This is a genomic window from Acidobacteriota bacterium (assembly GCA_039028635.1).
Classification (GTDB): domain Bacteria; phylum Acidobacteriota; class Thermoanaerobaculia; order Multivoradales; family JBCCEF01; genus JBCCEF01.
In genome coordinates, this window is record JBCCHV010000008.1 from 57,672 (window position 1) to 115,342 (window position 57,671).

The 57,671-nt window shown below is 66.1% G+C and carries 42 protein-coding genes (2 of these 42 cut by a window edge); 18 read left to right on the forward strand and 24 right to left on the reverse strand.

The window, feature by feature from the left end; translation table 11 throughout:
• The 7 genes from AAF604_05395 to AAF604_05425 form a co-directional block, all read right to left on the reverse strand.
• Positions 1-1,496: the 5' portion of a putative baseplate assembly protein gene (locus tag AAF604_05395; GenBank protein ID MEM7049069.1), read on the reverse strand. It extends 1,084 nt beyond the left edge of the window; the window shows 1,496 of its 2,580 coding nt (coding positions 1-1,496); the start codon lies at positions 1,494-1,496; the stop codon falls past the left edge of the window.
• The gene (locus AAF604_05400; protein ID MEM7049070.1) at positions 1,496-1,924 is read right to left on the reverse strand and encodes a GPW/gp25 family protein; all 429 of its coding nucleotides are present in this window, start codon (positions 1,922-1,924) and stop codon (positions 1,496-1,498) included. The genes AAF604_05395 and AAF604_05400 overlap by 1 nt, the downstream gene beginning before the upstream one ends.
• 193 nt (positions 1,925-2,117) lie before the next feature.
• Positions 2,118-3,617, reverse strand: coding sequence for a phage baseplate assembly protein V (locus tag AAF604_05405; protein MEM7049071.1), 1,500 nt, complete (start codon positions 3,615-3,617; stop codon positions 2,118-2,120).
• A complete protein-coding gene (locus tag AAF604_05410; protein ID MEM7049072.1) occupies positions 3,614-4,297 on the reverse strand; it encodes a hypothetical protein in 684 nt (227 codons plus the stop codon). The genes AAF604_05405 and AAF604_05410 overlap by 4 nt, the downstream gene beginning before the upstream one ends.
• 195 nt (positions 4,298-4,492) lie before the next feature.
• Positions 4,493-4,927: a phage tail protein gene (locus AAF604_05415; GenBank protein ID MEM7049073.1), complete on the reverse strand. Its 435-nt coding sequence runs from the start codon at positions 4,925-4,927 to the stop codon at positions 4,493-4,495.
• A gap of 32 nt (positions 4,928-4,959) precedes the next feature.
• Complete coding sequence (locus AAF604_05420) at positions 4,960-6,186, reverse strand: phage tail sheath C-terminal domain-containing protein (GenBank protein ID MEM7049074.1); 1,227 nt, start codon at positions 6,184-6,186, stop codon at positions 4,960-4,962.
• Between the two features lie 12 nt (positions 6,187-6,198).
• Positions 6,199-6,942 (reverse strand): hypothetical protein, encoded by a 744-nt coding sequence (locus tag AAF604_05425; protein MEM7049075.1) that lies wholly within the window; start codon positions 6,940-6,942, stop codon positions 6,199-6,201.
• A gap of 257 nt (positions 6,943-7,199) precedes the next feature.
• On the opposite strand from AAF604_05425, the gene AAF604_05430 reads away from it, so the two are divergent.
• The 8 genes from AAF604_05430 to AAF604_05465 all read left to right on the forward strand — a co-directional run bounded on the left by AAF604_05430 (position 7,200) and on the right by AAF604_05465 (position 18,842).
• Positions 7,200-8,042, forward strand: coding sequence for a hypothetical protein (locus AAF604_05430; GenBank protein ID MEM7049076.1), 843 nt, complete (start codon positions 7,200-7,202; stop codon positions 8,040-8,042).
• Between the two features lie 86 nt (positions 8,043-8,128).
• A complete protein-coding gene (locus AAF604_05435) occupies positions 8,129-8,518 on the forward strand; it encodes a BlaI/MecI/CopY family transcriptional regulator (protein MEM7049077.1) in 390 nt (129 codons plus the stop codon).
• A complete protein-coding gene (locus AAF604_05440) occupies positions 8,518-10,410 on the forward strand; it encodes a M56 family metallopeptidase (GenBank protein ID MEM7049078.1) in 1,893 nt (630 codons plus the stop codon). Before AAF604_05435 ends, AAF604_05440 begins: the two co-directional genes overlap by 1 nt.
• Before the next feature lie 189 nt (positions 10,411-10,599).
• The gene (locus AAF604_05445; protein MEM7049079.1) at positions 10,600-11,712 is read left to right on the forward strand and encodes a hypothetical protein; all 1,113 of its coding nucleotides are present in this window, start codon (positions 10,600-10,602) and stop codon (positions 11,710-11,712) included.
• A 93-nt stretch (positions 11,713-11,805) separates the two neighbouring features.
• Positions 11,806-13,866 (forward strand): serine hydrolase, encoded by a 2,061-nt coding sequence (locus AAF604_05450; protein MEM7049080.1) that lies wholly within the window; start codon positions 11,806-11,808, stop codon positions 13,864-13,866.
• Between the two features lie 260 nt (positions 13,867-14,126).
• Positions 14,127-15,521: a prolyl oligopeptidase family serine peptidase gene (locus AAF604_05455; protein ID MEM7049081.1), complete on the forward strand. Its 1,395-nt coding sequence runs from the start codon at positions 14,127-14,129 to the stop codon at positions 15,519-15,521.
• A 248-nt stretch (positions 15,522-15,769) separates the two neighbouring features.
• Positions 15,770-18,211, forward strand: coding sequence for a hypothetical protein (locus AAF604_05460; protein ID MEM7049082.1), 2,442 nt, complete (start codon positions 15,770-15,772; stop codon positions 18,209-18,211).
• A 238-nt stretch (positions 18,212-18,449) separates the two neighbouring features.
• On the forward strand, positions 18,450-18,842 hold the full coding sequence (locus AAF604_05465; GenBank protein ID MEM7049083.1) for a hypothetical protein: 393 nt from the start codon (positions 18,450-18,452) through the stop codon (positions 18,840-18,842).
• Between the two features lie 165 nt (positions 18,843-19,007).
• Here the strand turns inward: AAF604_05465 and AAF604_05470 are convergent, their stop codons facing one another.
• Together AAF604_05470 and AAF604_05475 are read right to left on the reverse strand one after the other, a co-directional pair.
• Complete coding sequence (locus AAF604_05470; GenBank protein ID MEM7049084.1) at positions 19,008-20,063, reverse strand: NAD(P)-dependent alcohol dehydrogenase; 1,056 nt, start codon at positions 20,061-20,063, stop codon at positions 19,008-19,010.
• A 241-nt stretch (positions 20,064-20,304) separates the two neighbouring features.
• Positions 20,305-21,015, reverse strand: coding sequence for an NUDIX domain-containing protein (locus tag AAF604_05475; GenBank protein MEM7049085.1), 711 nt, complete (start codon positions 21,013-21,015; stop codon positions 20,305-20,307).
• A 395-nt stretch (positions 21,016-21,410) separates the two neighbouring features.
• Between AAF604_05475 and AAF604_05480 the strand changes: the two genes are divergently transcribed.
• Positions 21,411-22,994 carry a hypothetical protein gene (locus AAF604_05480; GenBank protein MEM7049086.1) on the forward strand — a complete coding sequence of 528 codons (1,584 nt, stop codon included), beginning with the start codon at positions 21,411-21,413 and terminating at the stop codon, positions 22,992-22,994.
• 58 nt (positions 22,995-23,052) lie between these two features.
• Here the strand turns inward: AAF604_05480 and AAF604_05485 are convergent, their stop codons facing one another.
• Positions 23,053-23,346 carry a hypothetical protein gene (locus tag AAF604_05485; protein MEM7049087.1) on the reverse strand — a complete coding sequence of 98 codons (294 nt, stop codon included), beginning with the start codon at positions 23,344-23,346 and terminating at the stop codon, positions 23,053-23,055.
• A gap of 100 nt (positions 23,347-23,446) precedes the next feature.
• Here AAF604_05485 and AAF604_05490 point away from each other — a divergent pair, with 100 nt between their 5' ends.
• Entirely contained in the window at positions 23,447-24,100 is a 654-nt protein-coding gene (locus tag AAF604_05490) for a hypothetical protein (GenBank protein MEM7049088.1), read from the forward strand.
• A 74-nt stretch (positions 24,101-24,174) separates the two neighbouring features.
• Here AAF604_05490 and AAF604_05495 read toward each other — a convergent pair whose 3' ends face one another.
• From AAF604_05495 to AAF604_05515, 5 genes are all read right to left on the reverse strand, one after another.
• Entirely contained in the window at positions 24,175-26,556 is a 2,382-nt protein-coding gene (locus tag AAF604_05495) for a multicopper oxidase domain-containing protein (protein ID MEM7049089.1), read from the reverse strand.
• 203 nt (positions 26,557-26,759) lie between these two features.
• Positions 26,760-28,073: an arginase family protein gene (locus tag AAF604_05500; protein ID MEM7049090.1), complete on the reverse strand. Its 1,314-nt coding sequence runs from the start codon at positions 28,071-28,073 to the stop codon at positions 26,760-26,762.
• Positions 28,074-28,102: 29 nt separating this feature from the next.
• Positions 28,103-28,894, reverse strand: coding sequence for an SDR family NAD(P)-dependent oxidoreductase (locus AAF604_05505; GenBank protein ID MEM7049091.1), 792 nt, complete (start codon positions 28,892-28,894; stop codon positions 28,103-28,105).
• Positions 28,881-32,627, reverse strand: a complete 3,747-nt coding sequence (locus tag AAF604_05510; protein ID MEM7049092.1) for a beta-ketoacyl synthase N-terminal-like domain-containing protein — start codon at positions 32,625-32,627, stop codon at positions 28,881-28,883. Before AAF604_05510 ends, AAF604_05505 begins: the two co-directional genes overlap by 14 nt.
• Positions 32,624-40,771: an amino acid adenylation domain-containing protein gene (locus AAF604_05515; protein MEM7049093.1), complete on the reverse strand. Its 8,148-nt coding sequence runs from the start codon at positions 40,769-40,771 to the stop codon at positions 32,624-32,626. The genes AAF604_05510 and AAF604_05515 overlap by 4 nt, the downstream gene beginning before the upstream one ends.
• A 258-nt stretch (positions 40,772-41,029) precedes the next feature.
• On the opposite strand from AAF604_05515, the gene AAF604_05520 reads away from it, so the two are divergent.
• Complete coding sequence (locus AAF604_05520; protein MEM7049094.1) at positions 41,030-41,572, forward strand: hypothetical protein; 543 nt, start codon at positions 41,030-41,032, stop codon at positions 41,570-41,572.
• Positions 41,573-41,635: 63 nt separating this feature from the next.
• Here the strand turns inward: AAF604_05520 and AAF604_05525 are convergent, their stop codons facing one another.
• Complete coding sequence (locus tag AAF604_05525; GenBank protein ID MEM7049095.1) at positions 41,636-42,844, reverse strand: hypothetical protein; 1,209 nt, start codon at positions 42,842-42,844, stop codon at positions 41,636-41,638.
• Positions 42,845-43,190: 346 nt separating this feature from the next.
• Here AAF604_05525 and AAF604_05530 point away from each other — a divergent pair, with 346 nt between their 5' ends.
• Positions 43,191-43,787, forward strand: coding sequence for a hypothetical protein (locus AAF604_05530; GenBank protein MEM7049096.1), 597 nt, complete (start codon positions 43,191-43,193; stop codon positions 43,785-43,787).
• A 50-nt stretch (positions 43,788-43,837) separates the two neighbouring features.
• Here the strand turns inward: AAF604_05530 and AAF604_05535 are convergent, their stop codons facing one another.
• The 4 genes from AAF604_05535 to AAF604_05550 all read right to left on the reverse strand — a co-directional run bounded on the left by AAF604_05535 (position 43,838) and on the right by AAF604_05550 (position 50,110).
• On the reverse strand, positions 43,838-44,629 hold the full coding sequence (locus AAF604_05535; protein ID MEM7049097.1) for an ECF transporter S component: 792 nt from the start codon (positions 44,627-44,629) through the stop codon (positions 43,838-43,840).
• Positions 44,626-46,302 (reverse strand): ATP-binding cassette domain-containing protein, encoded by a 1,677-nt coding sequence (locus AAF604_05540; protein ID MEM7049098.1) that lies wholly within the window; start codon positions 46,300-46,302, stop codon positions 44,626-44,628. The genes AAF604_05535 and AAF604_05540 overlap by 4 nt, the downstream gene beginning before the upstream one ends.
• Positions 46,299-47,456, reverse strand: coding sequence for an energy-coupling factor transporter transmembrane component T (locus tag AAF604_05545; protein ID MEM7049099.1), 1,158 nt, complete (start codon positions 47,454-47,456; stop codon positions 46,299-46,301). The genes AAF604_05540 and AAF604_05545 overlap by 4 nt, the downstream gene beginning before the upstream one ends.
• 191 nt (positions 47,457-47,647) lie before the next feature.
• Entirely contained in the window at positions 47,648-50,110 is a 2,463-nt protein-coding gene (locus AAF604_05550) for an ABC transporter permease (GenBank protein MEM7049100.1), read from the reverse strand.
• A 139-nt stretch (positions 50,111-50,249) separates the two neighbouring features.
• On the opposite strand from AAF604_05550, the gene AAF604_05555 reads away from it, so the two are divergent.
• From AAF604_05555 to AAF604_05565, 3 genes are all read left to right on the forward strand, one after another.
• Positions 50,250-50,687: an Rrf2 family transcriptional regulator gene (locus AAF604_05555; protein MEM7049101.1), complete on the forward strand. Its 438-nt coding sequence runs from the start codon at positions 50,250-50,252 to the stop codon at positions 50,685-50,687.
• Positions 50,688-50,738: 51 nt separating this feature from the next.
• On the forward strand, positions 50,739-51,200 hold the full coding sequence (locus tag AAF604_05560) for a hypothetical protein (protein MEM7049102.1): 462 nt from the start codon (positions 50,739-50,741) through the stop codon (positions 51,198-51,200).
• Between the two features lie 253 nt (positions 51,201-51,453).
• A complete protein-coding gene (locus AAF604_05565) occupies positions 51,454-52,650 on the forward strand; it encodes an SPOR domain-containing protein (GenBank protein MEM7049103.1) in 1,197 nt (398 codons plus the stop codon).
• 27 nt (positions 52,651-52,677) lie between these two features.
• Here the strand turns inward: AAF604_05565 and AAF604_05570 are convergent, their stop codons facing one another.
• From AAF604_05570 to AAF604_05580, 3 genes are all read right to left on the reverse strand, one after another.
• Complete coding sequence (locus AAF604_05570) at positions 52,678-53,064, reverse strand: DUF6768 family protein (protein ID MEM7049104.1); 387 nt, start codon at positions 53,062-53,064, stop codon at positions 52,678-52,680.
• Complete coding sequence (locus AAF604_05575; protein ID MEM7049105.1) at positions 53,045-53,611, reverse strand: RNA polymerase sigma factor; 567 nt, start codon at positions 53,609-53,611, stop codon at positions 53,045-53,047. Before AAF604_05575 ends, AAF604_05570 begins: the two co-directional genes overlap by 20 nt.
• A 121-nt stretch (positions 53,612-53,732) precedes the next feature.
• On the reverse strand, positions 53,733-54,131 hold the full coding sequence (locus tag AAF604_05580) for a hypothetical protein (protein MEM7049106.1): 399 nt from the start codon (positions 54,129-54,131) through the stop codon (positions 53,733-53,735).
• A gap of 518 nt (positions 54,132-54,649) precedes the next feature.
• Between AAF604_05580 and AAF604_05585 the strand changes: the two genes are divergently transcribed.
• Positions 54,650-55,147 carry an isoprenylcysteine carboxylmethyltransferase family protein gene (locus AAF604_05585; protein ID MEM7049107.1) on the forward strand — a complete coding sequence of 166 codons (498 nt, stop codon included), beginning with the start codon at positions 54,650-54,652 and terminating at the stop codon, positions 55,145-55,147.
• Between the two features lie 49 nt (positions 55,148-55,196).
• Here AAF604_05585 and AAF604_05590 read toward each other — a convergent pair whose 3' ends face one another.
• Entirely contained in the window at positions 55,197-56,222 is a 1,026-nt protein-coding gene (locus tag AAF604_05590) for an alpha/beta hydrolase (GenBank protein MEM7049108.1), read from the reverse strand.
• 300 nt (positions 56,223-56,522) lie between these two features.
• Here AAF604_05590 and AAF604_05595 point away from each other — a divergent pair, with 300 nt between their 5' ends.
• Both AAF604_05595 and AAF604_05600 read left to right on the forward strand, forming a co-directional pair.
• Complete coding sequence (locus AAF604_05595; protein ID MEM7049109.1) at positions 56,523-56,903, forward strand: GntR family transcriptional regulator; 381 nt, start codon at positions 56,523-56,525, stop codon at positions 56,901-56,903.
• A gap of 10 nt (positions 56,904-56,913) precedes the next feature.
• Positions 56,914-57,671 carry the 5' portion of a hypothetical protein gene (locus AAF604_05600; protein ID MEM7049110.1) on the forward strand. 100 nt of this gene lie beyond the right edge of the window, so only the first 758 of its 858 coding nucleotides appear in the window; the start codon lies at positions 56,914-56,916; its stop codon lies beyond the right edge, outside the window.

Consider the following 57,671-nt stretch of genomic DNA (forward strand, 5'->3'; position numbering starts at 1 on the left):
CCGGGGACGTGGTCCACCCGCAGCCGAATACCATCGGCGTATTTGACCCCCGGCTCCGAGAGCACGATGTCGTAGATGTGCGAAGCCCGCAGGGTTTCTCCGAAGCCCCAACCCGCCGGCACGTGCTCGCTCGACAGGGGTTGAATCGTGCGGTAGAGGCGATCGAGCACCCGCTGCCTCAGGGCCAGGGGATTCTCCTCGCGGTAGACCACGATTCGAGCCACGGCGCTGACCGTCTTGTAGCGCGCCCACTGCACTCGGCAAGTGGTTCCGAGGGGCCGACGCTCGTCGAGGGCGGCGAGGATGTGGCGGCGGGCGTCCTCCGTCTGATGCTCGATCAGGATGTCCGCCGAGATCCGTCCCTCGGCCTTGATGGCGGAGGGGAGATCGGGCACCAGGACCACCAAGACGGTCCCGGCCACCGCGTGGCGCCACATCCGCGCCAGGGTCAGGGCCCGGGCTCGGGCCACCGCTCCCGAGCTGCGAATCGCCAGGCGCTCGAAGTCCTTCGCCTTGACCACCCGATCCAAGCCATGCAGCTCCTGGGGCCCGCGGATCAGGGCGTTGTCGAGACTCTCGGCATCCCGGCCGCCGGTGGCGGGCCGGGGATTGCACACCTCGAGGCCGGCGATGGGATCGACCATCACCTTCAGAGAATTGGCGGCCAGGTTGCCGACATCACCGCCGCCCCGGCGATACCAGGCGCGGATCTCGCGCTCCGCCGGCGGCAGCTGCGCCAAGCTGCGGGCGATCTCCTCGAGCCCCTGTTCGTCGCAGCCGCGAACGGAGGGAGCGAAGCGCACCGTGCCGGCGGCGCGATCCACCGTGTAAACACAGGCCTCGGCATCGACATTGGCGAAGTGATCGACCTCTTGCCAAACCCGGAAGACCTTGTCGCGGTGAGGGATCGCCCGGGCTCGTTCGTCGAGCTCCGCGGACGGCGTCTCCACCGCCACCACCAAGTCCTGCTCGGGACCGGCCGCCGCCGCGATCGGAGGACGCCGCACCTCCACCACCTGAGCCGGCAGACCGGTGCCGTGGCCGATCAGCTCGGCCTCGATCAGCTCGCCGTGAAGCGCCTCCACCTCGACCTCCGACTGACCTTCCGCCAGGATCACCCGCCGACTGGTGACGAAGACCACCGGCTCGCCATCGTCTCCTCCCCGCTCCGCCGCCACCCGGGTTCCTTGCGGAATCTCGATCGACCGGTCCGATTCGGAGGCGCGCGTAAAGCACAACGTCGTCGACGCCGAGACCGGTGCCGCCAGTGCCACCCCGAGGAGCTTGAGGAGCTCCACATAGACCTTTTCGGGCAGGCGGTTTATGCGGTAGATCATCACCTCCGTGAGATGGGCGAAGAGCTCGAGCAATACCGTTCCCGGGTCCCCCGGGGAGTGATCCGTCCAGTCCGGGCACTCTTGCGCCACGCGGCGTTTGGCCTCCGCCATCAGGGCTTCGAAATCGCGGTCGTCGAGGTTCGGTGCCTTGAGTGACATCACCCCTCCTCGCCTGCCAGGTCGATGGCGAAGGTGAGCTCGTCCTCGAGACCGCTGGCGTGAACTCGATAGGCCAGAGAAATTTCCAAGGAAGACCCCTCCTCGGGGTCCGGCGCGGCATCGAGGGAGAGAATCTCGACCCGCGGCTCCCAGTCCTCGAGGGCACGCCGGGTGTAGTGGATCGCTAGCCCCGCGGTGGTGGCATCGTTGGGCAGGAAAATCAGACGGTCGAGATCGCAGCCGTAGCCGGGTCGCATCACACGCTCCCCCCGGCGCGTCGACAGCAGCAGGTAAATCGCCTGGCGGATCAGAGCCTTGCCGCGGACCGACTCGATGCCGCCGCGATTCGAAAGGCAAAGCCCCGAGGACTCCGGCAACCCCATGTCGGGATGAACAAAGCGCCAGCCTCGGCCGATGGGGTCATTCATTGCAGTCCTCCCACTAGCCCGCCCTTCCCACGAGGTTTCCTCGCGAGAGGCCGTAGGTTTTTGAAGATGCGAGGCATCCGTCGCTGCCACGACGCCGCCGCACGCGACGTACTGCGAGGAGAGCAGGCGACGGAAAACGCAGCAGATTCGCGGACATACGGACTCGCAGCGGAAAGCTCGTGAGAAGGGCGGGCTAGCCCTTCTCCATGTCGATGCGAGCCGCCCGCAGAATCATCTTCTTGCCCGGCGCCTCGAGTCGAAGATTGCCGGCGGCATGGACCACCAAACCATCGGAGGAGAGCTCGAGATAGCTACCGCCCTGGTTCTCGACCCGAACGGTGCCCTTTTTGTCGTCCAGCGCGAGGTACTGCTCACCGGCTTGAATGCGGAACCGCTGGACGCGCCCGCCTTCCACGCCAGGGTCCAAGGAGCCGCCGTCGAAGAGCCCACCGAGAACCAAGCCGCGGGCCGGGTCTCCCTGGCAGAGGGCGTGGGCCACCTGATCGCCAACGTCGGGCAAGGCCACGAGGCCACGATTACCGCTCAAGCCAGGCGAAACGACTCGCATCCAGTCGGTCTCGAGCTCGCCGAAGGTCGGTAACCGGGCCTTGACCCGGCCGAGGCGATCGGGATCGTCGACGGCGGTCACCAGGGCCGGCACGATCGCCGCCGCCGAGGGCACCGTGAGAGGTTTCGGGGGATAGGAGGACAGCTCCGAAACGAAACCAGACTGGCGATCGTGGCGATGCACCACAGCGGTGAGCACATAGGAGTCTTCGAGGCTCGAGTCAACGCCCGAGATCTTGACCGTCACGCCGGGCTGCAGTCGCCCATCGCCCCGCGCCACCCCCCACAGGGAAAGCTCGCGGCCGGCGGCGCGATCGAGCTCCCCGATTGCGCGGGCCTTGATCTGAGGCGCCGCTTCGACCCCCAGGTCGAGCATCGCGACGGGTCCCGCCTGGCCGGCAGCGGGAGAGGCTCCACCCCGCCGCCCGCGGCGTGCCCGTCCCGTCACCACTTCTCCGCTCGCCGGATCCCAGCCGAATCCGGCAACCACGCCGCGAGGTCGCGATCCGTCAACGTCGAAGCGAGCCTCGAAGAGCTCACTGCCGCGGCGCAGGTCGACCCGCTCGCCGGATCCCTCGAGGGTGAGCAACAAGAGACGGCGATCGCGCACCGCCGGATAGAGACCCACCGCTTCCGCGTGCAGCCGCAGCAGATCGAGATCGCTGCCGCGGTTCTGAATGACGAGGCGTCGCCGCACACCCTTTTCGACCGACTCCACCTTCAGGCCCAGGCCACCGGCCAACTCCCGCGCCAGCTCGACGACGGAAAGCTGGCGATGAGCCGCGAGGGTCTGACGACAGCGCAACCGATGCAGGGCATCGTAAGCCCGCACCCGCACCTGCCGGTCGCCATTGGCGAGGTAGTGCTGCTCGATCCCCGTCACCTCGCCGCGAAAGAGCGGCGACGAGCTGTCGGGCAGATCGACCGCGAGAGCCGCCCCGACCTTCCATCCACCCCGCGACAGGGTGCCCAAGGCCGCGCCACCGAAGGTCAGCTCGCATTGCGTCGGAAGTCCGAGGGCGGCTCGCACCTGGATCGCCTCCAGAGCGCCCATCCAATCCCTCGCCAGGGCCCTTCCGGCCAGCTTGCAGCGCGGTGTCGGGGTGTGCTCGATGGCCAGACTCACGGCTCGACCTCGGGCAGGATCAGAGGAACTCCGACCGGTACATCGAAGGGATCCGCAACGTCGTTCGCCGCCGCCAGCAAGCGCCACCGGGAAGGATCGCCGTAGTGACTGGCGGCGACCTCGTCCAGACGCCTGCCGGCACTCCCCGAGCCATCGCCCGCCAGCGGCTCGTGAACGCTGGAGGCCGAGCCCCGCCCGGCAGCGCGACGCCCCGCCCCGGGGCGCGCTGGGGATCGCGATCCCAGGCGCCCACTGCCTTCACCCACTCGCAGGAGGCGCAGGGAGAGCCACGAGCGGCGCGGCGCACCACCGAGGTCGAACTGCTCGAGGCGCTCCGCCGCCGCCGCCACCATCGCCGGGATGTTCCAGGTCTTGCCCCAGATGAAGCGCACCAGCGGCGCCTGCTCTTCGGCCATCTTCCACAGCGGACGGGTCAAACGCCGGACATCTCCCTGGGCGCGATCGGCACCCTCGGCAGCGAGATCGAAGAGCAGCTGCAGATCCAACTCCGTCGAGCCGCCACCGCTCGCCAGCACCGGATCGTCGACCAGACCTTCGGTCACCAACGGACCACCACGCCAGGTGCGACGGCGAGTCCCGGTTGTGCGTCGAATCTCGATCGTCTCGGGATTGAGCAGACAGCGAACTCGCTCACCGGTCTCTTCGATCAGAAAGGCCACCCGTTCCACGACTCCCCCCGTTGCTCCCTCTCCAACCATCGCCGGCGCAGTGAGTCCCGCCAGCCGTCGAACGCTTCCGACGCCATCTCGAGCTCCTGCGACCGCTCGGCCGGAAGCGCCGGCCAGCGCGCAGATTCATCGTCCGCGAGACGATCTCCATCCCCCGCTTCGTCCAGCATCACGTCGCTCGCCGGCCTACTTCAGGGTCAAGCGGCTGTAAGCCAGGGTCAAGGACTCGATGTGGACACCGCTGTGCTCTGCATTGAAGGGACCGATCTTGAGACGGCAGGGCCAGGCGCCATCGAGATTCCACCGCATGGCCTCGGTCGAGCCGTCGTTCTGCAGCACCAAGACCGAAACGTTTTTACGCGCGTCCTGATCCTTCATCACCGCCTCCATCCACTGCCAGAGCTCCTTGGCCGCCGAGGTCACGCCGTAGGAAAGGGTGACCGGGCTGTAGCTCACCGAGCCCGGGAGATACTTGACCTCCTGCCCGCCCTCGCGAAAGGTGAGCACTTCCATCTCGACACCTAGTCCTTCGCAAGACACGAAATGCCCCTCGATGCCCTGCATGTTCAGCTTGAAGTTGCTTGCCCGCAGTGGATCGGGCCATTTGGAGTTCTCGGCCATTTCTCGTTCTCCTCGTTCAGCGAGTCCAGGGGTTACCCGTCACCGGCCGCACCCGGAGCCTGCTGGCTGATGCGGAAAACGACGAATTCGGCAGGTTTGACCGGGGCCAGCCCAATCAACGTGGTCACGATGCCGGCATCGATGTCCTCGGTCGGGTTGGTTTCCTCGTCACACTTGACGAAGAATGCCTCTTCGGGCGTACTCCCCATCAGGGCACCGCTGCGCCAAACCCTTTCCAAAAAAGCACTGATATCGCGCTGAATCGTCTTCCACAGAGAGCGGTCGTTGGGCTCGAAAACGATCCATCGGGTGCTGCGGGCGATCGACTCTTCGACCATGATGAATAGCCGCCGCACATTGAGGTACCGCCACTCGCTACTCGAGGGGGCCAAAGTCCTCGCTCCCCAAACGCGAATGCCTTCGCCGGCGAAGAAGCGGATGCAGTTGACGCCCTTCTGATTGAGCACACCTTGCTCATCCCTCGTCAGACGATAGGAAACGTCGAGGGCACCGCGAACGACCTCGTTCGCCGGCGCCTTGTGAACTCCACGGGTACCATCGGTGCGCGCCCAAATACCGGCGAGATGACCGGACGGCGTCACCCAAACCAGGTCCCCGGCCAGGGGATCGCGAACCGCGATGCGGGGAAAGTAAAAGGTTCCGAAGCCCCCGTCGCTCACTCGCGGACGAAGACCCGCAGCACTGCCCCCCTTCTTGGTTTTCCCAGATCCACCATCGTCCTTGCCCTTGTCGCCACCGGCCGGCGGCAGATCGGGGGTGATGACGCGGGTCAACTGATCGATACTCGAAGGGTCCATCGGAGGATCGAGTATCGCCACCCGATCCTGCAGTTTTTCGCAATGAGAAAGGGCCGCCTCATAGGACGCCGCATCGTGGTACCCCGGAATCGAAACGATCGAGATCTCCTCGACCTCTTCGAGCAGCTGGAGGCCTCCCCGTTCACTGCCGGCCGCCACCACCGGCTTTCCGGCACCCACGTTGACCACCCAGCAGCGACCACCCCCATTGAGAAAGAAACCGAAGACCGCTTGAGAGAGAGGCGTACTGGCATCCCCTTCCTGGACAAAGACCTTCAGGAACTCCGTCCAGTTGTTGATCGCCACCGCTTCGTTCGGACGCGCCGAGGAGGCGGGAGCAGCACCGACGAAGGCCGCGGTGCTCGTACCCACCATTTCGATCGGCCGGGCACCGCCGGGGACCTCTTCGACATAGATTCCTGGAGTCAGGTAGGTTGGCATGATCTTCCTCCATCAGGGCTCGAAGCGAACGTGCACCGGTTCTCCGGGAACCGGTGCCGACTCGAGAGTCACGACGCGAACGACACCACCGGCGCGAACTCGCAACTCTTGAATCGGCGGCTCCAACGGAACCGCTGGAAAGATGAAACGACCCTCGTCATCGGTGTGAGCCGCTTGATCGAGGGAGGGGAGACCGACTCGAGCCCTCGCCACCGGCAGGTCGCCCGGGCCCAACACCCGGCCAAAGAGCGGCACCGTGACCGAGGACCCGAGCCGAATCGGCTGGCTTGCCTGCGGCAACACCGGCTCGACACTCTCCCGCAGACTTGGAAGCATGAGAAAAAAGGCAGGACGAGGCGGGATTCCGAAGCTCTGCCAAAGACCTGGATCATTGGCCGTCAGCTCGACTTCGAAACCCGCCTCGTCCTGGGCGGAAAAGAACAGCCTCGCAAGGGTCTTGTGTGCGGCGGTGCTGGTCGCGGCCCAAGCAGAGATCAGGTACCGCGTACGAAATCCGAAAGCAGGCCGCGAGCGGGTCGTTCGATGAAGATAGGTCGAATCCTCGAGTCCCATCGGATAGGCCGAAACCGCCGTCCCGTCGAGCAGCTCGGAGGGTGCCTCGAAGGTGAGGGGAATTCCCGCGAGGGCTTTCGAAACCCAAGCCTCGATGCGCTGAGCCGGCTGTGCCGTGAGGTCGATCTCCAGGGCAGCCTCTCGGCAGTCTTCCGGTTCACGATCGGACACCAGCGTCGTCATCTCGAGCTCCCTTCGATTCCTGGCGCCTCGACCCGAAAGGTGGGTCGTCAGCCGGCGCCGCTCAACCATCGAACGATCAAATCCCGGACATTTTCGATACCAATCCTCACGGCATCAATGAGCCGGATTCTTTGGGATTCTTCTCCGCCGAAGGATTGATCAAGCAACAGACCAAAACTCAAGGAAAGGTGCCATTGAAGACCGCCCGTTGCGCTGGCAGGCTGGCCCGAAGGTGACGTCGACCTCGGTCCTCAAAGATGCCCAAGAGACTCCTGGAAACCACCGTCGTTCTGACCCTTTCCGCCTGTGGCGTCGTGTCCGCAGCGATCGTGCGTGAGCACCAGGACCGGTGGGCGTCGCGACCAGCGATCACCGAGCCCACCTCGCCGGCGCCGCGGCCTCTCCCTGCCATCGCGAGCCCAAACCTTCCTCCCGACCCTCGACCAGCGCCCGCTCCCGAGCCCGAGGGCTCGTCGCAAGTCCTACCCGGCTTCCGCGGCGATACCGGCTGGATCCACCGTCGGGAAGGTCACGTCGGGGCTCCTTACTGGCCCGGCGGGCTGTCCGGAGTCACTCTCGATCCGGGGATCGACCTCGGCCACGCCGAGCCTTGGCTCATCGAGCTCGCCTATCGGCACCGCACGACGCCCTCCCAGTGGCGCGCCATGCTGCGGGCGATGGGAGTTCGGGGTGAATCCGCCAACCGCCTCCTCGAACGGGACCCCGCACTGCGCAGTGTCCAGATCGATCAACCAGCGGCGGCGGAGATATTCCCCTACCTGCTGAAGCCCTACTGGCGCGCCCTGCGCCGGCGGTTCCCGACCCTCACCAAGGCCTACATCCCGGCCGAGGTCCAGACCGCATTGCTCTCGCTGGCCTACAACCGAGGCACCTGGAACCGCGACCTCGCCAGCCTTCACCTTCCCTTGCAACAGCGAGACTGGTCGGCCTTGGCGGCGCGGATCGAGGCGATGCAACAGGACCACGAGCTCGCCGGGATCCGCCGGCGCCGGCGGGTCGAAGGCTTCCTGATCTCGGGCCACTCGACCATTCCCAGGCCAACCGAGGCAGCCGTCTCGGCGAACCCGCCATCGGACTGATCCGGCCGGTAGCGGCGCCCTGAGAAAGAGGCCGATACGCCGGTACGCCGTTGACACTACGAAGATCTTCGTAGTAACTTGGCGACATGAGTCGGGATCGCCCCAAAAAGCCCACCGAAGCGGAGCTCGAGATCTTGCGCGTCCTGTGGGCTGAGGGTCCGTCGACGGTGCGGCGGGTCCATGAGCTTCTGAGCGCCTCGAAGCCCCTGGCCTACACCTCGGTCTTGAAGACTTTGCAGATCATGACCGACAAGGACCTGGTCGAGCGCGACGAGAGCCAGCGAGCCCACGTCTACCAGGCCCGACAACCGGCCGAGCACACCAAGCGCCAGCTCGCCGGCGACGTATTGCAAAGGGTCTTCGAAGGCTCGGCGAGCGACTTGATGATGCACGCCCTCGCCGGCCGCGAGGTCTCTGCCGGCGAGATTGCCGAGCTGAAACGCCTGATCGACGACTATCAGGAAAGCGAAGAGTGATGCCCCTCGCCGCCGGATTCTTCGCCGGGGTTTCGTCGGAGGTCGTCTCAGCCCTCGGCTGGAGCCTGATCCACGCCCTCTGGCAAGGCACCGCCCTCGCAGCCCTCGCGGCCCTCGCCATGACCCTTTGGCGCCGCGCGGCCATCCGCTATGGCGTCGCGATGGTGGCCCTCGCGGGGAGCGTGCTGGCGCCGGTGCTGACCTTCTTTTGGCTCCTCGGCACCAGCCCTTCGGCAGCGCCGGCATCGACCCTGACCACTGTTCTCGCACCGGTCGTGGCCGCCCTGGAATCGTCCCACGCCACCCCCGCCCCGATTCCAGCGAGCGCCCCGGTCGAGCTCCTGCCCTGGCTGGTTTTCCTCTGGCTGATGGGCGTGGCCGCTTTTGGCCTGCGCGCCGCCGGGGGGCTGTGGTTGGTGGGCCGGATGGGCCGACGACCATCACTGCCGGTACCCGCGGAGATTCTCACCCTCGGCCGGGCCCTGGAGAGCCACCTCGGCATAGCTCGAGCGGTCCGCTACCGCGTCTGCACCTGGCTCGAGGCTCCCGCCGTCCTCGGTTGGTTGCGCCCAGTGGTCTTTCTGCCGGTCACCGCTCTGACCGGCCTGACCCCGGCCCAGCTCCGCCTGGTGATCGCCCACGAGCTGGCCCACATCCGGCGCTGGGACGGCCTCGCCAACCTGCTGCAGGTGACCAGCGAAACGCTGCTCTTCTACCACCCGGCGGTTTGGTGGCTGAACCGGCGCATCCGCATCGAGCGCGAGCACTCCTGTGACGACCTGGCGCTGTCGCTGGACTGCGATCCCCTCGACTACGCCCGCGCTCTCACCGAGATGGCCGCCTGGCGCCGAGCGCCGCGCCTCGCCATGGGAGCCAACTCCGGTCCTCTGACGACCAGGGTTCGGCGCATCCTCGGAATGGCTGCCGAACGCCCCAGCGGCCGCTCGGCGGGCCTCCTGTGCCTCGGCCTGGCATTGATCGTCGGCCACGCCCTGGCCCAGCCCGTCGCGGAGCCCTCTTTGTCCGGGGCGAACGACATCACGACTGCCATCGCCGTCACCGCGCCGAGTCCACCGCTGCCGGAACAGCCACCCACACCGAGGACCGTGGCAAGCCGCGCCGAGACGGCGACTCCGGCGCGAGCCAAGCTGCCGGCCAAGGTGGCGACTCGCCGCCCCGGATCGCCGCCAGGGGGCGACACTGAGGAGGCCCTCGATGGCTCCATCCTGAACCAGTTCTCGCCACGAGAAAGGGCCACCTTAGAGATCCACGGCATCACCAATGAAGAACTTCGAGCCCTGCGCCGCGAGGGGCTTTCGCCAAACTTCGGCGAGCTGGTGGCCTTCAAGGTCCATGGCGTGACGCCGAGCTACGTGCGCCAGATGTCCGCTCTCCTCACGTCCCTCGACGAGGCTCAGCTGATCGCCATGCGTTCCCACGGCATCGATCCGTCGTTCGCTCGCGAGCTCACTGCCGAAGGCCTCGAGTTGCGCGCCGAGCAGCTCATCGCGCTGAAGGTTCACGACGTGACGCCCCGCCGGATCGCCGGGCTCAGAACCCTCGGCCTGGCCCTCGAGCCCGCAGAGGTGATCGCTCTGCAAGTGCACGAGATCGACCCCGAGACCATCGCCCAGTGGCAAGCCCTGGGCTTTGATCTCGATGCGGCCAAGGTCATCGCTCTCCAGGTCCACGGCGTCCGCCTCGATGAGGTCGCGGCGTTCCTCGAGCTCGGTTTCGAGCCCCGGGTCGAAGACTTCATCGCCCTGCGGCGGCACGGCATCACCACCGCCCAGGCTCGCCGGGCTCGGGAGCATGGGGAGGCGCCCCGCGCCGCCCGAATGATCGCCCTGCAGCGCGCCGGCAAGCTCGGCCGGGGAGCACAACCGTCATGACCTGTCCTGGTTTCCGCAGGAGATTGATCATGGACAGCGCATAGTCCCGGAAAACCGCCGCCGGATGCCCTGGCACCGATCGGCCGAAACGAAAAACCGAGCCTTCGTCAGCAACCAGCAACTCGCGGTGTCTCGTCACCGCACGGGAGAGGTGTATCTCGGTCACCGCGATTCGAGAGGAGTCCTACGATGAGAACACGAACCATCCTCGCCTTCCTGGCTCTCACGGCACTGTGGATCTTGGCCGTTCCAGCGGCCCAAGCCGCCCCAACCCAGGGTGACTGGACCCTGAAGGTCGGAGACCGAGCCGGCGAGATCGAGCTCGGCCTGACAACGGACAGCGGCAAGCATCGCTCTCAGCACTACTCGACCTGGGCGGTCCGAGAGTTCGAGGGCATCGGTCAGGCGATGTCAGCGAGCAATCGCGCCAGCTTCGCCCTGGTACGCGAGGCCGGTCGGATCGACTTCGAAGGCAGGATCGACAACGGTCGCGGCAGCGGCACCTTTCGCTTCACGCCGTCACCGTCCTTCGCTCGCTCGATGGAGTCGCTCGACTTCGAGGTCGACGACCATCACCAGTTCGGTATGGCGCTCCAGGACGTCACCCTCGAGTTCGCTCGCCAAATGCGCAGTGCCGACCTCGAGGACCTCGACAGCAGCCAGCTGATCGCCTTTCGTTTCCACGGCGTCAGCCTCGACTACATCGAGGCCGTCCGCGAAGCCGGCCAGACGATCCGCGACAGCAAAAAACTCGTCGCCTTCCGCGTCCATGGCATTCAGCCCGACTGGATTCGCAGTCTCCACCGCGCCGGCTACGAACCGAGCAACAGCAAGCTCGTCGCCATGAAGGTGCATGGCGTCACCATTCCATGGATCGAAGCGATGGCAGCGAGCGGCATCGGTCCCCTCCCGATCGAAAAGCTGATCGCCTTTCGAGTTCATCAGGTCACGCCCGAGATGATCGCGGCCTTCGTCGATCTCGGTTACGGCGACCTCGACGGCAGCCAGCTGGTCGCCTTCCGGGTGCATGACGTGTCGCCGGAGTTCGTTCGCGAGCTCGACGTGCTGGGCCTCGAACCGGCCGCTTCTCAGCTCATCGCCATGCGAATTCACCAGGTCACCCCGGAGTTCGTTCGCGGCCTGCGGGACGCCGGCGCCGAGCTCGACATCAGCGGCTTCATCACCGCCAAGATTCAGGGCGTCACCCCGGAGTCGGTGGCCGAGGCGCGTCGCCAAGGACTGCGACGGCTGGATCTCGGCGGCATTCTCGACTGGCACCACTCGCGCCGTCACTCTTCCTGATCTGCTGAATCCATGGTCCCGGGGAGGCGGTTCCTCCCGGGACCTAGCCTGCTCCGCCCGCCCGGACGGACGTTTCCCTGGAGGGAGGTCTCGATGCAACAGAACCACGACTCGCAACCCACCGGTCGCCTTGGCTTCCTGATCGCGGCCATCGTCCTGGGGATGGGCTTCACGACCGCCGCCCATGCCAACAACGGCGTCATCAGCTATGCCTACCCGGTCACCGGTATCACCGTCGACGGCGATCTCTCGGACTGGAGTGCCTTCTGGGAACCCACCATCCTCCACGACGACGAAGAACCCGAAGGGGCGGCGGACTTCTCCGCCTGGTTCCGGGCCGGCTACCACCTCGAGAGCCGGTCCCTCTACCTGGCGGTGGAAGTGCGCGACCAATCCCACCGCATCGACGACAGCGAAGGCGCCACCTGGGAGAGTCAGGACACTCACCTTCTCTACCTCGACGCCCGCCACGAGCCTTCGGGCTCCGGCAACACGCTTTGGATGGCCGGCGAGTCCTTCCGCGAGATCGAAGCGCCCCTCCCAGCCTGGGATCCAGGCATCGGCACACCTTCTTGGCGAAACGCCGAGGTCGCCGTCCGCCGAGCCGGTGATCGCACTTTCTACGAGTGGCGGCTCCATCTAGGAAAGCTGATTCGGCCCAACCGAACCCTCGGCCTCGACCACCTTTTCGCCGACGTCGACGCCGAAGATACCGACTCGTCCCTTTACATCTGGGGACCGGGCCTGGGCAAGAGCGCCAACTCTCATCGACTGGGTGATCTCGTGCTCCTCGCGGACGGCGCCCGCCTCAGCGAGCTGCGCGGCCAGGTGCGCTGGAGCGACAGCGAGCAGCCGCTGCCCCCGCGGGTGCGCATCAGGTCCCAGAATCACCCGGAGCTCTCGGTGCAAACAACCCTCGACGCTGCCGGCCGGTACAGCGTTCGCCTGCCCCCGGGCAGCTATTCGATCAGCGCCGCCCACGGAGTTTCGAAACCTTTTGGAAGTGGAGCCGACGATCTGCCGGCGCATTTCGACGCCGATACTGCAGTCGAGGCCACGGTGCGGCCGGGACGCGTTGCCGCGGCACCTCCCCTCGTGCTGAACGCCTTGCAACGGCCCGATTTCCTGTTCCGCTCCCACGGCGTCCTCTACGACTTCGACCCTGCCGCGAGCCGCACCGTCGACACCTTCCTCGACGCCTTCCGCCAGTACTACCGAGTGCCCGGCGTTTCCGTCGCCCTCGTCAAGCAGGGTCAGATCGTCTATCGCCGCAGCTACGGCATCCGCAACCGGCGCACCGGCGCGCCGGTCGAGAGCTCGACCCTCTTCGAGGCCGCCTCGATTTCGAAACCGGTCTTCGCTTTCCTCGCCATGCGCCTGGCGGAGCGCGGCATCCTCGATCTCGATGTGCCGCTCCATCGCGCTCTCGAGTTCCCCAACATCGCCGGCGACGAGCGCTCCAAGAACCTCACCGCGCGCCACATCCTCACCCACCAATCGGGACTGCCGAACTGGGCCTGGGGCGGTCCCGGCGGCTGGGAGTCGGGCGGCCCTCTCGAGCTCAACTTCGCTCCGGGAACCCGCTTCGACTACTCCGGCGAAGCCTTCAACTACCTCGGGCGTGTCCTCGAAGCAATCACCGGCAAGGATCTCGAAACCCTCTTCCAAGAGGAGGTCTTCGGCCCCCTGGGCATGATCAACTCCGACTTCGCCCTCGACCGCGGGCAATCCACCACCGCCGCCATGGGACACATCGTCGAGCTGCCGGTGCTGCGGCAACGGGCCGACTTCCCGAGCCCCGCCTCCAGCCTGCACACCACCGCCGAGGACTTCTCGCGCTTCATGATCGGCGTCGCCGAAGGCCGCGGCCTGAAACCGGAGACCTACCGCGAGATGCTCTCCCCACGAGTCGAGGTTCCCGTCGAGCAACGCGTCTATCGCAATCCGTGGGCACAGAGCATCAGCCATGGCTTCTTCGTCCAGGAAACTCCCCACGGCCCCCTCGTTGAGCACGGCGGCAACAACGGCGACTTCCACTGCAAGTTCGGACTCTTCACCGACAGCGGCGACGGCTACGTCATCTTCACCAACAGCAACCAGGGCGACGAGCTGATGCGTGCCTTCGAAGTCTTCCTGCTCCACGGGCGACCATAGGAACCGCCTGTCAACGACTGGTCAGAGCCCGGTCACGACTCGCGCGGTCCGAATGGGGTACTCCTGGGAGGTGATCGATAATTTCTTCTAGGAGCACCAGCATGCATCTCGACCATCGACCGCCCGTTGCCTCCGCCCGCATTCGGTTCCTCCTTCTGGGGGTTCTCGCGCTCGTTTGCCTCGCCGCTCCCGGCTGCGCGACCGAGGATCCCCCCGACCGGCAACTCCCGAATCACCCAATCCTGGGCAACGGGATCTGGATGGGCGGCTTCGGCGATCTCGAAACCGAAGAGCCCGTCTGGATGCCCACCCTGATCGAGCTCGAAGCCTCCGGCAAGAAGATTCAAGGCCAGCTCAAGGGCCGCTTCAAGTCCCCGATCGAGGGCAAGCTCGCCGGCGAGAACCTTCGCCTGGAGACCCGTCTCCAGGGACGAAAGCTCACCTGCGACGCCAGCCGCGAAGGCGAGTTTCTGGTCGGCGACTGCCGATTCGGCGATCGCCCGATGAAGCTGAGCTTGACGTCCTCGCCTCCCTTGACTCGCGAGCAGGCGGCGCCCTACATCGGCCTCTACGAGCTCGCCCCCGGCCACCACCTGGCGATCGCCATGGACGAGATCCTGATCGCCATCGATCTCGAGACGGGCTGGGGTCGCACCCTGTTCCATCAAGGGGATGATCGGTTCTTCGCCGGTCCCAAGATCACGGTGCCATTTCCGGTGGAGCGACGCCTGGCCTTCACCCGCAATGCCCAAGGCGAGGTCACGGCCCTGACCCTGGAAAGCTCTGCCGGCACCGTCGAGGCCAAGCGCTGCTGCCAGGGTCGCAGCGAACCCTTCGCCTTCAAGAGCGCCGGCACCGAGCTTCGCGGCACCCTCCACCTGCCACCGGGAGACGGTCCCTTCCCGGCCGCCGTCTGGATCCACGGCTCCGGCCGCAGCGACCGCCACGACGCCATCCACTTTCCCGCCTACCTGGTGCGCGAGGGCTTCGCCGTCCTGGCTTATGACAAGCGAGGCATCGGCGAGTCCGGCGGCAGCTACGCCATGCCCGATGGCCGCACCTTCGGCTACCCCTTCCTCGCGCGCCGCGCCGGCGACGCCCTGGCGGCGGTGCGCGCCCTGCGCCAACGTCCGGAAGTCGATGCCGACCGGGTCGGACTCTTCGGCCTCAGCCAGGCCGGCTGGGTCGCCGCCCAGGCCGCCGGCTCGGCGGACATCGCCTTCACCGTCGTGCTCTCCGGCGGCGCCACCGCCCTCAGCCTCGAAGACAAGCACAGCCGCTGGTCCGGCGAAAACATCGCCACCGGTGGCACCGTCGAAGAGGTCATCGCCCGGCTGCGCAAAGAACCCATCAAGGAACCCGGCTTCCGCTCCCACTTCGCCAACCAGAAGAGCCCCGGACTGTGGCTCTACGGCTTCAAAGACCGCTCCAACCCGAGCCAGCTCTGCGCCGAGCTGATCGAAGACGTCGCCAAAGCCCACGGCAAAGACTTCACCGTGGTCACCTTCCCCAACGGCAACCACGCCCTCCTCGAAGCCAAGCGCGGCGGCTACGACGAGATCGGCGCCCTCGAAGAATGGGTTCCCGGCATGCACGGGGTCATCTCCGAGTGGTTGCGGGAGAAGGTCTTGAGGCTCGAGTCGACCAACGACTAGCTCGCGGAGCCCATACTCGAAGGCGTTTAAGCGCCCCTGAGCACCAGTCAATATAATTTTATAATTATATTGACTTTGAATTTTTGATAAATTAAATTCCTCCTGCCTGACCAGACTGACGAACCCATCGACGACTGAAGACCCAGAGTCACCTCAGGGGGCTTTCGTCACCCTCGGTGTGGATCCCGAGAGACTTCTCAGCTCTGGTCAGAGATCACTCTTTTCCATCACATCGAGGAGGAGTTCTCATGAAGGACTTGATTTGGAGGGTAATTCTTCATCTCGCCGTTGTTGGCCTTTTGGCTGCGCCGGTACTGGCCGATGTCGTCGTCCCCGGCGATCCCGCCGGCCAGCAGGCCGCTTCGGACATCGCCGTGGGAAGCAACGGTGACTATGTGGTCGTCTGGCAGGACGACCGCGACGGCAACGGCTACTACGAGGTCATGGCGCGCGGCTTTCGCTCCAATGGCAGCGAGCGGTTCGGAGAGTTCGTGGTCAACTCGGTGCCTTGGGGACAGCAGACCAATCCCACCATCGCCATCGACAACGCCGGCAACTTCGTCGTCGCCTGGGAAGACGACCGCAACAACAACGGTGACGCCAACATTCTGATTCGCGGCTTCGACGTCCACGGCGTGGAGACGATCGCCGACCAGCGCGTCAACGGCGATGGCGGCAACCATCGCAATCCCGATGTCGACTTCGACACGACCGGCGACTTCGCCGTCGTCTGGCAGGAAGACTCCGACAACAACAATGACTTCGATATTCGGGGAGTGCTCTTCGACGACGATGGCGACCGTTACACCATCAACTTTTATCTCAACTCCAACTTGGCTGGACAGCAAACCCATCCGGCGGTCAGCTGGGGGCTATTCAGCCAATTTCTCGTCGTCTGGCAAGACGACGCCGACCTCAATGGATACTTCGACATCAAGGCCTCGTACCGAGAAAGTGACAGCGATGAAATCATGCCGCTGCTGGTCAACAAGTACCATCGCAGCGGCCAACAGGTCGCCCCCAGCGTCGACAGCAACAGCTACGGAACTTTCATTGTCGCCTGGCAGGACGATCACGACGGCAACGGCTACTTCGACATCATGGCCACCAGAATCATCGTCGGTGGCTTGGTCACCTGGCCGTGGACCGTCAACGCCATCGGCTACGGCGATCAGCTCAACCCCGAGGTCGCCGTCAACCCCTCCGACGACAGCTACACGGTGACTTGGGAGGACGACCCCGACAACAACAATCTCTTCAACCTCGCGGCCAGGGGCTTCTACCAATCCGGCCACGAGAAATTCATGCAGGTCACCGTCAACAAAGTCCTCACCGGCCAGCAGCTCGATCCCCATGTCGCGGCCGCAAGCGACGGTAGGATCCGATTCTCCTGGGACGGAGACATCGTCGATGGCAACCAGTACAGCCCCTTCCTCCAGACCCTCGGCGAACCATCCTGCAATCAGCTGACGGACCTCATCCTGCCCGACGGCTTCTCGCAAGTCCTGGATAACGAGCTCATCCGCGCCGCGCCGGATCTGGTCGGTTCTCAGCTCGACCAGTACCTCACGCGCTTCAACGACTTCGTCGCCGAAGGCAATGCTCGCGCCGCCCAGTACGTCAAGCTCCGCTCCGGAGCGAACATGTCCGCCGCCGAGAAGCAGAGCAACATCATGGAAACGATGTGGACCTTCATGAGGACCGGAGCCCGCGAGGACTATGCCATCGTCGACGTCAAGGGTCTCGCCACCGCGGCAGGCATCAGCCAGAGCTCAACGAGAAAGCTCGAGACCATCACCTACTCGCTCCCGGAGAGCTGCCGCCTTTCCCCAGAGATTCCCGACTTGGTGCTGATCGAAGGGGTGCTCGAAACCGCTGTCGCCAGCGTCCCTAATCTCAAGGTCAAGCTGCGCGAGGTCGGGTTCTCGCCCTCCAAGCGCCTCTCGGTCGGCATGGACAACATCAGCAACTGGGACCTCGCGACGGAGTACCGAGGACATCTCTACGTCGGCGGCAACATCAGCTACAAGCTCTTCACTCTCGAAAACGGAGCCACTGTCTTCGACTGGGATGAGCTCGATCTCGCCGGCCACGGCGATCTCAAGCTGAGCCTCAAGCGAGGCAGTCGACCTTTCACCCTCATCGCGGGATCGGCCAACGTCTATACCGAGATCTCCGACCACCAAGTACGACAAACGGTCGCCGCCCAGGGATCTCTCGGCAGCGAGCTTCGAGGCGTTCTCAGCTTCGTCGAAGATCTGTCGGGCGCCGAGCTGCCGACGGACGCCACCGCCGAGCTCACCGGAACCTTCACCACCAACGGCTCGGGGGACACCATCAACCTCGAGCTGGCCTACAAAGACCACCAGATTGGCTGGGGAGATTTCTCGGACTTGGGTGGCGTCGCCGGCCTGGCGGGCCTTGGCGGGGAAACCCTCGGCGACTTCGTTGGAGGCCTCGAAAACACCGTTCTTTCGATCATCGACACAGACGCGATCAACGACCTGCTCCCCTATAGCGTTACGACCACCATCGACGAGATTTCTCTCGAGATCGAGGCACAGTCTCGAGTACTCAACAGAGTCAACCTAGGCATGAGAGTCCACACCCACGCCTGCGTGCACTACATCTTCGACTCGGATTGCGACAGCTTGACCGTCGAAATCGACGTCGATCTGTTGGACAACTAGCCCCTCCAAACCTACTTCGACCGGTGCCAACGAACCGAGTTGGCACCGGGTCGCAAAGGTGCCATCCAGCCACTCTCCACACCACGGTACAAGCAAGAGCTCCACCCATTCGTTCAGGGTCGACCGCTCGATCATGGCAAGATCCCTGCGGGGCCGAACGCGGTCCGGAATGGCGATCGTAGGCTCCCGACCTAAGGAACGTCGGAGCCCGAGGTCCAGACTGACAGGAGAGAGATCCATGTCGAATCGGAGTTCCCCAGCCGACCGGTTGAGTCCCCCCTGGAGCATCACCTTCGCCGATGGCAACGGCAATCGACTCCGGTTCTGGTTGGCACCCGGGGACGACTCGCCGCGGTTCACCTACCGGCCGATCACGCCCGAGAACAGCTCGTCGGGCGTCTACAGCGGTGGAACACCACGCCGAGGCTCGCTCTCCAACAGCCAGTCCGACGAGTTGATGAGGGCGGTTCTCGAGCTCGAGTCGGCCACCGCAAACCATGCTCCCGCGCGACGCAAGGGGACCGGCGCTTTCATCCTAGTCGAAGGAGATGAAGCAGAGCGACGCTTTCTCATCCAGTCCGGGGAGCGTCTTCGTCGATTCGAGCAGCTCCTCGAGAGCTATCGCTCCTAGCAGGTTGCTGAAGAGCTCAACGGAAACCTGCTTCCGGGCCCGAGAGGGCTCCGGCGGCGAAGCCGCGAGACGGGGCCACCCTGGACGGGGTGAGCCCCTGCGCGGGCCGGAAACAAACAGCTAGCGGCGCTGGAAAGCCGCAAGGCGGACTTTTTCAGCAGCCTGCTAGCCGGCCCTACTCGCCGAGGACATCGCGATGACGACCTTTCCCAGAGCTTCCCCCTCCGCCATCGACCGCAAGGCTTCCGGAACCTCGCTGAGAGGATAGACCTTGTCGATCAACGGTTGGACCTTTCCCGCTTTCACCAGCTCGCTGACGAAAGCCAGGTCCTCTGCTTTGTCTTGCGCCATCAAGAAGGCGATCTTCTGCTTGCCCGGCTTCGCGGGCAGGAGTCCCAACAACATGGCCTTGAAAGTCGCCATCATGCCGCCTCCCGCAACCAGATAGGTCCCCTCGGGCTCGAGCGCCCGGCGGCAGGCGCGGATCGAGCGCTGGGCCACGAGATCGACGATCAGGTCGTAACGCTCACCCTGCTCGGTAAAGTCCTCGCGCGTGTAGTCGAGAACGTGGTCGGCGCCGATCGAGCGCATCCATTCGAGCTTCTTTCCATTGTCTACGCCGGTCACCACGGCTCCGCGCAGCTTGGCGAGCTGCACCGCCAGGGAGCCGGCTCCGCCTCCGGCGCCATTGATCAAGACCTTCTGCCCCGGCTGAACCCCGCCGACGTCACGGATGCTCTGCACCGCGATGTAGGTCGCTTGGGGAAGGGCTGCGGCTTGCTCGAAGGTCAGATGACCAGGCTTCTCGACCAGGGTCGCAGTCTCGGGAATGCACACGTACTCGGCGAAGGCGCCGAAGGCGCACATTCCGAAGATCTCGTCGCCGGGCTCGAAGCGGGTGACCTTTCGGCCCACGGCTTCGACTCGGCCGGCCACGTCGCACCCCAGGATCTGGTACCTCGGCTTGAAGAAACCTCCAGACTTCCGAGCCGCATCTCGGCTCCCGCTGGGCACCACCGGATGCCGAACTTTCGGCCCCATCAAGGTCGCCATAGCAGTGATGAAGAGCGGCTTCCCGGTCAGGATCTCCCAATCGCCCAGATTCGCCGAAGCTGCCTCGACCTTGACCAGGATTTCATCGTCACAGGGAGCCGGTCGCTCGATTTCTGCGAGCTCGAGAACCTCGGACGTTCCATAGCGATAGCGAACACTGGCCTGCATGGTGCCTCCTCACGAAAAACGGCGACCGATCGCCGGGGCGCCCTTCAGGCCGGGCGCTTGCCATCCGACTCGACTCACCTTGTCCCACGATCCGGCCTAGCCCGACCTTCTCACCAGCTCTCCGCTGCAAAGCCGTATGTCACGGAACCTGTCCAGTACGGCCGCGTCGCGGCACCGGCCGATGCCTTGCATATTCAGCAACCTTCGACCTTTCGCCAAGCGATCTGGTGAGAACGTCGGCCTAGACCTCGAAGTGAAAACCATCCTTGGTGAGCTGTTGATAGCGACGCTCGTCGAAGCGGTAGAGCCGTGCAGCGCGATGGGCGACGTCCTTCTGAACTTCGTCCGTCTCGACGAGCAGTCCCGTCGAGAGAACCTTCTTGCGGAAATTTCGCTTGTCGAGGGAACGCTCGAGCACGATCTCGTAAAGGCGCTGCATCTGGGAAAGAGCAAACTTCTTCGGCAGGAGCTCGAAACCAATCGGCTGGTATCTCAGTTTGCCGCTCAGCCGCTGGCGCCCAACCTCCAGGATCTCGGCATGATCAAAGGCGAGGGATGGAACGTCGTGGACCGGAAACCACGCCGCTTGGCGAGCATCGGTGGCTGCTCGAACCCGCTGGCTGCCGAGCTCGACCAGTGCATAGTAGGCCACCGACACGACCCGCTCACGCGGATCGCGATCGATGGCGCCGAAGGTGTAGAGCTGCTCGAGAAAGATGTCGTGCAGCCCGGTTTCTTCGAGCAACTCTCGTCGCGCCGCCTCATCCAGTGACTCGTCCACCCGAACAAAGCCACCGGGCAGCGCCCACTCGCCTTCCGATGGCGGCAGATCTCGCTGAATCAACATCACCTTGAGGTCCTCGTCATCGAGGCCGAAGACCACACAGTCGACCGCCAAGGCAGCGCGGGGATACTCATAGGCGTGGAGCCCTTGCCTCTTCGTGTCATTCACACACTAAGCATAGTGTTCCGAAGACACAAAGTCAACGATCTCGAGCCAGCACTTCTCCCTGGAAAGGCCCTGCTCCGAGTGCCAGGCCTCTCCCCGACGGGCGTTGGTCCCTGATGATCTGCGCGGGATCCACGTCAATCGTGGATTCCCCCTACGAAAGGTGCTCCCTAAAGAAGGTGCCCTAAAGAAGGTGCCAGCCGCTTGTACAAGGCTCTTGTTCTCCTCCCTAAAGAAGGTGCCAGCCGCTTGTACAAGGCTCTTGTTCTCAAAGGTTAGAGATTCTCGTCACGGCGCGCGACTCGCCCCAAGAGCTCGAGAGATCACATTTGCTATTCTGCATTCGAACATTCGCCGTGGATGCAGCCCGACACAGTTTCATCGTGGAGGATCCGACCTTGTTCGAGCCAGACGCAGTTTCCGCCCGTTCCCCCCGCCGCAGTTCCCAACACCGCAACCCCCTGCCAAGACCCGCCGCGGCCATCATCGCCACCGCGCTCTGCCTGACGGCCCTCGGTGCTTCGGACCCGCGGGTCACCGAGCGAGATCCGACGCCCGAGCTCGACCCACCAGCACCGACGCCTGAGGCAGACCCGCCGACTCTCACGCCCGAGAACGACCCGCCGGCCCAGCCGCCCGACGACTGGGCGCTCGAGGAGACCTTCGACGGCGACCCGGCATCACCCTCACAGGCCTTGCTGCCCAACCACTTCGACTACGTGGTCACCCATCGGACGCATCCCAAGGAGCAGTTCACCAAGGAATACCGCCCGTTTCCCGGCGACCACGACCTAACCTGCGCCGGCCCCAACCCGGAGGTTTCGCCGCTGCCGCAGCACGCCATCCGCACCAAGCAGAGCTCGAACGGCCGCGATCGCGACGAGAGTTTCTTCCTCTGCAAGAACCACATGATGACCGCCTTGGGAGAGGTCGATCCCTACTCCCTGAGCGCTTTTTGGCCCAAGCAGGAGTTCGATTTCGCCAACGGAGGCACCCTCGAGTTCGAGGTCAACATCAACCTCGGCCACGACAACCGCAGCTGGTGGGAGGTGCTGATCGCGCCGCGCGACCAGCTACGGGTGGCCGCGGGTCCGGTCGATGCGGCAATCGACGAGAAGTACCCGCACGACCGCATCGTGTTCGACTTCAACCGCTTGATTCGGCGCATCAAGGTCGGCACCGGCGCCCTCGCTCCGGAGGGCTGGCGCGCCAACGAGCGACAGTTCCTGACCTACGACTGGGCCTACTGGAACGCTCTCCATCCGGACGACCCGGCACTCACCGACCGCCGCATTCGCCGCACCATGCGCATCACCCTCGAGACCGACCGCGTCACCTGGGCGATCGAGACCGCCGACGGCGACTTCGACGAGTGGAGCGTCGACGTACCGGGAGGGTTACCCTTCACTCGCGGCCTGGTGCTGTTCAAGACCCACGCCTACACCCCCGAGTTCTCGGCCGGCAACACCGACACCTACACCTTCCATTGGGACAACATCCGCTTCAGCGGACCGCGGGTCGGCCGTTACGAGGTTTTCGAGGCCAGTGACGTGGTCTATCTAGAGGCCGACGGTAACCGCCCCATCGGCACCACCGAAACGGTCCAGATCGACCTGCCCCGCGTCGGGCCGAACCCGGTCCTCTACGGTCAGCTCCATCAGCCCCTCACCGGCCAGGTCTTGTTGAGCATCAACGACGGACCCAACCTGGTGGTCGATCCCTACGAGTACGATCGCGACAACGGCTGCTGGAGCCGCGACTGGAAGAGCTTCCGCCTCGAACTCGACCCCGACTGGCTGCGGGCCGGCAGCAACGACCTGCGCTGGACCATCGGTCCGCGCCCGGCCTGCGCCACCACCTACTGGGCTTGGGACGGTTTTTCGGTGAAGTTCCTGCAAGTCCAGCTCGATGCAGCCGGCGGCGTCTTCGAGGACGGCTTCGAGTCCGGCTCGACCTCGGCCTGGTCGGCGACTACGCCGTGACCTGAGGGTCCAGGAGCCCGCGGCAGCCGCCGCAGCCGCGGGCTCGCCGATCGCCGGGCTATTGACTTTGGGTCAGGGGGCAGATGTTGGAGCGATCCGAGTCGAGATCGCGCGACAAGCAAAGGGCTGGCACCAGGTCAGCCCCCACCCTCGCCTGCGGCACGACCGGAGAATCGACCTCTCCGGCATTCGGACCGGCCCACCGCACCCCGCTGAACGGCACCAGCCAGCCGGAGACTCGGTTCCACACCGAGGTCCAGATCGAGCCCGAAGAGTCCTCCCCCGGCGCCTCGGCCAGGGCGGGGACAGATGCTAGAACCAGGACCACGAGCAACGCACCGATTTTCCGCATGGAACGACCTCCTCTGATTGTTCAAGTCTCGCTCGAAGGGTGCCCACAAGCGCGTACTTCGGGACTTGGAAGGCTCGTCCTCTGAACTATAGTCACCGGGATGAAGCACCTGATCGAGCGCTTTCGAGCCCGTCGCTGGAGCCACCTTCTGGTGGCCAACCTGCGCATTTTTCTCGGCTTCGCCTTCGTGCCGGCGGGCCTCAAAAAGCTCCTCGGCCAGCCCTTCACGGACCCCCAGAACAGCGGCGCCTTCCACGAGTTTCTGCACGCCTTTCACGCCACCGGCGTGTTCTACCAGTTCGTCGGCGCCGTCCAGCTGACCATCGCGGTCTTGCTGATGACCCAGACCTACGCCACCCTCGGTGCCGCCATGGCGCTGCCGATCATCACCACCATCACCGTCTTCTGCTGGAGCACCGGAGTCGTCCCGACGGCCATCGTCGTCACCCTGATGCTCTGCGGCACCCTGGGCCTGCTGATCTGGGACCTCGACCGCTGGCGCGGCGCCCTGCGCCCGGAGCAACCCACGGCGTCCTCGGACCGGCCGAGGCAGCCACCCATCGACCTCTCTCTGTGGCGCGCCTGCGGCGCCGGCATCTTGCTGGTCTACGGCTCGAGCTGCCTGGCCTACGGCGGCGTCTACCGACCCCGGGGCGTCGACCTGAGCCATCCGGCTTTCTACGTCCTGCCGCTGATCTTGCTGTTCCCCATCGCCACCTGGATCGTGGAACAGCGCCGGCGCCGGGCCCGGTAGCCAGGAGCCGGAACGCTCCTCCGAGGCCGAACGACATCCCGTCGCCCGGCCTCGGAACACCGTTGAAGACTGCGTCAGCTCGACGAAGCCGTGGTCACGCCGTAGTCCTTGGGCCAGTCGCTCTGCTGGTCCGGTGGCGTCTCGCAGGCCGGAAGCGGTTGTTCCGGCGCACCGTCGACGCAGTCGCTGGTGCAGAAGCCCTCGGCGTCACACTGGCCGTCCGGCGGCACTTCGCCGGTGGCCGCCCAGCGACCGTTGGCGCACACCGACTGGGTGTTGTGCATCATGCCGCGATCCTCGTGGCCGAGGATGTGGCAGTGATTGACGAACATGCCGGTGAACTCCTTGGCAACGTAGCGGATCTTGGACTGGCCCCAGGGATATGTGGAGTCGTTGGGATCCGAGTTGGGTGCCAGGAAGAGCCCCGACGGCGCCGCCGGCGCGGTCGAGATCGCCAACGTGTCGCGCCACACCGGATAGGTGTACTCGCTCGGAGTGCGACCACTCTCCGAGAGGAGCTGGAAGGGGTTCTGGTGAATGTGGAAGGGGTGGCCGATGGCGATGCTGTTGTTCCACAACGTCCACTCCTCGGCGCGATCGAGGACCAGAGACTCGTTGGCGCATTCGGGATCGTACTTCTGCTGGGTGATCCAGAACTGCGAGCCGGCCGAGCCGCTGAGCTGCCCCTGACCCACCATCTGGTAGTAAACGTCCTTCAGCAGCGACGGGTCGGTGACCGGCGGAATGTCGGCCAGGTAAGAGGCCAGCGCCGGGAACTGCGCCTGAGTCGGGAAGGTCATCGCCTTGTCGCGATCTTCCACCACCACCGTGAACAGGGGCGGCGTGCCGCTCGAGGCGTCGAAGCCGCACGCTTCGGCCATCAAGTTGGCGCGCCCCTGCATGGCGCTGTAGAGGATCGCCGCCGCCTCTTCGTGAAGCTGCGTGCGGATCTCGTGGACCATGCAGTAGGTGCCCGGCTCAGTCGGCGCCTGCACCAGGAAGTCCATCCGGTAACCCGGTGAGAGGGCGAAGGAGGTGAGCTCTTCGAAGGAGGTCTCGTCCGTCTGCGGGCTGCAGTCGGGGTTGTTGAGGAACGGCTGGCAGCCGTAGTTCTGGGGCGAGAACTGGACCCCGTCCATGGCGATCTGACGCACTTCCGGAGCCGCCTTGCCGGGAATCTCCGGGAAGCCGACGTTGAGCGCCGCCGAGGCTTGCATGGTGGCCCCCACGAAGCGCCAGCGCTGAATCTCCCCCTTCGCCATGCGCACGATCGGATTCGCCTGGCCGTTGACCAGCACCGAGCCGTTCTGGTCGGCGCCGCCGAGGCCGGGGTTGGCTTCCTGGAGCTGCTGCACCACCAGCAGGCGCTCTTCCAGCTCACCGCCGCCCTCGGCCTCGAACCAGCTCTCGAGCTCGGCGTCGAACTCACCGCGCACCTCGAAGGTGCCCACCAGGCCGTTCAGCACCTGAAGCGCCGTCGAGCCGTGCTTGTGGGCGTGGTACCAGTGGGTGCCGGGAGGCTGGGTGTAGCGCAGCGGATCGACGTCGAAATCGAAGTGACCGTAGGCCACCGAGCCGTGATCACCGTGCGGGCCGTGGGCCGGCATGTCGGCTTCGACAACGCCGGTGGGCAACGGCGGCCGCAGCTCGAGACCGACGTTGTCCTGGCCGAGCTGGGGCGAAACGTGGAAGCCGTGGAAGTGGAAGTTGGTCGAGTTCGCGCCGTGGAAGCAGTTCGGCGGCTCGATCACCTTGCCATTGACCACCTGGCTCGGCGTCGTCGGCGGCCAGCCACCGAAATTCCGATCGATCGGCTCCTTGCACTTCCCCGTCGCCGGATCGATACCGGCGTTCGGGCCGCTGGTGTTGCACTTCAGATTGGGCACGCAGGCCCCGGGATCGCTCTCGTGAGGCATGCGGTTGTAGAGGCGCATCTTGTAGTGGGTGCCGTCCGAGGCCCCGGGCTGGGTCGCCGGATGCATGACAAAGGTCGGGCCGGGAGCGCTCCAGGCGATCTTCGGGCTGTTGGGATCGTCGGCATCGGCCTGGGTGATCGGAACGTTGGGATCCTTGGGAAAGCCATAGGTCCGCAGATTGAGGGACTGCATCTCCCACTTGCCCGGCGGCCGGTTTCCGCCCGGCGTCTCCGGAAAAGGCTGTACCCAAACCGGCACGCAGCGCTCGCGGATGCGCACCACCAGCTCGGTTTGAATGGTGCCGTCGTGGGGCGCGATCTGCACCGGCTGCACCAGATCTTCCTGCTGGTACTGGAGCCCTGGCGGGCAAGGACCGTCGTTGAGCTCTGCGAGGTCGTTGAGATGCTTGGCGCGGACGATGGTCTCGTGGTCGGGACCCTGGTGGTCCGTTCCGGCTGGACAGCCGACGAGCCACACTCCGGCCGCGGCCGCGAGGAACAGGCCGGCGATCTGCCGAAGCCTGCCATTCGACATGAGCATCCCACTCCCTCTGAAGGAGCCGGACGACTGGGCGATATCGGACATGGAGCCTCCTTCGCTGGTCGGATCAGTCGCAGGCCACAGCAGGCCCGCAGACGAAAAATTAAATTTGAAAACTCAACTAGTCTAAACCAAGATGGGGTGAGCCCCGGAATTCAGGCAGACCAGGAAGAGAGCCGGACGTTACTCATCGGGCTCCCATCTCACGTCTGGAAACTTGCGCCACCCTCGGTCACCGCAACGCCCTCGGGCGCCTTCGCCAGGCCATCGATCAGAGCCAGGGTCAATGCCAAGAGCTGCTTGCGGGGATCGTTGTCCGCCGGGTGAACACTCGGGCGAGTCTCCACCAGGTCGGCGCCGACGATGGGAAAGGCCTCGCACAGCGCCATCACCGCGGCGAGCAATTCGTGCCACTCGAGCCCTGCCCCCGCCGGCGTCGAGGTCGCCCCTGCCAGTTCCGTCGCCGACACCACATCGATGTCGATGGACAGGTAGCAGGGGGAATGGTCGACGTGCTCGCGCACGGCCCTCACCAGGCGCGCCGGATCGGACAGCAGCCGGCGAGTCGCCGCCAAGCCGTAGAGATGGGCGCGGTCGAGCACCCCGGCGGCCTCGAGGGCCGCCACCCGGGCGGTGCGCAGATCGGAGTGATTCCTCAGACCGAAGGAGACCGAGCGCCGCAGGCCCGAGTAGAGGTGGAGATTCTGCAGAAAGGCGGCGTGACTGAAGGTTGGGTGCTGTTTCAGGAAGAGGTCGTTGTGAGCGTCGAAGTGGATGAGGCAGAGGTCCCGGTGGCGCCGAGCGAGGGCGTGGACGATTGGAAAGGTGACCGCGTGATCCCCACCGAGGAAGAGCGGACGCCACCCCGGTCGACCGTCCCAGCGCGCGCAGAAGCGATCGATCTCGCCCAACAGGTCGGCGACGCGGACCGCCTCCCGGCCGAGGTCTCCAGCGTCCCGTAGACGCACCCCCTGGCAGAGGATCTCCGGCCGACCTCCGGCGCAACGCACCTCGCTGAACACGCCCTCGGCCTGGATATCGAACCAAAATCCCTTCGCCAGACTGGCCTGCCGCAGCGCCGCGGGGCCGAGGGCGGCGCCGGCGCTGACGCCGTCGGCCGCAACCGGCACACCGACCACGCAGACATCGGCTTCGTCATCGCCGACGTCGTCGGGCAGATGAAACAACCGGCGGCTGCGAAAGCTGCGCCGGAGCTCCACCGCTTCGAAGAAGCGCTGGCGGCGCGCAGACCCCACCGGCCCGAGAGAATCGGCGACCGGCTGCAGCCAACCCTGGTCGCGCAGCTCCCCCAGAAATCGCTGCGACTTGTCATCCGAGAATCGCTCGAGCCAGCCGCTGAAGGGCGCCGCCTCGAAGCCAGCGCAGCGTTCGATCAGGGTGGCCTGCTCCGGCGAGACTCGGCGGCTGACGGCGACGGCCGTCCCCGAGGTCAGGCCGGCGCGATCGAAGAGGTAGCTCGCGGAGTCGAGCCGACCGAGGGCCGCAGTGGGGACCAACCGCAAAGAAAATGATTCGTCGGCCGCGCTCAAAAACACTCCCCACCGTTGACGTGGAGGGCTTGGCCGGTGACGTGCTTGGCGGCCGGGGACGCCAGGTAGAGGCAGGCTTCGGCGACATCCTCACTGGTGCCGACGGCGCGCACCGGCAGCTCCTCGGCGATCTCCCGATAGCGCTCGCGATAGCCGGGATAGTGGTTCTCGTCGCGCGTCGTGTCGATCACCCCGGGCACCACCGTATTGACGGTCACTCCAAAGGGCCCGAACTCGAGGGCCAGCGCTTTGCTCAGGCCGTGCAGCGCCGCCTTGCAGGCGACGTTGTGGGCTCGGTTGGTAGCACCGAGCCAGCCATCGTGACCCGACATGTGGAGAATCCGGCCCCATCCCCGCGCCTTCATCCCGGGCAAGAGATTACGCGCCAGGAAGAACGCCGACGACAGGTTGGTGCGCAGAACGCGATCCCAGTCTTCGAGGGAGATGTCGAGAAATCCCTGCTTGGGGCGAAGCCCAACGTTCGAGACCAGGATGTCGATGCCCTCGAAGCGCTCCGCGGCGCGCGCCACCAGGGCTTCGACCTGATCGTGGCGACTGACGTCGGCGAGCACCGGATAGGCCTGCGCGCCGAGGGCCCGCACCTCCTCGGCGACGGCATCGATCGCCGCCCGATCGCGGTGCCCGTTGATGATGACGTTGGCGCCCGCGACGGCGAAGCGCAGGGCCACCGCCCGGCCGATGTTTCGACCGGAGCCGGTCACCAGAGCCGTCCGGCCCGCCAGGGCACCGTTTCCCGGACGGTCGGTTGCGAGGTCACTGCCAGCCATGATTTCTCATTTCCTTTTCGAGCTCCTGGGCGAAGCCTGCGACATGAGGCGGATCGATCATCGTTTCGTGAGCGCCGGGAACCACCCTGAGCTCCAGGCCACCGCCGGCGAGCTCCTGCCAGAGGGCCTCCGGGGCCTCCGGCTGGTGACCCGACCGCACCGCCGCCTTGTAGAAGTGGACGCGGCCGTCGTAGCGCCCTGGATCGTAGGTGCGCAACGCCACCAGGTTGCGCTCGAAAACTTCGACGTAGCGCCGCGCATCGTCGTGATGGGCGGGGTCCGGGAAGAGCTCCCGCAAGCGGCCGAAGCGCAGAGCTCGGGCGAGTTGCTCTGCGGGCTCGAGCCCGTAGAGCTGGGAGGCCCGCAGCCCGCTCGCGGGGCCGGCGAGGTAGGCGAGGATTTCCGAGCGGGACTCCAAGTCCTCGGAGAGCTGCCCCGGGCTCGGCGTATCGAGCAATGCGACGAAGGCCACCTCCCGGCCATCGCCCTCGAGGCGGCGGGCCATCTCGAAAGCCACCGCCCCACCGAAGGAAAGGCCAATCAGGTAGAGCGCCCCCTGGTCAGGCGACTCCGCCATCGCTTGCAGGTAGAGATCCGCCATCTCCGAGACGCTGGCGAGGGGCTTTTGTCCGTTGTCGAGACCGCGCGCCTTGACCCCCACCAGGCCGCCCGCGCCGCCGAGGTGTTGCGCCAAGTCGCGATAGCACAGCACGTTGCCCCCGGCCGGATGAATACAGTAGAGGGTGCGCGCCGCCTCACCGGGCCGTAGCGGAACCAGATAGCGGCCGTTGCCAACAGGTGCGGCGGACTCCAGGCTGGCGGCCAGCTTCCGGACCGTCGGATGCTGCACCAGCACCTCCGGGGAGACGCTGCGACCGAGGTCCTGACTCAACACCGCCGTCAGGCGGAGAGCCATCAACGAATCTCCTCCCAGGTCGAAGAAGCTCTCGTCGAGGCCGATCTGCTCGAAGCCGAGAATCGTGCGAAAGGCCCGACGCACCGCGGGCCCATGGCGGGGCAGGGCGAGCTCTTCGTCGGCCTCGACCGCCTCGGCGTCGCGGGATCCGACGTCGAGCACCGCCGGCTCGGACGCCCGCGGCGAGACCTCGACCCAGTAGCGCTGCCGCTCGAGCGGGCTGGCGGGCAAGGGCACGCGCCGTCGATTACCTTTCTGACGCTGCGCCCAATCGACTTCGACACCGCAAGCCCACAGGCCGGCGAGAGCGGTCTGCAAGAGCGTCTCCGGCGTCTCGGTGCCGTGCCGATGGCGGCCGCAGGAGAGGACGACCGCATCGTCGTCCTCGCCACAGCTCAACCGCGCCAACGAGGCCAGGGCGCGCGTCGGACCGACTTCGAGGAGCACCGGCGCCGGCTGCTGCAACAGGGTTCGGATGGCGGCGGCAAACTGCACCGTGTGGCGAAGCTGATCCACCCAAAAAGACGGCTCGGTGGCCTGCTCCGGCGTCATCCAGGTACCGGTCAGGGAGGTCACCAAGGGTAGGCGAGGCGCCAACAGAGTCGCCTTCGAGACCGCCTCGCCGAATTCCTCCAGGACCGGCGCCAGGAGATGCGAATGGGCCGGCACGGCGGTCGCCAAGAAGCGGGTTTGGATCCCTCGCCGTCGTAACCGCTCGTCGGCCCGTCCTACCGCTTCGGTGGTGCCGCTGACGACGCAAGCCTGGGGCGCGTTGATCGCCGCCAAGGACAGCGCCTCGTCCATCAACGGCTCGGTCTCCTCGGCGCTCGCCGCCACCGCGAGCATCGCTCCCGGCGGCAGCTTGGCGAACAGCTCGGCTCGCTTGTGCACCAGCCGCAGGGCGTCTTCGAGGCTGAAGACTCCCGCTCGGTAGGCCGCCGCATACTCGCCCAGGCTGTAGCCGAGCATCGCGGCGGGCTCGACTCCGGCGGCCTCGAGGGTCGCCGCCAGGGCGACCTGATAGGTGAACATCGCCACCATCCCCGGATGGGGCTCGAGGAGCGGATCGGGATCCGCGGTTTGTCTGGCCCAGAGCTGCTCGACGGCACCGCCGAGGCCGATCCCGGCCGCCGCCCGCGCACAGTCATCGGCCATCGCCCGGAACACCGGCTCCCCGCCATAGAAGGCGATCGCCGAAGGCCGGCAGTCGACACCGAACCCCGAGAACAAGAAGGAGGCCGAGCGGCGTTCCGAGACCACTCCGGAAGCCGCGGCAGAGGCCAGCGACAGCTCCGAGACATCGGAGCAGACATAGGCCAGTCGGCGAGAAAAGTGCCGCCGGCCAACCTGCAGAGTGAAGGCGGCGTCGGCCAGCGAGGGCACCTCCGGCAGCGCCTCGGCGACCTGGCGAGCGTAGCCCTCGGCGGCGGCCTCGGAGCGACCCGAGAAGAGCAATACGCTCGGCCTCGGCGGGGCTTCGTCGGGCACAGCCTCCTCCTGCGGTGGCACGAACTGCTCCACCACCACGTGGGCGTTGGTGCCACCGATACCGAAGGAGCTGACCCCCGCACGCCGCGGCCGATCGGCCGGCCATCGCTCCACCTCGCGATTGACGCGGAAGGCGGTGCGGTCGAGGCCGAGGAAGCGGTGGGGGCTCTGGAAGTGCAGCGTCGGCGGCACCAGACCATGGCGCACGACCTGCGCTGCCTTGATCAACCCGGCGACCCCGGCGGCGGCGTCGAGATGGCCGAGGTTCGACTTCAGGGAACCCAGCAGGCAGCTGCCATCGGCGGCGCTGCCGAAGACCTCGTTGAGGGCGGTCAGCTCGATCGCATCGCCGAGGGGCGTGCCGGTGCCGTGGGCTTCCACGAACCCCACGTCCGAGGCGTCGAGACCGGCCATTTCGAGAGCCGTCTCGATGGCCTCGGCCTGGCCCTCGGCACTCGGCGCCGAGAATCCCGCCTTGTCCTTACCGTCGTTGTTGAGGCCGTAGCCGCGAATCACCGCCCGGATCGAGTCGCCATCGGCGAGCGCATCTTCGAGGCGCTTGAGCACCACCAGGGCGACCCCACTGCCCACCGAAGTGCCGGTGGCGTCGGCATCGAAGGCCCGGCAACGGCCGTCCCGCGACAACACGCCGCCGGTCTGGTAGAGGTAGCCGCGGGTCTGAGGCAGGCGCAGAGAAGCCCCGCCCGCGAGGGCGAGGTCGCAGTGTCCGGCGAGCAGGTGATCGCAGGCGATGCAGACGGCGACCAAGGAGGTCGAGCAGGCCGTCTGCACGCTCAGAGCCGGGCCTCGCAGGTCGAGCTTGAAGGCGATGCGGGTGGCCGCGAAGTCTTTCTCACAGGCGTGCATCAGGGCCTGGAAGTCGAGCCCCGGCAGCACGGCGTTGTGCAGCATGGCGGCGTAGTGGCTGGTGCCGGTGCCGGCGAAGACCCCGGTACGCGCGCCATCGCGGTCGCAGGATCCCCCATAGCCGGCATCGTCGAGGGCCTGGTAGGCACCTTCGAGCAGCAGCCGCTGCTGGGGATCGAGGATCGCCGCTTCGGAAGGGGTGTAGCCGAAGAGGTCGGCATCGAACTCGTCGACCGTGGCGAGCTGCCCCGCCGCGCGCACGTAGTCCGGGTTGTCGAGCAGGGCGCGGTCGACTCCCGCCGCCAGCAGATCTTCCTCGGCCAGGTCGCTGATCGCATCGACCCCATGCAGCAGGTTCTGCCACAGGGCCGCGACGGAGTCGGCCGCCGGGAACCGGCCCGCCATGCCAATGATCGCCACCGCCTCGTGGGTCGCGCTGTCGATGGTCGAGTTCAGGCTCATCGGGCGGATTCCCTCCTCGATCGGCGGACCCGGCGGCGACTGGGCCGGGGCGTTCGGAATCGCCTGCCGCGCCGCGCCGACCGCGCCGCATCCCCGGCGCTGCCCAAGTGGGCGGCGATCTGGTTCACGGTGGTGTACTTCATGAGATCCACCAGCGAGATCTCATGATCGAGCTCGCTCTGGATCAGCGACTGCACCCGAGCCAAGTCCAGGGAGGTCCCGCCGAGCTCGAAGAAGGGCTCGTCGAGCTCGACCCGAGAGACCTGGAGAACTTTCTGCCAGATCCCGGCGACGGCACGCTCGGTGGCACTGTGCTCGCTCCTCGAGGTCGGGCGCTGGCGTTGCGGCGCCGGCAGGCCATCGCGGTCGACCTTGCCGTTGGCGGTCATCGGCAGCTCGGTGAGCAAGACCACCGCCGCCGGCACCATGTAGGCCGGCAACTTCTGCTCGGCGAGCTCTCGCAGCCAGCTGCCGTCCCCCTGCTCCGTGCCCTCGGGCACCACCCAGGCGACCAGCTGCTCGCTCCGGCCGAGGCGCACCAGACCACAAACGCAGTCCCGCACCCGGGGACTGGCATTGAGCACCGCCTCGACCTCACCGAGCTCGATGCGGATACCCCGAACGTTGATCTGGGCATCGCCGCGGCCGACGAAGTCGAGCCTGCCGTCGCTCCGTCGCCGAACCAGATCACCGCTGCGATAGCAGCGTTCTCCAACCGCCTCGGGGGTGACGAAGGAGCCGTCCGTGAGATCCCGTTGGCCGCGGTAGCCGCGACCGACACCGACGCCACCGATCCACAGCTCGCCGATCACCCCGAAGGGCAGCTCGCGGCCATCGCGTCCCAACACGTGGACCTGCAGATTGTCGATCGGGGCGCCAATTGGCGGCGGCCCGTCAGCGCCCGCCGGCGGCACCTCGGCGGCCGTCGCGACCACCGTGCACTCGGCCGGCCCGTAGTGATTGATCAGGCGGAACGGCAGGCCGCCCGGCGGCCTCGATCCGAGCCGATCGCCACCGGTCAGGAGGGCTCGCAGCGCCGTCTCTTCGGGCCAGGCCTGGCGTACGGCCGCCTCCGCCAGGGGCGTGGGCATGAACGACACCGTCACCCGCCGATCGGCCAGCCAGCGAACCAGCCGCGGCACGTCGAGCCGCAAGTCGTCGTCGACGATGTCGAGGGTCGCCCCCGACGCCAGGGTCGGCCAAACCTCCCAGACCGAGGCGTCGAACCCCGGATTGGCCAGCAAGGTGGTGCGATCCGTCGCCTCCAGGCGATAGGCCCGCCGATGCCAGCTCACCAGATTGCGCAGGCCGGCTCGCGTCACCTCGGCGAGCTTCGGGCGGCCGCTGGTGCCGGAGGTGGCGACGACATAGGCCAGACCGTCCGCTGCCGTCGGCGGCAGCTTTGGTGAGGCCCCCGACGTCGTCGCATCGGGGCTGAGGCGAGCAACTCCTAGCTCACCGGAGAGCTTCACGGCCAGGTCGTCACGGCAGATCAATGCCTTCGCCCCGGCTCCTTCGAGGGCCATCGCCAAGCGCGCCGGCGGTTGATCCGGGTCGAGCGCCATCCAGGCGGCCCCGGCCTTCGCCACCGCCAGCAGGGACCAGACATAGGCCAGCGAGCGCGGCAGGACGACTCCGACCACCGCTCCCGGAGCGACTGCGCGGGAGCCGAGGGCCTGCGCCAGCCGATGGGCGCGCTCTTCGAGCTCACCGTAGGTCAGCGAGTCGCGACCGTGGACCACCGCCAGGGCGTCGGGCTGATCCGCCGCCAGGCGCGCAATGCGCTCGCTCAAGGGCTCGCCGTCGACCTGCTGCGCGGTGTCGTTGAGGGTCACGATCCGCTGCCCTTCCTCCTCGGTCAGCAACTCGATCTCCGAGAGACGATGCACCTCCTGGGTGCCGAAACAGCCCAGCGCCAGGGCGAAGTGTCGGCTCATGCGCTCGACGGTGTCGGCGTCGTAGAGATCGGCGTCGTACTCCAGTCGACCGTGCAAGCCGTCCGCCGTCTCTTCGAACAGGAACGCCAGCTCGAACTTGGCGTGCCGCGCGGCGACCGGCAGCACCTCGGCATCGAAGGCGGCGAGGGGCTGGCGCTCGCCCTGCAGAGAGACGACGACGTCCAAGGGCACTCCCGCGTCGCTCCCGCTTCCTTCCCGCAGCTCCTGCACGACCTCGTCGAAGGGCAGCTCCTGATGATCGAGCGCCTCGACGATCCCGGCTCGAGCCGCCTCGAGCACCCTGCCGAGGGTCGGATCGCCGGAGAGATCGCTGCGGATCAAGAGCGTGTTGGCGAGCATCCCGACGGTCTGGTCGAGGCCTGCTGCCCCGCGCCCAGAGGTCACCACCCCGACCGCCACGTCGTGACTGTCGGCCCAGCGCGAGAGCACTAGCTGAGCGGCCGCGACCAGCCCCATGAAGAGCGTTGCCCGATGGCGCCCGAAGACCTCACGAGCGGCCTCCTCGACGGCGCCGTCGATGCGGATCGGCACCGTCGACGCACGACCGCGGGTCGTGCCCACGGCACGGCTGCGCCGCGGCAGCCGCAACCGTTCGAGCCCTTCCAACCGCCGGCGCCAGTAGCGTTTCTCGTGCTCCAGATCACCGTTCTCGAGCCGCTGACGCTGCCAGGCGACGTAGCCTTCGTGGTTCACCGAAATCGCCGGAAGCTCGACTCGCTCGCCGCTCGTCAGGGCGCGATAGAGGATCGACAGCTCACGATTCAGAATCTCGAGGGACTCGCCGTCGGCGGCGATGTGGTGGATTGTCCACTGCAGGACGTGAACCTCGTCCCCGAGCCGCAGCAGAACCGCTCGAAAGGGCAGGTCCCGCGACAGGTCGAAGGGCGCCAGTCGGTCGCTGTCGAGCACGTCGCCCTGATCCGGCCCGAGAAGTCGCAGAACCTTTTCGGGGGCCGGCAGCAGGTGAGCTCTCAGGTCGTCATCGACGAAGGAGAAGCAGCTCCTCAGGCTGGAATGGCGCGCCACCAAGCGATCGCAGGCGGACGACAGGGCGCGGAGGTCGAGCCGCCCACGAAGCCGCTGGCGCTGGACGATGTGGTAGGCGGAAGTGTCGGCCGCTGTCTGGCACTCGAACCACAATCTGCGCTGAGCCGAGGACGCCAACCCAGCGCCTTGCTCTTGGTACCCAGGCCCGCCCAGGGAAAGCGGCCGCGGCGCGCCGGCGGCATCCACCCGGTGCGCGAAGGCGCCGAGGGTCGAGGCGCTGAACAGACTAGACGGCGGCAGCTCGACCCCGAGCTCTGCCCGGACGCGGGTCACCACCGCCCCGACGAGCAGCGAGTGGCCGCCGAGGGCGAAAAAGTCATCGCCCCTGGTCACTTGCTCCGGTGGCAGCTCGAGCACCGCCGCCCAGATATCGCGGACGATCCGCTGCGTCTCCGTGAGCGGCTGTCGCGGCGCCGGCTCTAGCTCTGGCGCGGCGGAGGCGAGCGCTTCAAGCTCGCGATAGGCGATCTTGCCGTGATTGGCGACCGGCAGCGCCTCGAGCACCTCCACCGCCGCCGGCACCATGGCAGCCGGCAGCGCCTCCTGAGCCCGCGAGCGCACCGCGTCGGCGGCCAGGCGAGAGGAGTCCCCCGCGACGAACGCCACCAGGCGACGATGCACCCCGGAACCGACCAGGACCACGGCGGCGCCCGACACCCCCGGCTGAGCCGCCAGGTTGGCCTCGATGTCCGCCAGCTCGATGCGATGCCCGCGCAGCTTCACTTGCCGGTCGAGGCGCCCGAGAATTTCGAGATTGCCATCGGGCAGGAAGCGCGCCCGGTCGCCGGTGCGGTAGAGGCGCCCCCCGGGCTGCTGTCCCCAGGGATCGGGCACGAAGCGCGCCGCCGTCGCCGCCGGCTGATTCGAATAGCCGTCGGCCAGCCGCGGACCGGCGATCGCCAGCTCGCCGACGAAGCCCGGCGGGCACCGGCGTCCGCGGCGATCGAGTACCTCGACGCGGCTGCCGAGCAAGGGACGCCCCACCGGAACCCCGTGGTTGGCGAGCCGAGGAGCCTGCCCAGCGTCGAGCTTCCAGGCGGTCGCCGTGACCGTCGCTTCGGTCGGTCCATAGGCATTGATCAGCGCGACCCGCTTCCCCACCGACTCCGACCAACGCTGCAGATCGTCGGCGCTGCAGATCTCCGTGCCGATGATCACGCGGCGCAACGCGGGAAGCGTGGCGAGGTCGGGAGCGCTGTCCAACCACAGGCTCCAGACCGCCGTCGACAGGCTGGCGACGGTGACCCGCTGCGCGGCCATGAAGCGGCTCATCGTCGTGCCCAACAGCGCCTGATCCGGCGGCAACACCACCACCGTGGCGCCGGCGGCCAAGCCGCCCAGGACCTCTTCGAGGGCGAGGTCCGAGGACACCTGGGCCGAAGAGAGGACCCGATCCCCCGCCTCCACCCCGTAGGCGAGCAGCGCCGCGTCGAGATGGGTCGCCAGGGCGGCGTGGGAAACGACCACCCCCTTGGGACGTCCGGAGGTGCCGGAGGTGAAGACGACGTAGGCGGGGTCGTGAGGCGCGACGTCAGCCCTCGGCACCGGCGCCCCCTCCCTGGCGATCTGGCGCGACGGACTGACCACGGCGCCCCCCGCGAGAGCCGGCGATGCAGCATCGGAAAGCTCCGCCAGGCAGCAACGGATCGCCGCATCTTCGAGGATCTGAGCGATTCGGTCGTCGGGCGCCCGCGGGTCCAGCGGAACGGCGACCGCTCCGAGATGGAAGACGGCCAGCAGGCCGGTCACCTGCAGGGTTCCCGCAGGCAGCAGCAGGCCGATCCGATCTCCCGGCTGAACGCCCCGGCGAGCCAGGGCCCCGGCCACCGCCTGCCAATGGCGCTCCAGGGTCGCGTAGTCCACCTCGCCGGCATCATCGACGACGGCGGTGGCGAGACCGCGGTGCGCCACGATGCGTTCGAGGACCAAAGTCGAGGACTCCGCTCCGGTCTGCGCCGGTCGTGACCAACTCTCCAGCCGCCGGCGCTCCGAGGACGTCAGGATCTCGAGCCGTGAAGCCGACCGCTGCGGCTGGCGAAGGACCTGCTGGAGGAGCTCGACGAGGTGTCCGGGCACCGCCTTCGCCGCGCTCTCGGGAACCAGGCGGCCGTCGTACTCGAGATCGAGAACCAGCTCGTCGCCGCGCCGGAGGAAGTTGAAGCTCATCGCCAGGTTGGTGTCCCGGCGGGTGCGCTGGATGGGTGCGACCTCGACCCCGGGGAGGAACAGGCGGATGCCCTCCTCGCGCAGGTCGACAAGGACATCGAAGAGCGGATTGCGACCAGCCCGCCGCTCCGGCCGCAGCAACCGCACGACCTCGTCGAAGGGCACTGCCCCGTGCTCCAGGGCACCGAGGAGTGCCGCCCGAGTGCGTCGCAAGCAGGTCGAGAAATCGGGGTCGTCGGAGAGATCGAGGCGCAGCACGACGGTGTTGACCCAAAGCCCGACCAGGCGCTGACTGTCGCCATCGGTGCGATTGGTGAAGGCGCCGCCGACGGCGACGTCCTCAGCCTGGGTGACGATCGACAGCAGCACCTGCACCGCGGTGACGAGGGCCGTGTAGAGGCTGGCTTCATCTCGGCGACAGAGCTCGACCAGGTCGTCGGTCAAGGGCTGCGGAAAGCGGCAGTGCACCGCCATCCGACGATCGAGCCCTGCGCCGACCTCGCCGGCAACCGGCAGCGGCAAGGGCAAGGGCTCGAGGTCGGCGAGGCAATTCCGCCAGTGGTCGCTCCAGCCTCGCGGCAAGGCATCGATCATGCCCTCGTGGAGCGCCACGAGCCGTTGGTAGGCCTCTACCGAGGGGGCCGTCGTCGGCGCGGCGGGCGGCTCGGTGTAGAGCTCGGAAAGCTCGGCGATCAAGAGGTCGAGGGACCAAGCGTCGACGACCAGGTGATGGAAGGACAGCACCAGGGCCCGCTCGCCCGGCGAATCGAGGAGCAAGGCGCGACACAGCGGGCCAGCGAGGAGATCGAAGGGGCGATTCGCCCACTGCTCGACACAATCGCTCAGGTCTGAATCGGTCTGCTGCCGCTCGAGACGCCATGAAGGTGTCTCCGCCAGCGTGATCCATGGCGTTTCGGCTTCGACGACGATCCGAGCCCGCAGCGCCGGGTGACGTGCCGAAAGCTCCTGCAGCGCGCCTTCGAGGCGACCCGAGTCGACCTCACCGGCGAGGCGCCAAGCCCGCCAGACGTTGTACTGGGAGCTCGTCGGATCGGCCTGCCAGAGGAAGTACATTCGCCGCTGCGCCGGAGTCAGAGCGAAGGCCGCGGCAGGCTTGCCGGATTCATCCTCGACCGTGGCCCCATCCACCGTTTCACCGGCAGGCGAGGCATCGCCGACCGCGACCTCAGCAGCCTGCGCGAGCACCTCGTCCAAGGGGCGCGCTCCGAGAAGAGCCAGCAGGTCGACCGCGAGGCCGAGGGACGCGCTCAGCGCCGAGACCAGGCGGATGGCCTGCAGCGAGGAGCCTCCCAGGGCGGTGAAGCTGTGGCCGTTCTTTCCTTCCACGAAGTGCGGTCCGAGCACTCTCGACAGGACCCGGTCGAGAGGGTCGAGCTCGCCCTCCGGGTCGCCAGTGGCCTCGACCATCGCCGGCCGATAGCGCATCAGGGTTCGGCGATCGACCTTGCCGTTGGGCAGCCGCGGCAAGGCATCGAGAGCCTCGATCCGCTCCGGAATCATCGCCGGCGTAAGCAACCTCCCAAGGTGCCGCCGCAGCGTCGCGGCCTCGATCCCCCGACCGCCGTCGCGGGGTACCGCAAAGGCCACCAGCCGGGCCTCGCCGGCATCGTCATCCTGCGCCACCACCGCCGCCTCGGCGACGGCCGGGTCGGAGGCCAGCGCGGCCTCGATCTCTCCGGGCTCGATCCGAACCCCTGCCACCTTGATCTGAAAATCGGCCCGCCCGAGGAGCTCGACCTCGCCGTCGGCGTTCCAGCGGGCGAGGTCACCGGTGCGGTACATCCGTTCGGCGACACCGCCGCCGAGGTCGGCAACGATGAAGCTGGCCGCCGTCTTCTCCGCGTCGTTCAGATAGCCCCGCGCCAACCCTTTGCCGCCCAAGAAGAGCTCACCGCTGGCACCGGCAGTCACCGGCTGTAGGTCGTCGTCGAGAATCCGACAGAAGGTGCCGTCGATGGGTCGCCCGGTGGGCACCACCTCGGGAACATCCTCACCGGGCAGGAAGCGGTGACAGATGACCGCCGTCATCTCGCTCGAGCCATAGCGATGAACCAGCGTCACCTCGGGCAGCAGGGTGCGCAGCTCGCGAATCAAACCGGGCGGTGAAGGCTCGCCACCGATCTCGATCACGCGCAGGGACTCGAGGGCGCGCAGGCGGTCCGCGTGGTACTCGAGGATCAGGCGGAGCAGCGTCGGGATGACCCCGAGATGGGTCACGCCGCGTTGCGCGGCGCCCTCCAGAAGGCGCGCCGGGTCGCGGCCGTCGGCGCCTGGCAGCCAGGCCGTGATCCCCGCCGTGAGCGGCCCGAAGAGCTCCCAGTTCGAGATCACGAAGCTCGGCGAAGCCCGCACGCAGGCCACGTCGTCGGGCAGAAATCCCACCGTCCTCTGGAACCACTCGAGGCGGTTGAGAACCCCTTCATGGGTGCCACAGACACCTTTCGGAAGCCCCGAAGAGCCCGATGTGTAAACCACGAAGGCGCGATCATGGGCGCTGCGCTCCGGATAGAAACGGCGCAGGCTCGGAGCCCGCTGGAAGTCCGACTCGACCTCGAAACACCGACCCGCGAAGGGCCGGAGCTCGCCGCCGTAAGACCGCCGGGTGATCAGCACCGACGCCGCCGAGTCGTCCAGCATGTGCTGCTGGCGCTGGGCTGGATAGTCTGGATCGACGCACAGGAAAGTCATCCCGGCCTTGAGGACTCCCAGAACCACTGCCACGTGGTCGATCGACGGCTCGAGGACGACGGCGACGATCGGCCTGCCGACGAGCTCCAGATCGAGGAGCGAGTCGGCGACGACTCGTGCCCGCAGGTCGAGCTCGCCGTAGCTACAGACCTGGTCGCCACAGCAGAGGGCGATCCGGTCGGGCTCCAGCGCAGCCCAATCGGCGATCACCCCGTGAATGGTCTCGTGGTCACTCTCGGCAAAGGGCTGTTCGTTCAGAATCATTGTGCGCTCTCAGGCCAGTTCACTCAGTGGTGAGCGCCGGGCGCGTTGTATTTCAGCCCTCCCGTGAGCGAGAACACCAACCCCTCAGGAAACACTCGCGACAGTGATTTCGCAGCGACTCTCAGCAGTGGACCACCAGCGTCTGCCAGATCGCGCGCGAGGAACGAAGCCAAACAGCCCGCCCACTTCGCCGGGAAACATCCCCCTCGTCGACGCCGTAGGTCGCAAACGGACGGAGACTGAGATGGGGGACCCCTGATGGATCGATCGCAAGCCAAGTTGGCGGCCAGGTTTCATGGCCTTCTGTTCGTCGTCGGGCTCGCCACTTTCGTGGTCCACGAGCTCGCCCACTGGATCACCGGCGTCGCCCTGGGCTACGACATGGTGGCAACCCTCAATTCCGTCTGGTCCACCGAAACGGTGGCCCCATCGGACCAACTGCTGGTGACGGCCTCCGGCCCGCTGTTGACCATCCTCCAGGGCGTCATCGGCTATCGACTGGTCGCCAACCGAGGCTCACGATTCGGCTTCGCGCTGCTCTACATGGCCTTCTTCATGCGGCTGGTGGCCGCCGGCATCAGCACCTTCAATCCCAACGACGAAGCCCGGCTCAGCCTCGAGCTCGGCCTCGGGACCTGGACCCTTCCCCTGCTCGTCGTCGGCTTCCTGCTCGCGCTCACCGTCGTCGCCAGCCGCCGGCTGGAGCTGGGCTTCCGCGACCTCCTGTTCTGCTTCGTCACCGCATCCCTCGCCGTGAGCACGATCGTCGGGGCCGACATGCTGATCTGGGACAAGAGCTGAACCCGGAGAATCGAGGTCCGCTCGACAGGGCGCGGTAGAAAACTCAGCCGGCGCCCGAGGGCGTCACGCCTCAGGCGGACCGACGAAACCGATTTCCTCGACCTCGCTCCAAGGCACATATTCGGGCTGCTCCGAGCCCACCGCGAAGACCAGAACCCCGAGGTTCTGCTCGCCGAGGTCTCCAGCCGCCTCGAGCTCGAGGACTTCGCCACTGACAAGGGTGACCCTGGCAAAGCGAGAGCCGCCCACCCCGCGCCCCGCCGGCACGAGGCTCGCGAGGCGACCGAACGGAATCGAATAGCTCACTCCTTCGAAGGGAGCATCGAGGGTCTCGAGGGTCTCGCTCTCGTCGAGGTCGAAGACCAACCGCCCGCCAAGGCTCTGGCCGTCCAGGGTCTCGACGATCCCCTCGAGGGATCTTCCCGGCGGAAAGTCAGCGTAGGTCGGAGTCTCGCCCTGGCTGGTGAAATCGACCCGCTCGAAGGCGCCCCAGGAGACCAAAACCCGGCCGTAGCGCGAATCGTCGACGTAGAGTCCGCGGTTGCCTTCTCCGGTTTCGCGGCTGCCGGCAAGCTCGATCTCGCGGCCATCGAGCAAGGTCACCCACGAGCTTTCGGGCGAGTGGCGTGCGATCGAACGGATGGTGCCGAAGCGCAGCCCGATCCTGCCGTCCGGACCCTCCCCTTCGAGCTCGTCGCGACCCAGGCTGTCTTGCCGGTTCCACTGCAGCAGGCCGCTGAAAACCCCCTGGGAGGTGCGTACCGAGCCGTGCAAAAAGCCTCCTTCGATGGCCCCCGGATCAGGAGCCGGCAGAAGCTCGATGGTGCGAATCCGCCGGCTGCCAAGATCCACCATGCCTCGAGCCCGGTCCCACACCCGGACTCCATCGTCGAGGTCGTTGGCTTCATGGCGATCGAGCTCGACCACGCGACCGCCTTTGAGGGTCACCCGCACCGTTGCGACGCCCGCTTCGAGGTGGGCGATCTCCCCGAAACGCACCATGAAAAGGCGCTCGAGGTCGACCGGCCGCGGACGGCGATCGATCTCCATGCCGAAGATCTCGAGCGGCGGGCGCGGGCGAGCCAGCGCCTCGGCCGGCGCCAGCGCAGCCCATCGGTTGTCAGTCTTCACGCCGTTGAAGGTGTGTCCCCAGAGAGCCTCCTCATCACCACCCCAGCGCAGTCGGCCCTCGTAGGTCAGGCCTTCAAGCGTGGTGACGCGACCGTAGAGGAAGCCCTCGTGCACAGCCTCCGGCGCGGCGCTAGAAGTCATCGTCGATCCGGCTGGCGCGGGGCCCGCGGCCGAATCGAGCCGCCAGGTGCGAATCGCGAAGGCAAGCCCGAGGATGAACAAGGCCAAAGCCAGCCAAGACAGAAAAGCCCGCTTGCTCATGCTCACATCCTCTCGACAAGATCCTGGTTGCGATGGTTCTGGAAGACGCAGCAGAACAGCTTCAGGTTGCCGCGGTGGCGGAGAAATACGGCAACAACGTGGCAAGCTCTAGGGGAATGATCCTCGACTTGCACAACAATCGACCCGGGATGTCGACAATAATAAAGTACAATATTCCAACCCATCGAAATCAGAAGTTCTGCTCTTTTGCCCTTGGAGGGAGATCATGAACAAGTGGATCGGAATTGCGGCACTCGTGCTCATCGTCCTGGCGATCGGCTACATCGCCTCGCGTCCGGGCCCCGACGAAACCGTCGACCCGACGCCCGCTCCGGCACCGGTGGAACCAACCGAAGACGGCGGTTCTGAAACCCCTGCTGCAGGCAGCGCCGACGCCAGTTGTCCGACTCCCACCAACAGCGGCTCCGGCGCGAATCGCGCCGGCCTCTTGGTGACTTTCGGCGACGGCACCAGCCAGAGCGTCTGTGTCTCCTTCGACGAACCAACGATCAGCGGCTACCAACTGCTCGAGGACTCCGGTCTTCAGATCGTCACCAAAGATTTCGGCGGCAGCCTCGGTCAGGCGCTGTGCAAAGTCACTGGAAGCTCGACCAGTAACGGCTGTCCCAGCGACGACTGCTTCTGCCACAGCCCGCCGAACTCCTGGGTGTTTTTCGTCACCGACCAGACAAGCTGGCAGGAGTCCTCGACCGGCATCTCGAGCACCAACGTCAAAGACGGCGGTGCCCAGGCGCAGCTCTGGGGCAACAACACTCAGTCGCCGCCGTTGTGCTTCTTCAAAGATATTTGCCTCGATAGCTGAACGGCAGTGCGAGCCCGACTCTTCTCGACGGAGCTGGTGAGAAGGTCGGGCTAGCCCGACTCGAGCTCGAAGCGAAAACGCTTTTGGAAGCGGGTCAGGAGCTCCATCAGGGGTTCCGTGAGGACAAACAGCAGGATGGCGTTCGCCAACGCCCGGCCGGCATCCCACCAGATCGACGTCGCGAGGTAGAAAGCGGCGTAGCGAATCGCCGTCTGCACAACGGCGAGGCCCGGTTCGTAGTGCAGGCTGGGGTCGGCCGGCTGGAGGAAGGGCCAGAACCACAGATTGATCATCGCGCCGAACAACAGTCCGGCGACCGCGCCCCAGGCTGTCAGCAGCCACTTGGCGCGCGGCGGCGACAGGCGTGGCAGCCAGCCCGAGATCATCCCGCACCAGCCGGCAGCGAACATCTGGAAGGGCAGCCAAGGCCCGACGCCGCCGGTGAGCAGGGCGGAAGTGAGCATGGCGAGGGCCGCCAGCAGGAAGCCGAACTCGGCACCGAAGACATAGCCGCAGACAATCGGCAGGATGAAAAAGGCGCTCGAGCCCATCGGCCCGGACACCAGCCGCAGGCAAGCCGTAATCCCCACCAGCACACCGAGGACCGACACCAGGCGGGCGTCGACCCGCCGGGTCTCGAGGTTGGCGACCAAAACCAGGAGGCAGAGGGCCAGCAGGGTCACGAAGATCAGCGGCGCGTCGGCCGAGTGGGCCATCGCCCGCGGACCGCCGGCCCCCTCCGGCGGACCTCCACCGGCCATCGGATGGAGAAAGGCCCAAACTCCGAGCAGGCTCGCCGCCAGCAGAATGACCGCCGACAAGAGGTCCCCCCGGCGCTTCACGAGCTGCCCCCTGGCGGCCGATCGCCGCGGCGCTGCAGCACATCCTCCAAGGTGTGAAGATCCGGTTCCCCGAAGAGCCGGTTGATGCGGGTGCTGAAAACCGGCGAGCCGTGCAGCATGGTGCGGGTCGGCCCCTCGGCGACCAGGCGGCCGCCTCCGAGCAGGGCGACGCGGTCGGCGCATTCGGCCACCAGCTCGACATCGTGGGTCGCCATCACGACGGTGACGCCCCGCCGGCACAGGTGACGCAGGGCGGCCGCCAAGCGGTGCTTGATCTCGACGTCCAGACCACGGGTCGGCTCGTCGAGGAGCAGGATCGAGGGATCGCCGGCGAAGGCCGTCGCCAAGGCCAGTCGCTGGCGTTCGCCGGTGCTCGACTCGCGCGGATGACGGTCTCCGAAGTCGCTCAATCGCAAGGTGTCGAGCCACTCGACCATCGCCTGCCGGGCCGCGTCGTCGGTGCGTCCTCGCTGCCGCAGGCTCCACTCGACCTCGGCGTCGACGCTGTCGCGGAAGAGCAGGCGCGAGGGGTTCTGCGGCACGAATCCAACCTCCTGGGAAACCACATGGAGCGGCGTTTTCAGGGGATCCAGGCTGGACTCCGCGGTCGGCCGCAGCCGAATCCGACCGCGGTCCGGCCGAATCAGCCCGACCAACGCCCGCAGCAGGGTCGATTTGCCGGCACCATTGCGTCCCAGGAGAGCGGTCAGGGAGCCTCGCGGTGCTTCGAGATCGAGGCCCTTGAGACCTTCGACTCCACCGGGATAAGTCCACCACAAGCCCTGCGCCTCGATCGCCGGAGGCTCGCTGGCCGGCTCTTTCCCGCCGGCGGCCGGCGACTCCGGATCGACGGTCGAGGAGAGTCGCTGGCGCAATCGCCGCAGCTCCGGCCGACGCCTCGTCTCCTTGAGGGTCAGGGTCGGACTCGGCCAGCCGAGGGCGTGAGCCAGCTGCACCAGGGGAGGCGCCAAGGGAGAGCCGGCCAGAGCTTCTCCCGGCGGCCCGAGGGCGGCGACCTTGCCGTCCTCGAGCAACAACACCCGGTCGGCGTGCTGGGCCACCCGTTCGAGACGGTGTTCGGCCAGGATCAGCGTCAGTCCGAGATCGTCGTTGAGGGCACGCAAGGCCGCCAAGACCTCGGACGCCGACTGCGGATCGAGCTGCGAGGTGGGCTCGTCGAGCACCAGAATCCGGGGCTGTAAGGTCAGCACGCCGGCGATCGCCACCCGCTGGCGCTCGCCGCCGGAAAGGGTGTCGATCTCGCGCTGGCGGAGGTGGGCGATCGCCAGCTGGTCGAGCACCTCCTCCACCCGCCGGCGCATGGTCGCGAGGTCGAGGCCGTGGTTCTCCATCGCGAAGGCGAGCTCGTCCTCGACCACCTGGGTGACGAAATGGGCCTCGGGATTCTGGTGCACGAAGCCCACCAGGTTGCTCATGCCGCGCGGACCGACCGCGATCGGATCGCGCCCCGCCACCTCGACCTCGCCCGCGATCTTGCCGCCGTGGAAGTGCGGAACGAGACCGTTCAAGGTGCGCAGCAAAGAGCTCTTGCCGCTACCCGACGGCCCGGTCACCACAACCAGCTCGCTCTCCTCGATGCGCAGATCGACGCCTTCGATCACCGGCTGCTCGGCGCCGGGATAGCGATAGGTCAAGGCGCGCAGCTCGATCACGACGCACCCTCGGCAGAAGGCTCGGCCGGGTGGAACGCCAAGGGGCCGAGGATCGCGAGCAGGGGCAGCAAGAGGTGCATCTCCGCCGCGGGCATGGTGAGGCGCGGAAAGACCAGGTAGACGAAGGGCGTGCGATCCTGGAAGTAAAAGAACAGAAACGCCACCGCTGCCGTGATGGAAAGGGCGGTCAAGGCGCTATCGCGCAGGCGCCAGAGCTCTCGCCGATAGCGGTGGCGGCGACTGCGGCCGCCCACCAGGCGCAAGGCGCCGAGGATCGACAAGCCCCCGAGCAGCACCGCCGCCTTTGGCCAGGCAGCCGCCAGCGAGAAGGGCGCCTCCGCCTCCTGGCGGCCCCAGAGGTCTCCGCCGACGGCGCCGACCCCGATCAGCAGCAGACCGACGGCGATCAGCCAGCGCGGTCGGCGCTGCTCGCGCCGCTCGAGAGCGGGTCCGCTGTAGCCGCGGGCTTCCATCGACTCGGCCAACCCCATCGCCCGCTCGAGGGCCTCGCCTAGGAGGATCAGAATCAGCGGCAGGAAGTCGCGCAGCCGGCGCAGTCGGTGCCCCCGCAGGGCCAGCGCCTCGCGAATGTCGCGCTGTGCCGCCACCAGCTGCGGCATGAAGGTGACGGCGATGGTCACCACCGTCGTCGCTTGATCGAGCCACCGCGGCAGACCGCGCAGCATCTGGGACTGATCGGCGAGCGCATTGAAGGTCGCCAGGGCGTAGATGACCAGCAGCATGGCACCGGCTCTCAGCAGCCCGAAGACCAGACTTTCGAGGGTCAAGGCGCCGCCGACCTGAAAGAGAACGGCGTCGTTCTCGCCCATCACCCGCCAGGCCGGCAGCTCGACGAGGACCGTCTCCCCGGCCCCTCCGAGCAAGGCGTTGAAAACCAGTGTGAAGAGCACGAAGAAGAGCGCGAAATGGGCGAAGGAGCCCCAGGCCGCGGCGACGCGAGAGCGTTGAGCTACGCCCCGCTGGGTATACCCGACCAACAGCAGAGCGACCCCTAGATAGATTGGATTCGAGGTCAACAGGCTGGGCAAGATGGCCATCACCAGCCAGGCACAGAGAGCCAGGGTGTGAAACGGCGCGCGAACGCCGAACCCAAGAGCCGCGGACGGCCGCAGCACCGGCGCCTCGGAGCCCAAGTCCACCTCGTGTCGAGGTCGGGGGCTGGCCAACTGCGCGGGGACCGGAGGCGGCAGGATCAGAGGACTCCCATCGACGAGCTACTGATTGGTGAATCAGCCCAAGTTCTTGCGAAGGCGCGACTAACTCGCCGTATTATCGCCTGTTCCGCTCCCACGGCAAGGTCTCGCCATGGGACCTCGGCGTCGCCCTACGGGCCCCGGCGCAGGGCCACCGACGGCTCGATGGAGAGGGTCCGCCGGACGGAGGGAAGGATCGCCAGCAACGCCGCCACCGCCACCACCGCGGCAGCCCCCAGATAAGCCGCAAGCAGCGTCCCCTGGCCGTCGACGACGGACAGGGTGAGGCTGCGGCTGACGGCCCAGGCGACCGGCGCCCCGAGGGCGATGCCCACGGCGACCGGTCGCAAGCCATGGCTCAGGACATGGCGAAGAAGCCTACGGCGATCGGCCCCGAAGACCAGCCGCAGGGCGAGCTCACGGAACCGTGCCGCCACCGCCAGGGCTGCCACTCCGTAGACCCCGAGCACCGTCAACAGCAGGGCGAGGGCCGCCACCGCCAGCACCATCCGAGAGGTATATCGGCTCCCCGAGCTGACCCGAGCCAGCTGCTCCTCGAGGGAGCCCGCCGGCTGGAATGGCAGCCCGGCGTCGACGCCCTGGAGCGTCTCCCGCAGAGTCGCGGCGTCGAGGGGCCCGTCGCGCTCAGCCTTGACCAACAGGATTCCCCACGCCGCACCGTTCTGGTAGTCGGCAATGTAGACGTTCTCTTCCGCCTCGAAGAGAGATCGCTGCCGCGCATCGGCGACGATTCCAATCACCGTCGCGGGATCACCGTTCTCGCCGATCTTCAGGCGCCGACCGAGCGCGTTCCGAGCCGGCCAAAGGCGGTCCGCCAGGGACCGGCTCACCACCACCACCCGCGACGTCTCCCGCGTATCGGCCGCGGTGAACGCCCGGCCGGCGAGAAGTGAAATACCGAGGGTCCGAAAGTACTGCGGGCTGACGAAATGGGTCCCGACGAGAGGGGCCGACAGCGGATCGAAGTCGTCGTCTTCCGCCGCCTGCACCGTCGACTGCCAGCGGCACGACAGCGGCACACAGCTTCCGATCGCCGCCGAAGCCACGCCCGGCAGTCCCTCGACCTCCGCAATCAAGCGCTGATGGAACGCCGGCGCCTCCGCAGGGCCGTAGAGGGTCGACGAGGTGATGCGAAGAGCCTGTACCGACTGCTCGTCAAACCCCGGCTCGATGCGCAGCATCTCCGCCAGATCGCGAAACAGGACCCCGGCGACGGCCAGCAGCGCCACCGCCACGGCGGCCTGAGCGATCACCAGCCCCCGCTGGCCGAGGGAGCGCAGGCCGCCCGAGCCACCGACGATCTGCCCTGCACCTTCCCGCAAGTAGTGCACGCCGTCCCGACGCAGGACATCGAGCGCCGGCACGATGCCGGCCGCCAAGGTGGCCAGGAAAGCGATCGCCACCGCGAAACCGACGACGCCAGGGCTGATCCCGGCCGCCATCAATCGGGCGATGTCGGGCCCCGTGGACTCCCACACCCAGTCCGTTCTCAAGACCGTCACCACGTAGCGCAGGAGCGCGGAGGTCCCGGCCAGTCCCACCGCGGTGCCGGCCAGCACCACGAGGCCTGTTTCGGTAAAGACCTGGGCAAGGATCCTCCCGGGCGAAGCTCCCAAGGCCTTGCGCACGGCGAAGTTCTGGGCGCGGGCCGCCGCCCGCGAGAGATGAAGGCCGGCGACGTTGAAGCAAGCGATCAGCAAGACCAGTCCAGCAGCCGCCAGCAGCAGGCCGAGAAAACGGCGCAGGCCGGGATCGCTGCGGGCCGCGGCCAAGCTCTGAACCGTGGCCTCGCCCCAGGGGACCTCGGGACGTTCGGCCGCCACCGCCCGGCCGGCCCGGGTCACGGCGGCCACCACGGCCGCCTCGGCGACCTCCGGTCGCGAGCGTGCGACGACCTGGAATCGCGCGTAGCCGGTGTCCGTCAGAATGTCCGGATAGTCGGCGATCTTCGGCAAGGAGCCCATGTCGAGCCACAGATCGACCTCCGAATCGAGTCCTTCGAACTCCGGCGCCAGGACCCCGAGAATTTGCAGCGGAACCCCGAAGATCTCGATCGGCTGACCGACGACCGACGGATCGCCCTGAAAACGGCTCTGCCACAGCCGGTGCGACAGCAGCACCTCACCGCGAAAGGCGACATCACCGCCTGCTCCTTGCCCCGCCAACAGCGAGCCCGCCGCAGCGCGAGCATCGAGAGCCACGAAATAGTCCGCGTCGACGAACTCCCCACGGACCTGCTCCGGCCCCGGCTCTCCGACCAGCGGCAGCTCTAGAGAGGCATAGGCACCGACGGCGTCGAAGGTCTCCTGATGCCGTCGAAACGCAGCAACATCCGGATAGGAAAACAGCGCCGGCTGCGCCTCCGCCCCGCTCGGCAGGAGAACCGCCAGGCGCGGCGCCCAGAGTCGGTCGATGCTCGGAAACGGCGACTCCGCCAGGGTCACCGCCGAGGCCAGCGCAAAAGCCGTCGCCACCGCCGCCACGCTCGAGCCCAGGAGAACCACCGCCAGCAGCGTGACGCCGAGGTTGCGGCGCAGGTAATGGAAGGCGGCAGAGAACACCTCGAGGATCATGGCGAAGCTCCTAAATTTCGTGAAGGGTCGTGCCTTATACGAAGAATAGGGACCGTTGGGTGCGAGACGCGATGCCCCAGGCTTCGGGAACTCGACGACCCGCCTTGCCATTAGCAACTAAGCTGGTTACGATGATGCCATGAACAGCCAGCTGCCCATGGCTCTGCATATCCTGGGCTTTCTCGCCTCCCGCGAGGGCGAGCCGCTCACCTCGGAAGTCATGGCCGAGACCTACGGCACCAGCCCCGTGGTCTTGCGACGGGTCCTGGTGAAGCTCAAACGAGCGGGGCTGGTGCGGACTCAACGAGGCGTCCGAGGCGGAAGCGTCTTGGCGAGGGCAGCCGAGGCGATAAATCTCCGCGAGGTCTACGAGGCAATCTCTGAGGACTCAAAGCTGATGCCCACGTACTCGAAGGGCTGCACCGGAAGAGTGGCCCCAATCATTGCAGCCTATGTCAACGAGCTTTTCTCGGATGCGGAAGAGGCCTTGTTGGCGAAACTCGAGCAGGCCACGATTGCGAAGATGGACCGTCACGTCCGCAGCTCGATCAAATCAGCGCTGGGCTGCGAGTCCTGAAAATTTTTTGCCGCAATTAGCAACCAACATTGTTACGAAGGAGATCTTGAAATGAGCCTTATCGAGCATCGTCCAACCTCCAGATGGTTACTGCGAATCTGTTCCATTCTCTGGATCATCTGGGGGTTGGTGCACATCCTGGCCGGCATCATGACCATGTCCCAAGACACCACCGCCGCCATCCAGGACATCGCCGACGCGGTCGACCCTGCCAGTCTCGAAATGGCCTATCCACCGGCCGCTGGAGCGGTCATCAATCAGCACGGCTTCAATCTGCTTTGGATCGGGCTCGTCACCACGATCTGCGCCCGGTTCATCTGGCGTCACTCGTTCTCGGCAGTCTGCCTGGCCGCCTTGGTCGGTGGTCTGGCGGATCTGGGCTATTTCATCTTTCTCGACTTAGGAGGGTTCGTGAACTTCTTTCCCGGCACCCTGATGACGCTGGTTTCGTCCGCTGCCATAATTACCGGGTTCTGGCCCTACCTCTCCTCGAGATCTCGCCAGCTGTCTTGAATCAAGGTTCGAGTCTCCCCCAACGGCTACGCGGCAGGCTTCGAACTCGGGACAGGCGTAGTCTGAGGCGGATCGGCGGTCACGATCTGAGCAAAGAGGGAGGTAGCGCCAGGCGCTGGCCTTGGATGCAGCCCGGGGTGAGGAAACACCTGCTGTCAATTTCCTCGCGGGAGCGCCGCCACGGAAAGACCAAACCGTAGTATGTTGATCTCCCAAGAGCAAATAGTGAACGCTTCACCAGGTCGGAGCCACCGTGCCGGAAGAACCGAAGCAAGGGGGCAGGCCAAAGAGCTGGCTGGCCTCCGGACGAGCCCTCGTTCTGATCGCCGCGGGGGTTCTTGCCTTCGCGGTATCCACTCTCGTCCCCCTCCTGCGCAACGAGGTCGCCCCGATCCTATTCACCGAGGCCCTCGTCGACGTCGAGTTTCGCGTCCTCGGAGACGAAGGGGGCCGCTCCTACGTGCGTCACAAGCGCGACGGAACGATCTACTCCCTTAGCACCCTCGACGCGCGCATTCGAATCAGCAGCAAAAGCGAGTTCCCGATCTCCGTCGACAATGTCCAGCTCTATTTTCAACGCATCGACTACGAGAACAGCACCATCGAAGACTGGGAGTCTGAATACGTCTACTACGGCGGCGCCGAAGCGGAGTACGACAAGCTGAGGGTCGAACTCGAAGCATCCGACCGCTCACCGGTCAACCTCCTGACGCGCACCACGCGCCGGTTTCCCGACCAAGACGCCCCTGGAACAGCGATCGTCTACAAGCTCGCTCCTTATGAAACCGAGTACATCTTTCTTCGCCTGAGCTACGAACAGTCCGAGGAAGAACCACTCCGCGCCCCTCTGGGCCTCCTGCTCGATCTCCGAGTCAACTACGTCGTCAAAGGGCAGACCGCCAGCCGAAAACTCGAGGTCCCGGTCAATCTGCTGGTGGGCATGCAACGCCTTCCGAGCGCACCAGACGACGAACGAGGAAGCGACTCCTACCTCCTGGAAGACGGCTGGATTCACTCGAGCTGGTACGAGACAACGGATAAGTGGTTCCGGCGAAAAGAGTGCCCTGGGGAATGCGAGGGGTTCGGCACCGTCGTCGTGAGACCCGGCGCACTGAAGTCTTCGAGCCCCGCCCTGATCGCTGCCCACTCGGCGATCGAGGAGAGCCTCACCGCCGGCAGAACCTGGGCGGTCGTCCTTGGTGGGTTCAGCTCACCCAATCGCGCGAAAGCGCTGGCGGCAGCGGTACGGACTGACACCGACCTTCAACTCGCCATCGTGCAGCGTGGCGAGCTCTACCGAGTCATTGTTTTCGACTTTTCCAACGAAGTTGTCGCGAGAAACGCCGCCCGCGGCGCATTCCTCGACGAAGACGCCTCCTACGCTGTAAACCTGACCAGTTGGTGCTCTGCATACCAAACTGGGCCAGAGTTCGCCGAGTGCCGACAATAACCCGAGCCACGACGGCGGCCCTGCGCTTCAATCCACCGAGTGGGCTCGGGCCACCTGAAGCTCGAGTCGTTTGACCTCACGCATCACCACATTCCGATTCATGACCATCCAGAACCAGATCTTGAACAGTCCGGTCACCCCCACGCCCCACAGAAACAGAGTGGCGAAGAGGATTTGATTCTTGACCTCCGGAGCGCCGAAGAATCGGTAGGCAGACCACGCGGCGAGGCCGATGAACACCATCTGGAAAAACCAAACAAGGAAGTTCAGCCAGCGCAATCGTCCCTTGAAGAGCCCGAGCAGGCTTTCGAAGACTCCTTGTTCATGGGAAGGCCCGATCTTCAGCCCTTTTTCTTCTGAGATCATCGCCCGACGGATCTTGTCGTCGATATCGTCATGCTGATTCTTCATCATCTTTCCTTTCTATCGCTTCCTTGAGCTCCTGGCGAGCTTTGAAGAGTCTCGATTTCACGGTTCCTTCCGGTACTCCCAGGATCAACGCGATCTCGAACAGGCCCAGCTCTTCCAAGTAGTGCAGACCGAGGAGAGCCCTGCGGTCCGCCCGGAGACCGGCCAGCGCTGATCGGAGGAGGGAGTCCTCGTCCGATTCGGCGAGGCCGTCCCCCTCCGGAGCGGTCACGGGCTCTTGGTGGTACTCATCGACCAACTTCCTGCGCCGGGACACCCGTCGAATCTGGTCGGCACACTTGTTCGTCACGATGCGCAAGGCCCAGGCCCTAAAGAGCGCCGGATCCTCGAGCCGCCTGAGGCTTCGGACGATCGCCATCCAGGCTTCCTGGGTCGCGTCGTTGGCCTGCTCATGATCAGCACCAAGGCGCCGAGCGTGCCGCCAAAGGCGTTCATTCCAGCGCCCCACCAGCTCCTCGAGCGCCTCGGATTCGCCGTTCTGACAACGCAGGATGAGCCACTCGTCATAGATCTGGTCAGGCGTTCTGGTCATGGTCCTGGAGTCCGCTCTCTCGTTCAAAGGGCGATCGATTCGCCCTTTCGTCCCTTGAGTCGGTCGCCGCCCATCGCGGGTTCACTTTCAGAAGTGGCAAGACCTCGTCCGTCTCGGCTCCCTACCCGGAAGAGACCTCTTCGAATGGGGCTTGCGCCCAGGACCTGCGATCCAGCTTCTTGAGCGGCTTCAGAGCTTTCAGCAGCCGACCGTCCTCGTTTCTGAAGGCACTCACGAAGGGGGACGGATCCGCTCGATCCACACAGATGAATCGCTTGGCGTAGCCGCGACTCCGCGCCGCCTCTTGGATTTGGGCCAGAGCATTCCTCTTGGCGTTGGCCAATCCTCCTTCTGGCTCTCCAAAGGCCCTCACGAACAAGCGGTCGAAGACGCCTTCCAACGGGTCGTAGGGGCCAGCGACATCGCCCGTGCTCACAGCGACCTCATAGCAGTAGTGCCAGATGGCTCCCGCCATCGCGATGGAGCCTGTGATGGGATTCCTCCAAGACAGCGGAATCATGAGGATCGACCGGGCAGAGTAGCGCTCACAAGCCCGCTGGATGACCGCGAGGAGCTCGGCGCAAAGGCCGGCAGCGTGAGGAAGGGTCCGGAAGTATCGGCCATCCGGAGGCTGGGGTTCCAAGCTGGCCGGGCGTGGTCGGTAATCGATCGAAATCGCGGCCCGCCATGGCAGCGCCTCATGCTCGAGAACCGAGAGACGACGGCGACCGGCATCGGAGCTCGGAAGCGTCTGGAAGGGAGCACCCGCGAGACTCTCGAGATGACCCTTCAACTCCTTGCAGCGACCGAAGACTGCGACGTCAGCCTCGACCGAGAGAGCGTCGGCCTCGACAATCGCGATGTCGAAGTCCGGGGGGTAGGAGAAGGAAGCGATGGTCTGCATTTTCTAGAGGGTGGGACACTGCTCGATCGATGCCCTGCGCGGCAGCCGCCTGCTATTCTGCGGTCTTCGAACCAACCTCGGCAACGACACTCTGCCAACGACGCCCGAGGACTGGGCGGTCAAAGAGCGGAAAGATGGTGCTGCTCCTCAAGAACCTGCTGTTCACCGTCGTGGTCCCGGGAACGGTCGCCGTCTACGTGCCGTTGCTCATCATTGGCGATCATCCGCGCGCCTCGGGCATCGTATCCGCCATCGCGGCCATTCTCCTGGCCATCGGGGCAGGCATCTACGCCTGGTGCGTGTGGGATTTCGCCTCCTTCGGCAGGGGAACTCCGGCCCCCATCGGTGCACCAAAGCGGCTCGTCGTGCGAGGGCTGTATCGCTACACCCGCAACCCGATGTATTTGGGCGTGCTGTCGGTCATTCTCGGCTGGACGATCCTCTTTCGCTCGCCGACCTTGCTGCTCTATCTTCTCGCCGTGGGGGCCGGCTTCCACGGCTTCATCATGCTCTATGAGGAAGGTCATCTGCGCCGGGAATTCGGCGAAGAATATGAGGCCTACTGCCGCCGCGTGGGGCGCTGGCTACCCAGAGCGGCAAAGCCCGACCCTGACCGCGAAACGGAACGCTGAGGCGGAGATTCGCCGGACCCTGGCCGCCAACCCGGTCAGGCAGCTCCCCTCATTCGGTGCCAGCCGAACGGTTCAAGTCCTGACGCTTGATCCACGAGATTGCGGTCGAGAACGTCTCGCCCATGTTGTTGTGACCGAGATCGGAGAAGAGCACGTACTCGTAGGGTAAGCCTTGTTTGCGAAGCGCATCGAGTCGCTGGATCGAGAGGTCGACCGGCACGCTCCCATCCTCGGCACCAAAAATCCAAAGACCGGGCAGAGAAAGCTCCCCGAGGCTCTGAGCGGGATCAGTATCGGTACCGAGAAAGTCAGGCCAGATGTAAGGCTCCTGCCGCGAGCCGAGGGCCTCTTCATAGCTCGGCACCTCGTCGGTGTCGCGGTCCGAGGTGTACTTGCTGTAAATGTCCTCCTCACTCACCTTGCAAACCGGGCCGCTCCAAATCACCAGAAACTCGGCGAGAGAGCTGCGCTCCGCAGCCAGAGGCACAATCCATCCCGCCTGGCTGATGCCGGCGAGTCCGACCGGGATGCCTTGAGCGCGGACGCGTCGGCTCAGCTCTTGGAGTGCGGCCACCGCATCATCGGCCAACAGGCTGATGTTGGGTCCGCTGACGCTTTGCTTCGCCTCGTACTCGCCGTCGGACTCGCCGACACCGCGCTTGTCATAGACCAAGGCGGCGATTCCCCTGGTCGCGAACGCCTCAGCCAAGGCCCGGTTGCGCTCCTGCGGGCCAGAGCCATGCACGAACACGACGGCCGCTGAGACCTCGGCCGACCCCGGCCGGACGAGAGTGCCAGCCAGCTTCGTCGCGTGACTCGTGAAGGTCACCTCTTCGGATCGCACCTCATCGCCACCAGCATGGGGGGCATTCGACGACCGGCCTGGGTCTGCACAGGCCACGGTTGCGACCAGCAGCGCGCCGGCGATGGCACTCGCCAGGGGGCGCCTGATCGCAAAAGTGCGCCGCCCCAGACCGCAGCCGAGACGCGCAGAGCGACGCCCGGCACAAGGATCAGGTGTCACACCGTGAGCCCGCGGAGTCAGGTTCTGTCGAAGGTTCAAGCGAGTCTTCATAGGTCGGCCTCCAGGCTGCCACCCGAAGGCGGTCGGAAGTGTCGTCGGTGGCCCTCTGAAAAAGCGCCCCCGTTTCGCACCACCATGGTACGACCCATCGCCGACAGCCCCAAGGAACGCCCCGAGCTCCACCCCTAGGTGATCGGGCCGGAGCGGAGCGATGAGGGGAGACCTGTTCGGATCAGACCTCCAGACCCACCGCCTTGTACCGCACCAGCAGATGGTACAAATTCTCCTTGCTTTTCTGATGATCCCCTTGTACCCTTACATCGAGAGGTACAAAGGAGGCACCGAGATCACATGGACATCGTCATCGACATCGACTCCCCCGTCCCTCTGTTCAGTCAGCTCATCGAACAGATCAAGGAGGCGGTCCTGACGGGTGGCCTGGCCCCCGGGGACGCCCTGCCCTCGATCCGTCAGCTGGCCAACGACCTGGACGTCAATGCCAAAACCGTCGCCAAGGCCTACAAACTGCTGGAACGCGACTCCGTGATTCAGACCAAGGGGTACCGCGGGACCTTCATCCACCCGGATGCCCAGGTCAACAGCACCATCGACCTAAGAGCCCTCGTGACCGAGAAACTGAGCGAGGCCGTCGAAGCTCTGCGCGCCGCCGGAGCGACGGATTCTGAGATACGCATCGCATTCGGCGAGCTGATGAAACGGCGCGCCCGTTGAGGAGGACACCATGACCCTTCCATTTCTACTCTTCGGCATCGTGTTCCTGGGCCAGATCTTTTTCATTTCCTGGTACTTCCCGGGCAAGATTTTCGACCGAGTTCACCACATTCGCGACACCTATCCGCCGCAAGACTATCCAAAGCTCTACCCCAACTCCGCGGAGTACTACAAGCTCGGTGCCTGGCTCTTGCGCGCCACCTTCCGTGCGGTCTTCATCTTGGGTTTCGTCGTGCTGGCGGCCGTCTACTTTCTCGATCCTCGCGACGACGGCTCCGTCTCCGAAGCCTGGCCGGCGGCCTATGGAGCGCTCCAGTTCCTCCCGCTGATGTTGCTCGAGATCGTCAGCTTCACTCAATTTCGTCAGATGCGGCAATCCCGCGCCGCGCACCGACGCAAAGCGAGCCTGCAGCCGCGCCGTCTGTTCGATTTCGTTCCGCCATGGCTCCTGGCTCTTGCCGTTCTCGCCATCGTCGGTCAACTGGCCTTCGACTATTGGGTCCACGAATTCGTCTGGCGATGGCATCAGACCGCCATATTGCTCGGCACCAACCTCTTCTTGGCTGGCTTCGGTGTCTGGCAGCTCTACGGCAAGAAGCTCGACCCTCATCAAGCCACCGCCGATCGTATTCGCCAATCCCGCGCCCAGCTTCGTTCCCTGGTCTTCGTCAGCATCGCCATGAGCCTCTTCTTCATCACCACGTCAGCGGACCAGGTTTACGACATCGACTACCTCGATGCCCCGCTCCTGAGCCTCTACTTTCAAGC

Excerpts from the sequence above, each read along its gene's own strand:
- AAF604_05400 (MEM7049070.1), bottom strand. The coding sequence starts at position 1,924 with ATGAATGACCCCATCGGCCGAGGCTGGCGCTTTGTTCATCCCGACATG.
- AAF604_05415 (MEM7049073.1), bottom strand. The coding sequence starts at position 4,927 with ATGGCCGAGAACTCCAAATGGCCCGATCCACTGCGGGCAAGCAACTTC.
- AAF604_05420 (MEM7049074.1), bottom strand. The coding sequence starts at position 6,186 with ATGCCAACCTACCTGACTCCAGGAATCTATGTCGAAGAGGTCCCCGGC.
- AAF604_05425 (MEM7049075.1), bottom strand. The coding sequence starts at position 6,942 with ATGACGACGCTGGTGTCCGATCGTGAACCGGAAGACTGCCGAGAGGCT.
- AAF604_05430 (MEM7049076.1), top strand. The coding sequence starts at position 7,200 with ATGCCCAAGAGACTCCTGGAAACCACCGTCGTTCTGACCCTTTCCGCC.
- AAF604_05435 (MEM7049077.1), top strand. The coding sequence starts at position 8,129 with ATGAGTCGGGATCGCCCCAAAAAGCCCACCGAAGCGGAGCTCGAGATC.
- AAF604_05440 (MEM7049078.1), top strand. The coding sequence starts at position 8,518 with ATGCCCCTCGCCGCCGGATTCTTCGCCGGGGTTTCGTCGGAGGTCGTC.
- AAF604_05445 (MEM7049079.1), top strand. The coding sequence starts at position 10,600 with ATGAGAACACGAACCATCCTCGCCTTCCTGGCTCTCACGGCACTGTGG.
- AAF604_05450 (MEM7049080.1), top strand. The coding sequence starts at position 11,806 with ATGCAACAGAACCACGACTCGCAACCCACCGGTCGCCTTGGCTTCCTG.
- AAF604_05455 (MEM7049081.1), top strand. The coding sequence starts at position 14,127 with ATGGGCGGCTTCGGCGATCTCGAAACCGAAGAGCCCGTCTGGATGCCC.
- AAF604_05460 (MEM7049082.1), top strand. The coding sequence starts at position 15,770 with ATGAAGGACTTGATTTGGAGGGTAATTCTTCATCTCGCCGTTGTTGGC.
- AAF604_05465 (MEM7049083.1), top strand. The coding sequence starts at position 18,450 with ATGTCGAATCGGAGTTCCCCAGCCGACCGGTTGAGTCCCCCCTGGAGC.
- AAF604_05470 (MEM7049084.1), bottom strand. The coding sequence starts at position 20,063 with ATGCAGGCCAGTGTTCGCTATCGCTATGGAACGTCCGAGGTTCTCGAG.
- AAF604_05485 (MEM7049087.1), bottom strand. The coding sequence starts at position 23,346 with ATGCGGAAAATCGGTGCGTTGCTCGTGGTCCTGGTTCTAGCATCTGTC.
- AAF604_05490 (MEM7049088.1), top strand. The coding sequence starts at position 23,447 with ATGAAGCACCTGATCGAGCGCTTTCGAGCCCGTCGCTGGAGCCACCTT.
- AAF604_05495 (MEM7049089.1), bottom strand. The coding sequence starts at position 26,556 with ATGCTCATGTCGAATGGCAGGCTTCGGCAGATCGCCGGCCTGTTCCTC.
- AAF604_05505 (MEM7049091.1), bottom strand. The coding sequence starts at position 28,894 with ATGGCTGGCAGTGACCTCGCAACCGACCGTCCGGGAAACGGTGCCCTG.
- AAF604_05510 (MEM7049092.1), bottom strand. The coding sequence starts at position 32,627 with ATGAGCCTGAACTCGACCATCGACAGCGCGACCCACGAGGCGGTGGCG.
- AAF604_05515 (MEM7049093.1), bottom strand. The coding sequence starts at position 40,771 with ATGATTCTGAACGAACAGCCCTTTGCCGAGAGTGACCACGAGACCATT.
- AAF604_05520 (MEM7049094.1), top strand. The coding sequence starts at position 41,030 with ATGGATCGATCGCAAGCCAAGTTGGCGGCCAGGTTTCATGGCCTTCTG.
- AAF604_05525 (MEM7049095.1), bottom strand. The coding sequence starts at position 42,844 with ATGACTTCTAGCGCCGCGCCGGAGGCTGTGCACGAGGGCTTCCTCTAC.
- AAF604_05530 (MEM7049096.1), top strand. The coding sequence starts at position 43,191 with ATGAACAAGTGGATCGGAATTGCGGCACTCGTGCTCATCGTCCTGGCG.
- AAF604_05550 (MEM7049100.1), bottom strand. The coding sequence starts at position 50,110 with ATGATCCTCGAGGTGTTCTCTGCCGCCTTCCATTACCTGCGCCGCAAC.
- AAF604_05555 (MEM7049101.1), top strand. The coding sequence starts at position 50,250 with ATGAACAGCCAGCTGCCCATGGCTCTGCATATCCTGGGCTTTCTCGCC.
- AAF604_05560 (MEM7049102.1), top strand. The coding sequence starts at position 50,739 with ATGAGCCTTATCGAGCATCGTCCAACCTCCAGATGGTTACTGCGAATC.
- AAF604_05570 (MEM7049104.1), bottom strand. The coding sequence starts at position 53,064 with ATGATGAAGAATCAGCATGACGATATCGACGACAAGATCCGTCGGGCG.
- AAF604_05575 (MEM7049105.1), bottom strand. The coding sequence starts at position 53,611 with ATGACCAGAACGCCTGACCAGATCTATGACGAGTGGCTCATCCTGCGT.
- AAF604_05580 (MEM7049106.1), bottom strand. The coding sequence starts at position 54,131 with ATGATTCCGCTGTCTTGGAGGAATCCCATCACAGGCTCCATCGCGATG.
- AAF604_05585 (MEM7049107.1), top strand. The coding sequence starts at position 54,650 with ATGGTGCTGCTCCTCAAGAACCTGCTGTTCACCGTCGTGGTCCCGGGA.
- AAF604_05590 (MEM7049108.1), bottom strand. The coding sequence starts at position 56,222 with ATGAAGACTCGCTTGAACCTTCGACAGAACCTGACTCCGCGGGCTCAC.
- AAF604_05595 (MEM7049109.1), top strand. The coding sequence starts at position 56,523 with ATGGACATCGTCATCGACATCGACTCCCCCGTCCCTCTGTTCAGTCAG.